Consider the following 57671-nt stretch of genomic DNA (forward strand, 5'->3'; position numbering starts at 1 on the left):
GTGTCCGAAGCCAGCGCCAAAACTTCAGGCGTCGACCTGAGTTCGGACATGCTCGACGGCAAACTGGGCACGGCCAAGGCGCTGCTCGCCAACAGCATCAACAACGGCTCGGACTCCGACTCCGCCGACAGCGACACCCGCAGCGCGATCAGCGCCGGCACCTTGGTGATCACCAATGCCGAGCGCCAGCGTGTGGTTGGCGGCATGACGGTTGACCAGACAATTGCCAACCTGAACCGCAACACCGAGGCCGCCCATGTCGCCGTGGGACGGTTGGATGTGGCGGAAATGGGGCGCAAGGTAGCGGCTGAGCAGGAGATCAAGCGTGAGTTCTATCATCAGGTCTCGCTGCTGGCGGATGAGGCGTATCGCAAGATCTTTATCGAGAAGGCGCGGGTGTATGAGGTCTCGAAGGACAAGGAGGGCAAAGTTCAACGTCGCGAACTGAGCGACGAAGAGAAAATGAACCTCAAGAAAGGGCCGGACGGCAAAGTGCATATCGCCAACAACGGCATTTTCAATGATGCCGACGCTGCGGCCAAATACGCCGAGCAGCACAGTTCGGCTGATAGCGGGCCGCAATACTTGATCCACTTCGAGCAAGCCAACAACTTCACTTCCGAGCTGATGATCGCTGCTTATCAGAAGAATCTGGAGAATGATTTCTGGGGGTTGTCCAATGCAACGGTGCAAACCAAAGACTACATGACGCAGTTCGGCCAGAGCGGGTTGCACATCGATGGTCACAGCCGGGGCACGTTGACCACTGGCAGCGCCATGGAGTCGCTGGCCCGTGATCCGGCCAACGTGGGCATTCTCGGCAAAACGTCGATGAACTTCTTCGGTGCTGCCTACAGCGTGCAGAAGGCCGACTCGTTGTTAGGGGTCTTACAGAGTCGTTCAGGGGTGAGCTCCGAATCACAGCGCGAGGCGATGGAGCTGCGCTACCAGAATCACAATCTCGATCCGGTTGCGCGCTTGCCGCTCGTAGGGTTCAACCCCGCTACGGGCGGTACGGTCCCGGACGGCAGCGTGCGTGTATGGGAATGGCTGAAAGTGCTTGGCGGCGATAAGACAGTGCACAACTGCTACGGCAATGGAGGGCCCGCCTGCAAGCCCTTCTGGAAAGATTCAACCGATGGCGTTCCACACTTTAAGCGCGCCGGAGAATAAGGAAGAACGTTATGTTGAGAAGTACGTTGCTGTTGACTATTGGCGCTGTGTTACTGACCGGCTGCACGGGGAGGGGCTTTCAACCGCCGCCGCCGGAATTCACCAATTGGAAAAAAAGTGGGGTCTCCCAAGAAGGCGTCAAGAGTGCGATGAGAGCTTGCGGGTATATCAACCTGACAGGCACGGGGGACACAACGCCTATTGACCAGGTACTCACACAGTTTTATTGCATGAAAGACTCGGGTTTCAAGCGCACAGATAACATTGACCTGTGCAAAGAAGGCCGCATTGGTGAATCACCGGTGTGCGAAGGCCGCCGTTAATCGATCACTGAAAGGTCGCAGGGAATGAACGATTTACGCAAACCTTAAGGAACACCCCTATGTCCAGGAGCGGGCTGCTGTTGAGTGTTTGCGCTGTACTGCTGGTCGGCTGCACAGGCAGGGGTTTTCAGCCGCCGCCGCCTGATTTTGTCTATTGGCAAAAGAGTGGGGTCTCTGTAGAGGGCGTCAAGAGCAGTATGCTCGCGTGCGGGTACGAGAATGTGGCGGGCACGGGCGGCGGCTCAATCGATGAGCGGCTTAGGAGCTTCTACTGCATGAAAGATGCGGGCTTCACACGCAAAGATAACTTGGACATGTGCAAGCTTGGCCGTATCGGCGAATCACCGGTGTGCGAAGGCCGTCGGTAACCCATCCCTAAAAGGAAGCAAGGAATGAACGATTTACGCAATGGACTGTACGGCGTCGCGCTGGCATTGGCGGCGACAGGGTTGGGCGGTTGCGCCTCGTCGATGACGGTCACCGGCGAGCCGGGGGTGAGGATGGGCCAGAGCTATGCACAGGTGCTCGCGGTGGTCAGCCGCAACAACGCCGTGACCAAGCAGGTCGATGGCGAAGGCTTCCGGGCGGAGGGTTACTCGTCGATGTTCAAGGACTGCCGCATCAAGTACTTCATCTTTCAGGGCGCCGATGGCTTGCAGCAGGTGAAGTACGAGCCCGCACCGCAGTTGTCGGTCAGCCAGAATTGCCGTCAGCCGTAAACAGCCCTTTATTCCTTTGCGAGTTGACTGCTGATGAGCGTTTTACGTGGGGTTCCCGTGGCGTTGCTGGTGCTGCTGACAGGCTGCGGCCAAGTGGCGAATATCCGTTCCTTGTCCACCGGCTACGTCGCACCAACGACTGGCGAGACTGCCCGTGTGCGGTTGATCACCGATGGTCTGGTGCGCGCGGTGCCGGGGCGTGATTGCCTGGACTGGAATGTACCGGGCGCTGGGGTGATGGCGTCGACGAAAGCGGGCTTCCCCGATCACAACGGCGAGAGCCTGGGCATGCCTGGGCCGATTTACTCGTGGGCGGCTGCCGTATCGTCGGAGTTGGTGGTGCCGGCGAACACCCCGATCGCGTTTCATTACTTGGGGAAACTGCAGTATTCCCGGCAATGCTCCAGCACCATGACCTTTGTGCCTCGGCCGGGGATGGACTACATGGTGCAGGCGTCCATCTATGCGAGCTGTTCGTTCCAGCTGCACGAGCTGCCGCCGGGCGGTAAGCAATGGGTCGAGGTGGAGCCTGCGCCCAAGGGCAAGGTGTCGATGTGCAACGCGATGGATAATTTCTAGCGAGCCAATTATTTTTCGACCTTAATGACTTTTTCCTACTCCTCAAAGGTCAACATCCTTCAAGCACCATTGACTCCAGGAGTACGCCCCCCATGACCACCCCCAAGGCACTGTTGATCCTTCACGGCAAGCAAGCCCTCAACGAGGACGTACGCGCGGCCGTGCTGGCCCGGCGCGAGTTGGGTTTGGAGCTGGCGGTGCGGGTGACGTGGGAGGGCGGTGACGCTCAACGGCTGGTCAAGGAGGCTGTGGACGGCGGTTACACCCACATCATTGCCGGCGGCGGCGACGGCACGTTGCGCGACGTGGCCGAAGCCATGGCCCAGGCCAAGAGCGACGCCAGCCTGGTGCTGATGCCCCTGGGCACCGCCAATGATTTTGCCAAGGCTGCCGGCGTGCCGTTGGAGCCTGCCCAGGCCCTGGCATTGCTGGATGTGCCCCCTAGGGCAATCGACCTCGGCCAGGTCGGCGGGCAGATTTTCCTGAACATGGCCACTGGCGGCTTTGGTAGCCAGGTCACGGCCAATACCTCCGAAGATTTGAAGAAAGTCCTCGGCGGCGCTGCTTATCTGTTTACCGGCCTGACGCGCTTCAGCGAGTTGAAGGCCGCCTACGGTGAGCTGGAAGGACCGGACTTTCACTGGAAGGGCGAGTTGCTGGCGCTGGGCATCGGCAACGGCCGCCAGGCGGGCGGGGGGCACATACTGTGCCCCGGCGCATTGGCCGATGATGGTTTGCTCGACATCAGCATTCTGCCGGCGCCTCAGGAAGTGGTCGGCACGCTGCTCAATCTGGTGAGCGACGGTGGGATCGACAACATGTTCGTACGGGCGCGCCTGCCGTGGGTCGATATCAAGGTGGCGCAGGGCTTGTACATCAACCTCGATGGCGAGCCGCTGGAAGGTGACGACCTGCACTTCGAGGCGTTGCCCAAGGCGCTTCGCGTGCATTTGCCGGTGGATTCGCCCCTAGTCGTCCAGGCTGATGATCTGCTCGCGCACAGCGAATAACACCAGGCCTGCCACATCAAATATCTGCAGACGCTTCATGATTTGCGAACGGTGGGCTTCTACGGTCTTGATGCTCAGGCCCAGGCCGTGGGCGATCTCACGGGTGGATTTGCCGCGCACGATCAGGCGCAGGATCTCCAGTTGGCGTGCCGTGAGGTTATGGCTTTGACCGGCGGGCGTGATCGGCCCCTGGCTGCGCACCAGCGCCTGGTTGATCACGGTGTGGGCGATCGCCGGGCTCAGGTAGCGCTCGTTGTTGCGCAAGGCCTGCAGCGCGTGTTCCAGCTCATTGGCGGTAGTGTCCTTGAGCAGGTAGCCATGGGCACCGGCTTGCAGCGCGCGCATGATCAACTCCGGGTCGGTGTGCATCGACAGGATCAGCACCTTGCTCTTGGGGTGCGCACTCTTGAGTTGCTTTAAAGCGTCGAGGCCGCCGGTGTGCTTCATCGACAGGTCCAGCAGCACAATGTCCGGCAGCAAGCGATTGAACTGCTCCAGCAACTGGGCGCCATCGCTGGCTTCGCCCGTCACCGTGTAGCCGGGAATATCCTGGATCAGCGCACGCACGCCGGCCCTGATCAGGGCATGATCGTCCACCAGAAGTAATGTGCAGGTCACTCGATAACCTTAGGGGCGCTGGCCCGTTCGAGGGCGCGGGGCGCCCAGGGGAAGAGCGCTTCGATGCGCGTCCCGTTGCCTGGCTGGCTGCTCACGGACAATGTGCCGCCAAGCTGATCAACCCGCTCGGACATGCCGGCCATGCCCCGCTGGCCTTCCAGGCTGGGATTGATGGCGGGCAAAAAACCCTGGCCGTCATCACAAATGCTCAGCGACAGGCCTTCGGGTAGACGTTGCAGGCGCACCAGCAGGTTGTGTGCCTGGGCGTGGCGCAGCATGTTGGTGACGGCTTCCTGGGTGATGCGAAAGGCCGCCACGGCCATTTCTTCCGGGATGCCGGTCAGCCGTTGCTGGCATTCCAGGCTCCAGTGCACCGGGGTGTTTTCCAGGGTCTTGAGCAGGTGCGCGCGCAGGCTGGCTTCCAGGCCCAGGCTGGCGAGCTGTCGGGGGTTGAGGATGGCAGAGACGTCGCGCACCTTGGCCAGGGTCTCGTTCAAGGTATTGCACAAGACGTTGCACTGGGTTTGCAGCTCATCCGGCATACGGCGCTTGAGCCATTCGCTTTGCAGCTTGGCGGCGGTCAGCAGTTGCCCGATGTCGTCATGCAGTTCGCGGCTGAGGCGGTGGCGTTCGTTTTCCTGCACTTGCAGCAGGCGATCGGCCAATTCCTGGGGCTGGAACTTGATGGATTTGCGCGAGTACCACTGTTGCAGGCCTACCACCAATAAGGTGGCCAGGTTGAGCAGCAGTACCATCAGCGGCAGCGGTGCGGAATGGGCGTAGGCCCACAGGCTCAGCAGCAGTGAGCCAAGGCATAGCGTGAGGATCAAACGGCGTGCATTGCTGCGGGACGCGGACCTTGCGATGAATGTCTTGAGGCTGGCATGCATAGCGGATGGAGCCAATAAAGGTTCGCTGCGGGAAGACCGGTCGACACTGACCGGGCGCTGTTTGAGATACGTTATTGAATCGTTTTCAAAGTTAATAAATTCAGTCACTTTGAGGGGGTGATAGTACCACTACTCTTACCGTCGGTCGCCAGGCGCCTGTCTGGCGGGATTATCTGAGCGCGCAAATATTCAGGGACGATAGTCCCAAAGTTAATGAAGGGGGGATGTATTACTTCAACAGGAATGTAGAGGTTATGGCTAATTGATATCTACGCGTGCGCCATTCAGTTTCAATGGGTTGGTTAAACCTGTCGTTTTTAGAAAGCTGCGCGTTATTTACGACCTCATAACCGCTCAGGACGAGGGGTGTAAACGCTGCTGCGGTTTATATCTGAAATCCTTTTGTGGGATTTGCAGTGTGACCGTAGCAATCAATGAGGTTTGTTCCGATTCATCCAGTGCCAATAGGCCTGTCTTTGCATCGATAAGCTCCAGTTGCCAGGCCAGCAGTCTCAGGCAGTCTTCCAGGGCGCTCAGGGCCTGATCATGCAGCTGCAACGGGTTTTCGGCGTTGGCGATCACGTATTGGATATGCCGCGAAAATTCGCTGATCGCCTGCAGGGCGAGGCAATCGGCTTTTTCGGCGAGCTTGATCAGGCTGGCTTTCATGCAGTCGATGGCGTCGCTGTCGTTGCGAATCAGATGCAGGTGACTCAGGCACTCTTCCGACTTGGCCAGCAGGTTTTCAGCCTCGTGCAGGAATTCGGGAAGTGCAAGTTGCCACTCGTTACCGTCGTTCATCATGCAAGTCTCCACAACATAAGGTGGGGTGATGAGAGGTCGCATTGGGTGAGTGGCGTAAAACTACTGCTGAAAGATAACTGGAGTCTGTAGGTTGCTTCTGAGCGTTCAGTAGGACGTTTATTTGAATGATGGCGACGGCTGCGCGCGGCCCTCGTGAGCGGGCTCAATTGCACACCTTCAGTTGCCGCGACGTGAGTGTCTGGTAGACCCGTGGAACGAGGGCTTGGGATGGCAAACAAAGCCTGACTCCATTCATGCAATGAGAATGGCGTCACATTAATGACTATTAGATAAAGCGAATATCAGGTTGGGCCTGATTGCTTATAGGGGAATCCCTTACATGTCGGAACTTTACATCGCTTTGAATGTCCGGCAACGCCGATGTACCGCTGTCTGGAGAGGTTCATGCAGTAGAGCATGATGTCAGTGTGACATCAATGAATTTACGTGGCATTTTAGCAGGGGGTCAAGGTCTGGCTTTCGCCGCCGATAACAGCAGTAATGAATTGCACAATCCCTTCGCGCATCTAGCTGCGCACACCAGGAGCTTTTGATGGCCGGCATTCTCGACACAGTAGACCAACGCACGCAACTGGTGGGTGAGAATCGCCTGGAGATCCTCATGTTTCGCCTGGCCGGGCGGCAACTGTTCGCAATCAACGTGTTCAAGGTGCAGGAAGTCCTGCAACTGCCCAAGCTGACCCTGATGCCTCAGCGTCACCCCTTCGTGTGCGGCGTGGTCAACCTGCGTGGCCAGACCTTGCCGGTGATCGACCTGTCCCAGGCCATCGGCATGCGCCCACTGGTACCGGGCCCGAACAGCACCATCATCGTCACCGAGTACAACCGCTCGGTACAGGCGTTCCTGGTGGGTGGTGTGGACCGCATCGTCAACATGAACTGGGAATCCATCCTGCCGCCGCCGACCAGCGCCGGGCGTCAGCACTACCTGACCGCCATCAGCAAGGTCGATGACCAATTGGTGGAGATCATCGACGTGGAAAAAGTCCTCGCCGAGATCGTGCCCTATAACGCCAAAGTTTCCCGTGAAAAACTTGAAGATCCGGTGTTGGAACGTGCCCGTGGTCGCGAAGTGCTGCTGGTGGACGACTCCAACGTCGCCCTGTCGCAACTGCGCGACACCTTGGGTCAACTGGGTGTGAAGATGCACATCGCCAGCGACGGCCTCAAGGCACTGAACATGCTCAAGGCCTGGGCCGACGCCGGCCACGTAATGACCGACAAGCTTCTGATGATCTTCACCGACGCCGAAATGCCCGAGATGGACGGCTACCGCCTCACCACCGAAATTCGCAACGATCCACGCCTGCGCAAGCTCTACGTGGTGCTGCACACCTCGCTGTCTGGCAGCTTCAACGACTCGATGGTGAAGAAGGTTGGGTGCGACAACTTCCTGTCCAAATTCCAGCCCGACAAACTGGTGGATGTGGTGCGCCAGCGACTGATGCTGGACGAAGCCACCGCTTGACCTTAGGGTTGCATCTTTGCCCCTCAGGAATGCAGGCCCATGCTTCGTCTCAGCGCGTTGTACCGTTACCCCTTGAAGTCCGGCAAGGCCGAAACCTTGCAGCACATCGGCCTGGATAAACTCGGGTTGAATGGGGATCGACGCTGGATGCTGGTGGACGAGGCCAGCGGGCGTTTCCTCACGCAGCGGGCGGTGGCGAAGATGAGCCAACTCTCTGCGCTGTGGAACCGCACGGGCGGCCTGACCTTGAGTTCGCCTGGCTATGCGCCGCTGGACGTGGCGCTGCCCGGCAGCGACGCCGAGTTGCGCGGCGTGACCATCTGGCGCGACACCTTGCGCGTACCGGACGCCGGTGATGAAGCTGCCGCCTGGGTCAGCGACTTTATCGGCAAGCCGACACGGCTGGTGCAGATGCCCTTGGACCGCGCCCGCACCACCCAGGCCGGTTTCGGGCGTGATGATGATCAGGTGGCGTTTGCCGATGGTTATCCGTTGCTGCTGATCGGGCAAGCGTCGCTCGACGACCTCTCGCAAAAAATCGGCCGCCCCATGGAGATGCTCCGCTTTCGCCCGAACCTCGTGATCGAGGGCGGCGAAGCTTTCGCGGAAGATGGCTGGAAGCGTCTGCGCATTGGTGATGTGGAGTTTCGCGCCGTGAAACCCTGCTCACGTTGCATTCTCACCACCATCGACCCGCAAACCGGTGAACGCAGCGCCGACCGTGAACCGTTTGTCACGTTGGAGGCTTATCGCAAGACGGAGGACGGCGCGATGTTCGGCCAGAACCTGGTCAACGATGGTAATGGACGCCTGGAAGTGGGCATGCCAGTGACCATTCTCGAATAGCCTTCGGCGCCCATAAAAAATGCCCGTCTCCCACGAGACGGGCATTTTTTTGACCGGGCGAATGCTTAGCCGCGGTACTCGCACAGGTAAGCAGTATCCACGGCGACCTTCAGTTGGAACTTGCTGTTGGCCGGTACGTGGAACTGGCTGCCGGCGGCGAAGGTTTCCCACTCGCTGGCGTCAGGCAGTTTAACGGTCAGGGCGCCGGAGACTACGTGCATGATTTCACGCTGGGCGGTGCCGAATTCGTATTCACCCGGGGCCATCACGCCGATGGTCGCCGGACCTTCTGCGGTGCCGAAAGCGATCGACTTGACGGTGCCGTCGAAGTACTCGTTGACTTTGAACATGGGCGAATCCTCGGAAAAAGGGTCTGGAAAGGTCGGCCAGTATGCCCAAGGGCAGGGGAGCTGCCTAGACCGGTAAAATCAGCGGCAACAGGCGCGCGGTATTGCGTGCATCTTCCAGCGCCCGATGTTGCTGGCCATGGAACTGCATTCCCGCCAATTGAAGGGCGCCATTGAGGCCCAAGGGCTTGTCCAGGCGCCGGGCCTTGGCGAAGCGCTGCTTGAGGTTCACATGAGGTGTCTTGGCGAGTGCACTCACCAGGCTGTTGCGCTGCCATTCGAGCTCAAGCTGCGCGCGGTCATAGTCACCCCAACTCGCCCAGCCTTCCAGGCGCGGTTGATGCTGGCCCAGCCAGCGTTCGAACAGCGTCCACACCTCGGTGATGGGCGCGGCGGTGTCGATATTGGCCTGGGTGATATGGGTCAGCTGGCGGCAAAAGGGCGTCAGCAATGGGCGCCGCAATGGCCGCACAAAGCGCTGGAAGTGGTCCAGTTCGCGGCCCTGGCGGTTCACCAGGCTCGCGCCGATCTCGATGACTTCCATCTCCGTCACGGGCCAGCCGCCTTCATCCGTTGTGGCTTCAAGGTCAATAATCAGCCAATGAGGCATTGTGCAGGTTCCCGTACTCGTCCCTTCCTGATGGGGATAGAGCGTAGCCCGGCCCTGTAGTTCCGCCTAGGGACTATTCGATCTCCAGCAATACCTGCCGATTACGCACCTGATCGCCTGCCATTACCTGCACGGCCTTGATCACACCGTCGATGCCCGCCGTGAGCGGGTGCTCCATTTTCATGGCTTCAAGCACCAGCAGCAGTTGGCCTTTGCCGACACGCTCGCCTGCACGGACCCGCACATCGACAATGGCGCCATCCATCGGCGCCTTGACCGTGCCGCTGCTGGCGTCGGCCTGGCGGCGGGCGACCTGTTGGGTGCGGTTGGTCACGGTCAGGCCAGGTAGCCGTAATTGGTCGCCGTCGAGGTGGTAAGCGATACGGCGCCGGATCCCGTTGAGCACGCGCGTGGCGTAGCGGCCGTCGGTGCTGAGTTGCAGGTCGTCAACGGTGACCGTTTGAAGGTCGCCGTTGACCTCCAGGCGGTATGTCCAGGGGATGCTTGCGTTATTGCGCCATCCCGCCAGACCCAGGGCGTGCTGGTCGGCGCTGTGGTGATAAAACAGCGCGGCGGCCAGGGCAAGCTGTTCTTTCGACGCGGCGGGCGGCGGGATTTCGCGAAAGTGCTCGGCGATAAACCCGGTGCTGAAATGGCCGTCGATAAAGTCCGGTTGCTTGAGCAGATCGGCCAGCAGTTGCTGGTTGGTATTGACGCCCAGCAGCACGGTGTCTTCCACGGCGCGCAGCAGCTTGCGCCGCGCCTCTTCGCGGGTGGCGCCGTGGGCGATGATCTTGGCTTGCATGGCGTCATAGAACGGGCTGATTGTTTGGCCTTCGCTGACGCCATGGTCAATACGTACGCCTGCGGCCGGCTCCCAGCGCAGCACCTCACCGGTTTGCGGGAGGAAACCTTGGGCCGGGTCTTCGGCGTACAGGCGCACTTCCATGGCATGGCCGCTCAGGGTCACCTCTTTTTGGCTCAATGGCAGTGGGTGGCCGGCGGCGACCAGCAGTTGCCAGGCCACCAAGTCCAGGCCGGTAATCAGCTCGGTGACCGGGTGCTCCACTTGCAGGCGCGTGTTCATTTCCAGGAAGTAGAACTGACCGTTGCGGGCGAGCAGAAATTCCACGGTGCCGGCGCCGACGTAATTCACCGCGCGCCCGGCCTTTAGCGCCGCCTCGCCCATGGCCTGGCGCAGTTCCGGGGTCATGACAGGGCAGGGCGCTTCTTCGACGATTTTTTGGTGGCGACGCTGGATCGAGCAGTCGCGTTCGCCTAGGTAGATCAGATTGCCGTGGCTGTCGCCGAACAGTTGGATTTCGACGTGACGCGGGTCGATCAGTGCCTGTTCGAGGATCAGTTCGTCACTGCCGAAGGCGTTCTGCGCTTCGGAGCGGGCGGTGCGCAATTGCTCCAGCAAGTGCTCGGGTTTGTGCACCAGGCGCATGCCTCGGCCACCGCCGCCGGCGCTGGCCTTGATCATCAGCGGGTAGCCGATGCGGTCGGCCTGGTGTTGCAGGGTGGTGTCGTCCTGGGCGCTGCCCTGGTAGCCGGCGATGCAAGGCACTTCGGCTTCCAGCATGGCGAGTTTGGAGAGGCGCTTGCTGCCCATCAGTTCGATGGCCTCGACGCTGGGGCCGATGAAGATCAGGCCGGCGTCTTGGCACGCGCGGGCGAAACCGGGGTTTTCCGAGAGGAAGCCGTAGCCGGGGTGTATGGCGTCGGCGCCGGTTTTTTCGGCGGCCTCAAGGATGGCCGGGATGTTGAGGTAGGACTGTTGTACCGGGGCGGGGCCGATGCGCACGGCTTCGTCGGCCATCTGCACGTGAAGGGCCTGCGCGTCGGCGTCGCTGTAGACGGCGACGGTGCGGTAGCCCAATGCCTGGGCCGTGCGCTGGATGCGGCAGGCGATTTCACCGCGGTTGGCGATCAGGATCTTGTTGAACTGCGGCATAGGTGTTTTCCCTGGGACTGAGTACATATCCGTTTCTTCGGTAACGGCAATCTATGGTTCCGCGCTTACAAAGGGTGGCCTTCGCCCCAACACTCGGTACCCGGCCGAGGCTCGGTGTGCCAGCTTGTTTGACTGGGCGATCGCAGTTCGAATGTGGGAGGGGGCTTGCTCCCGATAGCAGTGGTTCAGTTACACATCTGTTGGCTGATACACCGCCATCGGGAGCAAGCCCCCTCCCACATTTGGATCTCCACCTATCAGATAGGTCTCACCCTGCTTTTGACCTGCTTTTGATCTGACCCTTACATCCTTTTCGCTGACGAAGTCAGCGGTCTTTTGATCTTGATCTCAGGCGCCCCGTTAAACACGCTGGCCGCACACCGAGCATGGGCGAGGTGCCGAGTGTTGGGACATGAGCCTTTTGCTTGTGTTTGGCTGGGCTGGCATTCCGGCTCTTCCAAAGTGAGTCGCCGTAAGGGCCAAACCATAGGCAGCCGTTACCCAAATAACGGATATACCCCCAATCAACGAGCCCACTCAGGCCGACGCCTCTGCAAAAAAGCCCGAGTCCCCTCAACCCCCTCCGCCCCGCTGACCGCCTCGGCAAACCACTGCGCCCCGCGATCCAACACAACCCCAATCGGCTCATCCACGCTGGCCAACAACAACGCCTTGGTGCGCGCGTTGGCGCCTGGTGCGCAGCGCAGCACCTGCCCCAGGACTTCATCCAAACGTTCCGCCAACGCCTGCGGATCGCGCTCGGTGAAGTGCACAAGCCCCAGCCGCTCAGCTTCCTGCCCATCAAATCGCGCGGCGGTCAGTGCCAGTCTCCGCGCCTGGGTCAGACCGATCCGCTTGACCACAAAGGGCGCAATCTGCGCCGGCAGCAACCCCAGGCTGGTTTCCGGCAAACCGAACTGCGCCTGGTGATCGGCAATCGCGATGTCGCTCACACAGGCCAAGCCAAACCCGCCGCCGAGCACCGCGCCTTGCAGCACCACGATGACCACTTGCGACACGGCTTCAACCTCTTGCAGCAACGTGCCAAAGGCCCGGTTCAGCGCCTGCAATTGATCGCCTGCGCTGACCAAGTCCTTCACGTCGGCTCCCGCGCAGAAATGCCCGCCGGCGCCGCTCAGAACCACCGCGCGGACTTGGTCGTCGAGTTGGGCCACTACCGCTCGCAGTTCGTTGACCATCTCCAGGCTCATGGCGTTGCGGCATTCGGGCCGATTGAGGGTGATGTGCAGCACGCCGTTATGGGGCTCCAGCAGCAAGGTGCTCATGGTTTTTTCCCCGGTAGCGTGCCCATCAGTTTGCAGATGATGCCCAGCATGATTTCGTCGGCACCGCCGCCAATCGATACCAGACGCACATCGCGATAAGCACGGGCTACGGGGTTGTCCCACATAAAGCCCATGCCGCCCCAGTATTGCAGGCAACTGTCGCTGACCTCACGGCCAAGGCGTCCGGCCTTGAGTTTGGCCATGGAGGCCAGGCGGGTCACGTCCTGGCCTTTGATGTATTGCTCGGTGGCCTGGTAAACCAGCGCCCGCAGGCATTCGATTTCGGTGGCCAGTTCGGCCAGGCGAAAGTGGATCACCTGGTTGTCGATCAGCGCTTTGCCGAAGGTCTGGCGTTCCTTGCAGTACTCGATGGTGCTGTCGATGCAGTACTCCAGGCCCTTGATCATATTGGCTGCGCCGAACAGGCGTTCTTCCTGGAATTGCAGCATCTGCATCATGAAGCCCGCGCCTTCGTGGCCGATACGGTTGCGCTGGGGGATGCGTACGTTGTCGAAGAACACCTGGGCGGTCTCGGAGCTGTGCATGCCGAGTTTTTCCAGGGGCGTGCTGACGCTGATGCCGGGGGTGTTCATCGGCAGCATGATCAGCGATTTGTTGATGTGCGGCTTGTCGTCCGAGGTGTTGGCCAGCAGGCACATGAAGTCCGCGCTGGGCGAGTTGGTGATCCACATTTTGCTGCCGTTGATCACGTAGTCATCGCCGTCCTTGCGTGCGTAGGTCTTGAGCCCGGCCACGTCGGAGCCGGCGCCGGTTTCCGAGACGCCGACGCAACCGACTTGCTCGCCGCTGATGGCCGGGCGCAGGAATTCGTCGCGCAGTGCATCGCAGCCGAAGCGGGCGAGGGCGGGGGTGCACATATCGGTCTGCACGCCGATGGACATGGGAATGCCGCCGCAGCGAATGGTGCCGAATTCTTCGGCGGCGACGATCGAGTAGCTGTAGTCCAGGCCCATGCCGCCGAACTGTTCGGGTTTGGAAATGCCCAGCAGCCCGAGTTCGCCGGCCTTGCGCAAGATCGCGTGGATGGGAAAGCGCCCGGCTTTTTCCCATTCGTCCACGTAGGGGTTGATCTCGCGGTCGACGAAGGCGCGGACGGTGCGGCGCAGTTCCTGATGTTCCTGGGTGAAGATCATTGTTCTTGTTCTCCTGTTAGAAACGCGCCACACCGAAGCTGTTGGGCTGCAATTGCCGCACCTCGGCGTCATGGCAAATATCCAGCAAAAAGCCGAGCAACGTGCGGGTATCCCGGGGATCAATCAGCCCGTCATCCCACAGGTTTGCGCTGCCGTACAGGGCGGTGGATTGGCTGTCGAGCTTCTGCGCGGTGACCTGTTCCAGCATGTCCAGCACTTTGGGGTCGGGCACCAAGCCGTCTTTGAGCTGCTTGGCCTCGGTGACGATGCGCAGCACCTTGCCCGCCTGCGCGCCGCCCATCACCGCCGTGCGGCTGTTGGGCCAGGCGAAGATAAAGCGTGGGTCCAGACCCCGGCCACACATCGCATAGTTGCCCGCACCGTAGGAGCCGCCGACCACCACGGTGAGTTTAGGCACCCGCGCATTGGCCACCGCCTGGATCATCTTCGCGCCGTGCTTGATTACGCCTTGTTGCTCTGACTCGGTGCCGACCATAAAGCCAGTGGTGTTGTGCAAAAACAGCAGCGGCGTGCGGCTCTGGTCGCACAGCTGGATAAACTGCGCAGCCTTGCTCGCGCCTTGGGGCGTGATGGGGCCGTTGTTGCCGATCACACCAATGGCGCGGCCCTGGATATGCAGGTGGCCGCAGACGGTGTGGGCATCGAACTCGCCCTTGAATTCAAGGAATTGGGAACCGTCAGCCAGCCGCGCCAGAATTTCGCGCACGTCGTAGGGTTTTTTCGGATCATCGGGGATCAGCCCCAACAGTTCCTCGGCGCAGTACAGCGGTTCTTTGTAGGTGCGTTTTGGCGCAGACGGCAGGCGGTCATCCCAGGGCAGCAGGCTGACGATCTCACGCACGATACGCACGCCATCGGCGTCGTTTTCCGCCAGGTATTCGGCGGTGCCGGCCGTTTGCGCGTGCATCTCGGCGCCGCCCAGTTCTTCATCGGTGGCCACTTCGCCCGTCGCCGCCTTGAGCAGCGGCGGCCCGGCCAGGAACAGCTTGGCCTTGCCGCGCACCACCACCACATAATCCGACAACCCCGGTTGGTACGCGCCACCCGCCGTGGCCGAACCGTGCACCACGGTGATCTGCGGCAGGCCCATGGCTGACATGCGCGCCTGGTTGGCGAAGCTGCGTGCGCCTTCGACAAAAATCTCGGCGGCATAGTTGAGGTTGGCGCCGCCGCTTTCGGCCAGTGTCACCACCGGCAATTTATTCTCCAGCGCGATCTGCTGCATGCGCAGGGATTTTTTCAGCCCGGTAGGAGAAATGGTGCCGCCCTTGATCGCGCTGTTATTGGCCACCACCAACATGCGCACGCCGCTGACGTAGCCGATTCCTGCGATCAACCCACCCCCGGCGGCGCTGCCGTCCTTGTCGTCGTGGAGTTTGTAGCCGGCCAGGCTGGCCAGTTCCAGGAACGGCGCGCCGGGGTCCAGCAGCAAGTTGAGGCGCTCGCGGGGCAACAATTGGCCGCGTTTTTCGAACTTGGGCTTGGCTTCCTGGGCCTTGCTCAGCAGGTTTTGCTCCAGTTGGCGCAGGTGCTGAATGCTGTCCAGCATGGCCTCACGGTTGCGTGCGAACGCTGCGCTGTGGGCGTCGATCAGGCTTTCAATCACCGGCATGATTTATTTCCCTTCCTTGAGCACGTCCGGCAGGTAAGCGCGGTGAAAACCATTGAACGGTTCGCTCGGCGGCTGGGCCTTGTGCAGCGGCCAGGCACGGCTGCCGAGGCTGGCGGCGCCGTCGATGCGCAGGGTGCTGCCGCTGATAAATGCAGCGGCGGGGCTGAGCAGGAACACAATGGCGGCGCTGACTTCCGATTCGGTGCCGATACGCTTGAGCGGCACGTGTTCACGCAGGGTGGGGATCACCGCCTTGAACGCGCCCTCGTAGGTGTCCATGCCGCTGGAGGCGATCCAGCCCGGCGCCACGGCGTTGACCCGAACCCCGGCGCAGCCCCATTCGAAGGCGGCGGTTTTGGTGAAGTTGTCCATGCCGGCACGGGCGGCGCCGGAGTGGCCCATGCCGGGCATGCCGCCCCACATGTCGGCGAGCATATTGACTATAGCGCCGCCGTGTTTGCTCATGGATTGGTTGAACACTTCGCGGGCCATCAGGAAACCGCCCACCAGGTTGGTGCGCAGCACGGTTTCAAAGCCTTTCTGATTGATCGACGCGAGCGGTGATGGGTACTGGCCGCCAGCGTTATTCACCAAACCGTGGACCTGGCCGTGGTCATTCAGGATTTGGCTGACCAGCGTCTTCACCGCCTCTTCATCGCGAATATCGCAGGCGCTGCAATGGGCGATGCCGCCATCTTCGGCAATTTCCGCCGCGACCGCTGCGAGCTTGTCCGGCTTGCGTCCGACCAGGATCACCTGGGCGCCGAGCGCTGCCAGCTCATGGGCGGTGCAGCGGCCAATGCCACTGCCGCCACCGGTGACAATCACGGTGTGACCCTGGAATAGGTCGGCTTTGAAGATCGAGTCGAAGGCCACGGCAACGCTCCTGTTATTGGCATTGATCGGCAATGTGTTGCGGCACCGCAATGGGAATTTCCAGCAGTTGCTGGGCGAAAGCCTTGCCTTGGGGGTCGATGCGCAGGCTGGCAATGCCTCCGCCGCCCAACGCGTTTTCCAGCAGGAAATTCAGGCTGTGGCTGCCGGGCAGATACCAGCGCTCGACGCGGCCGTGCAGCGGGTCGAGCACGTGGCTCATCCAGTCGACGATCACCGCGGGCGTCAGCGCTTCGGCGATCCATGGCAGGTACTCGGGATCACGGGCGATCACGCCGATATTGCTGTGATTGCCCTTGTCACCGGAGCGTGCCACGGCGAGTTTCACGAGGGGCACGCTGGCGTCGGCGCGACCTTGGGGCTTGGGTGGACCCATCGGCGCGGCGGGCAGGGTTGGGGCATCGGTGATGGGTAGCGCGCAAGCGTGGCGTTCACCTTGGAAGTCGATCAGTAACTCGCATGAGGACTTGTCGATCAGAAACGAAAACAACCGAATCAACGGATACACCGTCGGGCGACCCCCTACGATTCCGGTCAACCCCGGCGCCATCCCGGTAGCGGCCTGGGCGATCTCACGCGCGAACAGCACCAGCGCCTGCTTGCTCGGGTGTCGCACCGCCAACTTGACCACCACTTCACGACAGTCATGACGCATCGCATGTGCGCCATAGGTTGCTTCGCTGCCCAGCAGCTCGATATTCACCTCGGTGTACGGCGCCCAGCCGCGTTGGCTGAACAGTTGCGAGGTCTTGTTGATGATCGCCTGGCTGACCCGCTCGGCCTTGGCCACCGCGTCGATCCCGGCAATCAGGCAACTGGCGGTGCAACGCGAGCCATCGGGATACGTGGCGCTGACCTTGTACTGGTCGGTGGGTGGCGAACCCTTGGCGCCGTGCAGGTGCACGCGGTTTTTTCCCTGCTGCTGCAGTTTGACCTGGCTGAAATCGCAGATCACGTCGGGCAACAGATAGGCGCATGGGTCGCCGATTTCATACAGCAACTGTTCGGCCACGCTGAGTTCGCTGATCAACCCGCCGGTGCCGTCGACCTTGGTTACCGTGAACTGGCCGTCGGCGCTGACCTCGACGATGGGGAAACCGATGTGTTCGTAGTCCGGCACATCGCGCCAATCGGTGAAGTTACCGCCGGTGCACTGGGCGCCGCATTCGATGATATGCCCGGCCAGGGCCGCTTGGGCGAGGCGGTCGTAGTCGTGCCAGGACCAGTCGAATTCATGCACCAGCGCCGCGCTGACCACGGCGCTGTCGACCACGCGGCCGGTGATAACGACATCGGCGCCCAGCGCCAAGGCTTGGGTGATGCCCGGTGCGCCAAGGTAAGCGTTGGCGGACACGCACACCGGCGGCAGCGGTGTGCCGCTGAACATATCGGTCGTGCCCGTGAGGTTTTTCAATTGGGGTTGCAGGTCATCGCCCAGCAGAACGGCTATTTTCAGCGGTACCTGGGCTTTATCGCAGGCCGCTTGCAGGGCTGCGGCGCAGGCTTGGGGATTAATGCCGCCAGCGTTGCTGATTACGCGGATGCCCTGGCCCTGGATATCGGCCAGCAGCGGGGTCAGCACCTCGACAAAATCCGAAGCGTAACCGGCCTGAGGGTCTTTCATCCGTGCGCCGGCAAGGATCGACATCGTGACTTCCGCCAGGTAGTCGAACACCAGGTAATCCAGCTTACCGCCGTGCACCAACTGGGCGGCGGCAGTGCAGGTGTCGCCCCAGAAGGCGCTGGCACAGCCGATACGAACCGTCTTGCTCATGAGAAATCCTTCCTCGAATGGCTGTTGGCGAGACTACCAAGCAAGCGCTTGGTTTGTAAACTCCAGTCACAAGTTTTAGCCAAGCGCTTGCTTGGTTGGCGGCCACGGCCTAAATTGCCGGCCAAGACGTCAGTAGAAGTAGAGGAGAGCAGCATGGATGAGCACAAAGCCCTGCGGGTGATGCGCACCATGGTCGATGGCGGCCAATTGACCGATCCCGACAGCGCCCGGGGCAAGTTGCTGCAAACCGCGGCCCACCTGTTTCGCAACAAGGGTTTCGAGCGCACCACCGTGCGTGACCTGGCCAGTGCGGTGGGCATTCAGTCCGGCAGCATCTTTCATCACTTCAAGAGCAAGGACGACATCCTGCGGGCGGTGATGGAGGAAACCATCCACTACAACACGGCGCTGATGCGGGCTTCGCTGGAGGAGGCGACAAACGTGCGCGAACGTGTGCTGGCGCTGATTCGCTGCGAGTTGCAGTCGATCATGGGCGGCAGCGGCGAAGCCATGGCGGTGCTGGTGTATGAATGGCGCTCACTGTCGGCGGACGGCCAGGCCCAGGTCCTGGCGCTGCGCGACGTGTACGAAGACCTCTGGCTGCAAGTGCTGGGCGAGGCCAAGGCTGCTGGCTACATCAAGGGCGATGTGTTTATCGCGCGCCGCTTCCTCACAGGCGCATTGTCCTGGACGACCACCTGGTTTCGCGCCGAGGGCAGCATGACGCTGGAGCAGTTGGCCGAAGAAGCCTTGTTGATGGTTCTGAAAGCCGACTGAGGCGCAAGCTATTAATTTGCTGGCGGAAAGTTGTCTCGCCAGACAAAAACGCCTAGCTTATCGCCATCAGAGTTTTGAACGGTGTGTGCCTTGATGTTTTCGCCATGGCGGCTGGCTGCAGGACTTACCTTTTGGGCACTGGGCACCGCGTGGTGGATGCCGGCGTCGGCTGCGCAATTGGTGCGCATCGGCGCGGCGCATTTCCCTCCTTATACGGTGCGCCCGGAGCAGGGCGCCGACACGGGATTGCTGCCGCAACTGGTCGAGGCCCTGAACGCCTCGCAAACCGACTACCAATTTGTGCTGGTGCCGACTTCCATTCCTCGACGTTTCCGCGATTTCGAGCAGGGCCGGATCGACATGGCCATCTTCGAAAACCCCGCGTGGGGCTGGCAGAAAATTCCCCACACCAGCGTCGACATGGGGCTGGAGGACGCGGAGATTTTCGTCGCTCAGCGTGAACCGGGTCGCGCCCAGGACTATTTCGCCGACCTTGCGGGCAAACGCCTGGCGGTGTTCAGCGGTTATCACTACGCCTTCGCCAGCTTCAACCCCGACCCCAAGAACATGGCCGAGCACTTCAACGCCACCTTGACCTATTCCCACGACAGCAACCTGCTGATGGTTGCGCGCGGGCGTGCGGATATTGCCTTGGTGACCCGTTCGTACCTGAGTGACTTCATGGTGCGCAATGCGGATATGGCCGCGCAGTTCCTGGTATCTGAGCGTATCGATCAGGTCTATCACCATTACGCCTTGCTGCGGCCGAAGGCGCCGATCACGGGCCAGGCTTTTTCCGCGTTGCTCAAGCGTCTGCGCGATGACGGCGAGATGCTGAAGATTTTCGAGCCGTACCGCATCGACGTGATGCCGGTACCTTGATCGGCTAAATTTCCTCTCCCGGCTCACGTCACTTCTTTATCTGTCGACGGTTACCGTGAGCCCCTCCCATGTCCAATCTGAATGACCTGTCGGTCCTGCCGTTACCGGCCGGGCCTGCCTTGAATGCTGATGAAACCGAAAGCCACCTGAGCCTGACCCTGGAAGGCCAGCCGCTGGCGCGTTTGCGCCTGGAGCGTGGCGAGGACCTGCAGGTGCATTTGCAGACCCCCGCCGAGGTGCCTTCCCCCCGCGCCTTGTGGGCTGCCTGCTACTGGTTGTTTACCAAGGAGCCGACTCGGCAACGTCTGACCTGGCACCTTGAGCATGCGCCCGAAGACGCCTTGCGCAGTGGTTTGCTGGTGGCTAGCGAGATCGCCGGGCAGTACCGATGTGAACGCACCCTGTTCTGGCAATTGCCCCAGCCGTGGTTGGGACTCTCGCCCAGTGGCAGCTACCCGCAACAGATGATCATCAGTGCCGGCAAGCGCCACCCCGTCCGTGCGCCGAAGCCTCGGGGTGAGGTTTACCGGCGTTATGACGCACGCCTCGGGGCCTGGATTTCCCTGCGCACCGTTGAGGTCGATGTGGATTTGGCGCGCTTCAATCGCTGGCAGAACAGCACGCGCGTGGCGAGTTTCTGGCAGGAAACCGGCAGCCTGGAGCAGCACCGGGAATACCTGGATAAGCTCGCCGCCGATCCGCACACCCTCACGCTGATCGGCTGTTTTGATGACGAACCCTTTGCCTATTTCGAAGCCTACTGGGCCAAGGAAGACCGTATCGCACCGTTCTACGATGCCGCTGACTACGACCGTGGCATCCACATGCTGGTGGGGGAGGAACATCATCGCGGTCCGCACAAGGTCGCCAGTTGGCTATCGGCGCTGGTGCACTACCTGTTCCTGGATGACCCTCGCACCCAACGTGTGGTGGCAGAACCGCGCGCCGATAACGCGAAGATGATCGGCCATATGCACAACCAGTGTTTCCACTGTGAAAAGGAGTTCGATTTCCCGCACAAGCGCGCGGCGCTGATGATTCTGGGGCGGGAGCGGTTTTTTGAGCGGTGCGGGCTGGTGTGAGCGGTGGGGGCGGGCGTGCTCGCCCCCATTATGGGCAGATCCGTGTCGATCAGACGCGTCGTGCAAACGTATCGCTATGGCTGCCCGACACCTTGCGGCAGTGCACCAGCGCATCGCGAATCATGAAGTTCACAAGCGTTGGTGACACCCCCAACTCCTTGGCGATGTCCTTTTGCGGCACGCCGTGCAGACGGTACATCTCGAACGCGTAACGGGTGCGCTGGGGCAGCTCAGTCAGGGCGTCGGCGATGTTTTCCAGGGTGTTGAAATTGATGTGGGAGGTTTCCGGTGAAGCGCCGTGAATAACCACATTCAAGCCTTCCTCTTCCGTCCCGGAGTATTTGAGCTCCAGGGCCTGCTTACGGTAGTGATCGATGGCCAGGTTACGGACGATCTGGAACAGGTAACTCAATTGGGCCTTGAACGAGGATGTGATCGTCGGCGCCGATTGCAGGCGGAAGTAGGCATCCTGCACGACGTCTTCGGCGCGGGAGCGGCAGCCGGTAATTCGTGCTGCGATCTTCACCAGAATCAGTCGGTTGTCGACGAATGCCTGGAGAAGTGGTGAGTCGCACCTGCCTGTGGATACTTGTTCCGTCATGGAAATCACCTTGAAAAATAGGTTGGGGGAGGGCGTCCTTGCTGAGGCCTCCTACACATCGGGCAACAAATTAGGCTGAATGATAATGATTGTCAAATGAGAAGACGAACTAATCTTATGCTTTCTTGTTCGGCGTGAACCACGTCTCGCTCATGCCCGGCGACTAATTATTTGCCGGTGCCGTCCGTTCTTCTGGGTGAAAGGTCCGTTAGTCAGGCGGCCAAGGATCAGCACCCGCAGGAGGACGAGATGGGTTTTTATCGTGCATACAGCGTGTTTCAGTTTGGGGTCTTCGAGCGATGAGCGCGCCGACCCGACTGCGCCTGTTCTGCCTGCCCTATTCAGGCGCCAGCGCCATGGTCTATGCACGTTGGCGCCGGGTGTTGCCCGAGTGGCTGCAGGTATGCCCGCTGGAATTACCCGGTCGTGGCATGCGCATGGACGAGCCCTTGCAGCGCGATATCAAGGCCTTGGCTGCGCAACTGGCGGACGAAATCTGCCACGACTTGTGCGGCCCCTACGCGTTGTTCGGCCACAGCCTCGGCGGCCTGCTCGCCTTTGAATTGGCCCATGCGTTAAACGCACGCAACGTCCCTGCGCCGCTGGCGTTGTTCGCTTCCGGCACTGCCGGCCCGGCGCGTCGCGATGTCAGCGAATACGCCATCGAAAAGACTGATGAGCAACTGATCGCCCGTCTGCGCGAACTGCAGGGCACCGCCGAAGCGGCCCTGGCCAACCCCGAATTGATGCAACTGATGCTGCCGATCCTACGCGCTGACTTCCTGCTGTGCGGCAGCTTCACCTACGGCGAGCGTGAGCCGCTGGGCATGCCGATCCATGTATTCGGTGGCAAGCAGGACAGCGTACGCGCCGACCAATTGCTCGACTGGCAACTCGATGCCGCCAGCGGCTTTTCCCTCGATATGTTCGACGGCCACCACTTCTTCCTCATGCAGCACGAAAGCACCGTATTGCGCTGCCTGCGGCGCTACGCCGACGAACACCTGGCCCGCTGGCGCAATGGCGCGGCGCGGCAGCTGGTCGCCGGCTGATAGCTACTCAATTTCCGAATTTCCCGTAAGCCGATTTCAGGCAGGAACCCCATGATGGACGCCTTCGAACTTCCCCGCACCCTGGTCCAGTCCCTTCAACGTCGCGCCGCGCAGACCCCGGACCAGGTGGCTCTGCGCTTCCTCGCCGAGTCCGCCGAGCACAGCGTTGTGCTCAGTTATCGCGACCTCGACCAACGCGCCCGCACCATTGCCAGCGCCCTGCAGGCCAATGCCGCGCTGGGCGACCGCGCAGTGCTGTTGTTCCCCAGCGGTCCGGATTACGTCGCGGCGTTTTTTGGCTGCCTTTACGCCGGGGTGATCGCAGTGCCGGCCTACCCGCCTGAGTCCACCCGCCGTCATCACCAAGAGCGTTTGCTGTCGATCATCAGCGACGCCGAACCGCGCCTGCTGCTGACCATTGCCAGTCTTGCCGATGGCCTGGCGCAGATCGAAAATGCGCCGCCGGTGTTGAGTGTCGATACCCTCGATGCGCCAGTGGCTGATGCCTGGATCGCCCCCGACCTACAGCCCGACGACATCGCGTTCCTGCAATACACCTCCGGCTCCACAGCGCTGCCCAAAGGCGTGCAAGTCAGCCACGGCAATCTGGTGGCCAACGAAGTGCTGATCCGCCGTGGCTTTGGCATCGACCTCAACCCCGACGACGTGATTGTCAGCTGGCTACCGCTGTACCACGACATGGGTCTGATCGGCGGCCTGCTGCAACCGATCTTCAGTGGTGTGCCGTGCGTGCTGATGTCGCCTGCGTACTTCCTTGGCCGGCCATTGCGCTGGCTGGAAGCGATCAGCCAATACGGCGGCACCATCAGCGGCGGCCCGGATTTCGCCTACCGGCTGTGCAGCGAGCGGGTCAGTGAGTCCGCCCTGGAACGCCTGGACCTGAGCACGTGGCGCGTGGCCTATTCCGGCTCCGAGCCGATCCGGCTCGACACCCTGGACCGCTTCGCCGAGAAATTCGCCGCCTGTGGTTTCAGCTCAGACAATTTCTTTGCGTCCTACGGCCTCGCCGAGGCCACGCTGTTTGTCGCTGGCGGCACCCGGGGTCATGGCATCCCGGCGCTGCGCGTCGACGAGACGGCGCTGGCCGCCAACCGCGCCGAACCGGGGCAGGGCAGTGCGATCATGAGTTGCGGCACCAGCCAGCCGGAACACGCGGTGCTGATCGTCGATCCCCACACCTTGAGTGAGCTGCCCGACAACCGCGTCGGCGAACTCTGGGCCACCGGTCCGAGCATCGCCCACGGCTACTGGCGCAACCCCGAAGCCACAGCCAAGACCTTCGTCCAGCATGCCGGGCGGACCTGGCTGCGCACCGGCGACCTGGGCTTTATTCGCTTTGGTGAGGTGTACATCACCGGCCGCCTGAAAGACCTGTTGATCGTGCGCGGTCATAACCTCTACCCGCAAGACATCGAGCAGACTATCGAGCGCGAAGTGGAAGTGGTGCGCAAAGGCCGGGTTGCGGCGTTTGCGGTGAATGACCAGGGCCTGGAAGGCATCGGCATCGCCGCTGAAATCAGCCGCAGCGTGCAGAAAATCCTGCCGCCCGAGGCGTTGATCAAAGCCATCCGCCAAGCCGTGGCCGAAGCCTACCAAGAAGCGCCGAGTGTGGTGGTGTTGCTCAACCCCGGCGCATTGCCCAAGACCTCCAGTGGCAAGGTGCAGCGTGCGGCCTGCGCGCTGCGTCATGCCGACGGCAGCCTCGACAGCTATGCGCAGTTCCCCGATCTGCAAGGGCTGGCGGGCGATGCTGCGCTGGAATCCGAACTGCAACAGCAGATCGCGGCGATCTGGTGCGAACAGTTGCAGGTCGCGACCGTTGCTGCCGACGATCACTTCTTCCTGCTCGGCGGTAACTCCATCACCGCTACCCAAGTGGTCGCACGTCTGCGAGAAACCCTCGGCCTGGAGCTGAACCTGCGCATGCTGTTCGAGGCGCCGACCCTGTCGACGTTTGCCGCCAATGTTGCGCAATTGCAGCAGGACGGCGGCGTAGCCCAAGGTGCAATTCATGCCTTGTCACGCCAGGACGAACTGCCTCAGTCCCTGGCCCAGAATCGGCTGTGGATCACCTGGCAACTGGACCCTCAGAGCAGCGCCTACACCATTCCCGGCGGCTTGCGCCTGCGTGGCGAGCTGGACGAAGACGCAGTGCGCCTGAGTTTCCAGCACCTGATCCAGCGCCACGAAGCCCTGCGCACTCGCTTCTACGAGCGCAACGGCCAGGCCTTCCAGCGTGTTGACGCCAACGTGGCGTTCGACCTGCAAGTCATCGACCTCAGCGACCTGCCCGCTGCCGAGCGCGAAACCCGCGCGCAGCAGATCCGCGAAGACGAAGCACGCACTCAATTTGATCTGGAAAAAGGCCCGCTGCTGTGGGTGACACTGGTGCGCCTGGACGACGAAGACCATCAACTGCTGGTGACGCTGCATCACATCATTGCCGATGGTTGGTCGCTCAACATCCTTATCGACGAGTTCTCGCGCCTCTACGCCGCGGCCTCCCAGGGACAATCCCTGGAACTGCCGGCCCTGGCCCTGCAATACGCCGACTACGGCAGTTGGCAACGTCAATGGCTGGCCGAAGGTGAAGGTCAGCGCCAACTGGCGTACTGGAAAAACCAACTGGGGGACGAGCACCCGACCCTGAGCCTGGCCACTGACCATCCGCGCTCCGCGCAGCACATCTGCAGTGCTTCGCGCCATAGCGTGCGCCTGAGCGTCGGCCTCAGCGAAGCGATTCTCCAGACCGCCCAGGCCAATGAGTCCACGCCATTCATGCTGTTGCTAGCGGCGTTCCAGACCTTGCTCTATCGCTACAGCGGCCAGCGCGATATCCGCATCGGCGTGCCCAATGCCAACCGCCCGCGCCAGGAAACCCAAGGCCTGATCGGCTTTTTCATCAACACCCTGGTGCTGCGCGCCGAACTGGACGGGCGCCTGCCGTTCAACCAGCTATTGGCCGCCACCCGCGAGACCGCACTGGGTGCCCAAGCCCATCAGGACCTGCCCTTCGAGCAACTGCTGGAAGCCTTCCCTCAGGCCCGCGAGCAGGGCTTGTTCCAGGTCATGTTCAACCACCAGCAACGCGACCTCAGCGCCTTGCGCCGCCTGCCGGGCATGCTCGCCGATGAGCTGCCGTGGCACAGCCGCGAAGCCAAGTTCGACCTGCAACTGCATACCGAAGAAGACCGCAACGGCCGCCTGAGCCTGGCGTTCGACTACGCCGATGAAGTGTTTGAAGGCACAACCATCCAGCGCCTCGCCGAGCACTTCATCAACCTGCTGCACGCCATCTGCGAGCAACCCCAGCAAGCCCTCGGCGACCTGCGTTTGCTGCAAGCGGACGAACAGCAACCGTGGAGCCAAGCGCCGTGTGCGCCCGCCCAGCAATGGTTGCCCGAGCTGCTCAATCAGCAGACTTCGGACAACACCGCGTTGGTCTGGCAGGACGGCAGCCTGACCTTCGCCCAACTGCATGCCCAAGCCAACCGCCTGGCCCATTACCTGCGCGACAAAGGCGTGGGCCCGGACGTGTGCGTGGCTATCGCCGCCGAGCGTTCGCCGCAACTGCTGATCGGCCTGCTGGCGATCATCAAGGCCGGTGGCGCCTACGTGCCGCTGGACCCGGATTACCCCGCTGAGCGCCTGGCCTACATGCTCAAGGACAGTGGCGTGCAACTGCTGCTGACCCAGACCGCTGTGTTGGAAAAACTGCCGAGCGCTGACGGCGTGTGTGTCATCGCCATGGACAGCCTGCATCTGGAAAGCTGGCCGACCCAGGCGCCGGGCCTGCACCTGCACGGCGACAACCTCGCCTACGTGATCTACACCTCCGGTTCCACCGGCCAGCCCAAAGGCGTGGGCAATACCCATGGGGCCCTGGCCGAGCGCTTGCAGTGGATGCAGGCCACTTACCAACTGAACGACACCGACGTGCTGATGCAAAAGGCACCGATCAGTTTCGACGTGTCTGTGTGGGAATGCTTCTGGCCGTTAATCACCGGCTGCCGCCTGGTGCTGGCCGGCCCTGGCGAACATCGCGACCCGCACCGCATCGCGCAGTTGGTGCAGGAACATGGCGTGACCACCCTGCACTTTGTGCCGCCGCTGTTGCAGCTGTTCATCGACGAGCCGCTGGTACCCGAATGCACCAGCCTGCGTCGCCTGTTCTCCGGCGGTGAGGCGTTACCAGCCGAACTGCGCAACCGCGTCTTGGCTCAGTTGCCGGCGGTGCAGTTGCACAACCGCTATGGCCCGACCGAGACCGCGATCAACGTCACCCACTGGCACTGCACCGCTGAAGATGGCGAGCGCTCGCCGATTGGCCGACCGCTGGGCAATGTGATCTGCCGCGTATTGGACGATCACCTCAACCTGTTGCCAGCCGGTGTGCCGGGCGAACTGTGCATCGGTGGCATCGGCCTGGCGCGGGGGTATCTGGGGCGTGCCGGTTTGACCGCCGAACGGTTTATCGCCGACCCGCTGGGCGAGGCGGGCGCGCGCCTGTATCGCACTGGCGACCGTGTGCGCTGGAATGCTGACGGCGTGCTCGAATACCTGGGGCGTCTCGATCAGCAGGTCAAGCTGCGCGGCTTCCGCGTGGAGCCTGAAGAAATCGAAGCGCGCGTGCTGGCGCTGGACGGTATCGCCCAGGCCGTTGTGCTGGTGCGCAATGCCACACTGATCGGCTACTACACCGCAAGCAGAGCGCTGGACGAACAGGACGTGAAAGCCGCCCTGGCAGCCGAGTTGCCCGAGTACATGGTGCCTGCGCAACTGATGCGCCTGGACGCCATGCCCCTGAGCCCCAGCGGCAAGCTGGACCGCCGCGCATTGCCGGAGCCAGTGTGGCTAACCCGCGAACACATTGAACCCGAAACCCCGTTGCAACAGCAGATCGCCGCAATCTGGCGCGAAGTGCTCGGCCTGCCGCAAATCGGCCTGCGCGATGACTTCTTCGCCCTCGGCGGCCACTCATTGCTGGCCACGCAAATCATCTCCCGCACCCGCCAGGCCTGTGACGTTGAGCTGCCGCTGCGTACCTTGTTTGAAGCCAGTGAACTGGGCACGTTTGCCGAGCAAGTCGGCCTGATCCAGGCCTCGGGCCAGCGCAACCAGCAAACCGCGATTGCCAAAGTTGACCGCAGCCAACCGGTGCCGCTGTCCTATTCCCAGCAGCGCATGTGGTTCCTCTGGCAGATGGAGCCGGACAGCCCGGCCTACAACGTCGGTGGCATGGCGCGCCTGCGGGGAGTGTTGGATGTGGGGCGTTTCGAGGCGGCGTTGCAGGCCTTGATCATGCGCCACGAAACCCTGCGCACCACGTTCCCCAGTGTCGACGGCGTGGCCTATCAAAAGGTCTCGCCGCAGACCGGCGTGCGCATGGACTGGCAGGATATTTCGGCGCTGAATGAAACCGAGCGCGAGCAGCGCTTGCAGCAGTTGGCCGATCACGAGGCCCACACGCCGTTCAACCTGGAAACCGGCCCGTTGCTGCGCGCGTGCCTGGTCAAGGCCGGCGAGCAGGAACACTACTTGGTGCTGACCCTGCACCACATCGTCACTGAAGGCTGGGCCATGGACATCTTTGCCCGTGAACTCAGCGCGCTGTACGAAGCCTTTATCGACGAGCGTCTGTCGCCACTGTCGCCGTTGCCGGTGCAATACCTCGACTACAGCGTGTGGCAGCGTCAGTGGCTGGAGTCCGGCGAGCGTCAACGCCAGTTGGATTACTGGACCGCGCAACTGGGCACCGAACACCCCTTGCTGGAACTGCCCGGCGACCGCCCACGACCACCGGTACAAAGCCACCAGGGCGAGCTGTACCGCTTCGATCTGAGCGACGCGTTGGCTGCCCGCGTGCGTGCCTTCAATGTCGAACGCGGCCTCACGCTGTTCATGACCATGACCGCGACCCTGGCCGTGTTGCTCTACCGCTACAGCGGCCAGACCGACCTGCGCATCGGCGCCCCCGTGGCCAACCGTATTCGCCCGGAAAGCGAAGGGCTGATCGGCGCATTCCTCAATACCCAGGTGCTGCGTTGCCAGCTCAATGGTCAGATGAATGTCGGCGAGTTGTTCGAGCAAATACGCCACACCGTGATCGAGGGCCAATCCCACCAGGACCTGCCGTTCGACCATCTGGTGGAAGCCCTGCAACCTCCGCGCAGCGCCGCGTACAACCCGTTGTTCCAGGTGATGTGCAACGTGCAGCGCTGGGAATTCCAGCAGAGCCGTCAACTGGCCGGCATGACCGTCGAATACCTGGCCAACGATGCTCGCGCGACCAAGTTCGACCTCAACCTGGAAGTGACCGACCTCGACCATCGCCTGGGTTGCTGCCTGACTTACAGCACTGATCTGTTCGACGAACCGCGCATTGCGCGCATGGCTGAACATTGGCGCAACCTGCTGGAAGCGTTGATTGCAGACCCCGATCAACGCCTCAGCGAACTGCCGCTGCTGACCGCCACCGAACAACGCGCATTGCAGGACAGCCTGGGCGTTGAGGCCGGTTTGCATCGTCTCGACGGGTGCATTCATCAGCTGTTCAGCCAGCAGGCGCGAACGCGTGCAGAGGCTCCGGCGCTGACCTTTGCCGGCGTAACCCTCACTTACGCGGAACTCAATGCACGCGCCAATCGCCTGGCCTGGATGCTGCGCGAACGCGGCGTTGGCCCGCAGGTGCGGGTCGGCTTGGCACTGCCACGCTCCCTGGAAATGGTCATTGGCCTGCTGGCGATCCTTAAGGCCGGCGGCGCCTATGTGCCGCTGGACCCGGAATACCCGCTGGACCGCCTGCACTACATGATCGAAGACAGCGGCATCGGCCTGTTGCTCAGCGACGCGGCGATGTTCGAAGCCCTGGGTGAACTGCCGGCCTCGGTGGCGTGCTGGTGCCTGGAAGACGACTCGCCAGTGCTGGTGAATTACCCGGCCGATGAGCTGCCATTTATCAGCCTGCCGCAACACCAGGCGTACCTGATCTACACCTCCGGCTCCACCGGCAAACCGAAAGGCGTGGTGGTGTCCCACGGCGAAATCGCCATGCATTGCCAGGCTGTGATCGCGCGTTTCGGCATGCGCCCGGACGACTGCGAGCTGCATTTCTATTCGATCAACTTCGACGCCGCCACCGAGCGTTTGCTGGTGCCGTTGCTCAGTGGCGCGCAGGTGGTTTTGCGGGCCCAAGGCCAATGGGATGCGGAGGAAATCTGTGGGCTGATCCGCACCCATCGCATCAATATCCTCGGCTTCACCCCAAGCTATGGCAGCCAGTTGGCGCAGTGGCTGGCGACTCAACACCAGACCCTGCCCGTGCGCATGTGCATCACCGGCGGTGAAGCCCTGACCGGCGAACACCTGCAGCGCATTCGCGCAGCCTTCCAGCCAGAGGTGTTCTTCAACGCCTATGGTCCGACTGAAACCGTGGTGATGCCGTTGGCCAGCCTGGCGCCGGAGCACTCGGAAGAGGGCGCCGGCAGCGTGCCGATCGGTAGCATTATCGGCGACCGCGTGGCCTACATTCTCGACGCCGACCTGGCCTTGGTGCCCCAAGGCGCGACCGGCGAGTTGTATGTCGGCGGCGCGGGCCTGGCCCAGGGTTACCACGAGCGTCCGGGCATGACGGCGGAGCGTTTTGTCGCCGATCCCTTTGCCGCCAATGGTGGCCGCCTGTATCGCACCGGCGACCTGGTGCGCCAACGCGCCGATGGTCTGGTGGAGTACCTGGGGCGTATCGACCATCAAGTGAAAATCCGTGGTTTCCGCATCGAGCTGGGCGAGATCGAAACCCGCCTGCTGGAGCACGAAGCTGTGCGCGAGGCGGTGGTGCTGGCGCTGGATTCGCCGAGCGGCAAACAGCTCGTGGCGTACCTGGTCAGCGACGCAGAGCACGGCCCATTGCGCGAGGCGCTGAAGGCGCATCTCAAGGCACAACTGCCGGACTACATGGTGCCCGCGCACCTGATCGTGCTCGACAGCATGCCGTTGACCGCCAACGGCAAGCTCGACCGCCGTGCCTTGCCGCAACCGGACCCCGAGGCCAATCGCCAACAGTACGTAGCCCCCCGCAACGAACTGGAAAGCACCTTGGCTGCGATCTGGTGCGCGGTGTTGAACGTGCAGCAAGTCGGCCTGGACGATAATTTCTTTGAACTGGGCGGCGACTCCATCCTGTCGATCCAGGTGGTCAGCCGTGCGCGGCAGGCAGGAATTCATTTCAGCCCCCGCGACCTGTTCCAGCACCAGACGGTGCAAACCCTGGCCGCTGTGGCCACGCGCTCCGAGCAGGTCACGGCGGAGCAGGGCGTACTCACTGGCAGCTCGGGCCTCACGCCGATCCAGCATTGGTTCTTTGACACCGAGATCCCGGCGCGTCAGCACTGGAACCAGGCGTTGGTCCTCAAGCCGCTGCAATTGCTCGAACCCCATCGCCTGGAGCAAGCGCTGCTGGCGGTGCTGGAGCACCACGACGCCTTGCGCCTGAGCTTCACGCGGCGCAATGCGCAATGGCATGCCGAACATTTGACCGTGCCCCAGGGCGGCGTGCTGATGCAGGCGCAAGTGCGCGATATGGCCCAGTGCACCGCGTTGTTCACCGACACCCAACGCAGCCTCGACCTTGAACACGGCCCGCTGCTGCGCGCCTTGCTGGTGGATGGCCCCGAAGGCCAGCAACGCCTGCTGATCGCGATTCATCACCTGGTGGTGGACGGCGTGTCGTGGCGTGTGTTGCTCGAAGACCTGCAGAATGTGTATCGCCAACTGAGCGAGGGCGAGTCCGTCAGCCTGCCGGCCAAGACCAGCGCCTTGCGTGACTGGGCCGCGCGCTTGCAGGCTTATGCCAGCAGCGAATCCCTGCGTGAAGAATTGAGCGTGTGGCAGGACCACTTGGCGGGCCCGACGGTGGCGTTGCCGGTGGACCGTGCACAGGGCACGTTGCGCAATCGCGATGCCGACACGGTCAGCGTGCGCCTGGATGCCGAACACACCCGTCAGTTGCTGCAACAAGCCCCAAGCGCATACCGCACCCAGGTCAATGACCTGTTGCTGACCGCCTTGGCCCGCGTGTTGTGCCGCTGGAGCGGGCATGACTCGGCGCTGATCCAACTGGAAGGCCATGGCCGCGAAACCCTGTTCGATGAGATCGACCTGACCCGCAGTGTCGGCTGGTTCACCAGTGCCTATCCATTGCGCCTGACGCCCGTGCAAATCGAAGAAGCGGCCGGGCAGGGCGCCTCGATCAAGGCGATCAAGGAGCAACTGCGGGCGGTACCCCACAAAGGGTTGGGCTATGGCGTGCTGCGCTACCTGGCGGACGACCTGTGCAAGCAGGCCATGGCCGCGCTGCCAACCGCCGACATCACCTTCAACTACCTCGGCCAGTTCGACCAGAGCTTCGGCAGCGAGGCGCTGTTCCACCCGCTGGATGAGTCGGCGGGCCTGGCCCATGACCCGGATGCGCCGCTGCCCAACGCCCTGAGCGTCGACAGCCAGGTGTATGGCGGTGAGCTGGTGCTGCGCTGGACCTTCAGCCGTGAGCGCCACGATGCAGACACCATCCGCGAGTTGGCCGAGGCCTACGTCGCCGAGCTGTACAGCTTGATCGCCCATTGCCTCAAGGATGATGCCGGTGGTCTCACACCGTCCGACTTCCCCCTGGCGAAATTGACCCAGCCGCAACTCGACAGCTTGCCGGTCCCGGCCAGCGCCATCGAAGACGTGTACCCGCTGACTCCGATGCAAGAGGGCCTGTTGCTTCACACTTTGCTGGAGCCGGGCACCGGTCTGTACTACATGCAGGACCGCTACCGCATCAACAGTGCCCTGGACCCTGAGCGTTTCGCCCAGGCCTGGCAAGCGGTGATCGCCCGTCATGAAGCCTTGCGTGCCTCGTTCTGCTGGAACGTTGGCGAAGACATGCTGCAAGTGATCCACAAACCCGGCAGCACGCCGATTGAATACCTGGACTGGAACAACGATCCCGAGGCTGAGCAAGAGCCGCGTCTGCAAGCGCTGCTCAAGGCCGAGCGTGAAGCCGGCTTCGATCTGCTCAACCAGGCGCCGTTCCACCTGCGCCTGATCCGCGTAGGCGAAGCACGCTACTGGTTCATGATGAGCAACCACCACATCCTTATCGATGCGTGGTGCCGTTCGCTGCTGATGAATGACTTTTTCGAGATCTACATGGCCCTGGGCGAAGGCCACGACGCGCAGTTGGCCACGGCGCCGCGTTATCGCGACTACATCGCCTGGCTGCAACGTCAGAACCTGAATGAAGCGCGCCAGTGGTGGCAACAGAACCTGCAAGGCTTTGAGCGCACCACGCCGATCCCGAGCGACCGCCCTTTCCTGCGCGAACATGCGGGCCACAGCGGCGGCATGGTGGTGGGCGACTGCTACACCCGTCTTGATGCCCGCGATGGCGCGCAACTGCGTGAACTGGCACAGGCCCACCAACTCACCGTCAACACCTTTGCCCAGGCGGCATGGGCCCTGGTGCTGCGCCGCTTGAGCGGCGATCGCGACGTGCTGTTCGGCGTCACCGTGGCCGGGCGTCCGGTGGAAATGCCGGAGATGCAACGCACCGTCGGCCTGTTTATCAACAGCATCGCGCTGCGGGTAAAGCTGCCGGAAGACGGTCAACGTTGCAGCGTGCGTCAGTGGTTGAGCGGCTTGCTCGACAGCAACATGCAATTGCGCGAGTACGAATACCTGCCATTGGTGACCATCCAGGAACACAGCGAATTACCTAAAGGCCAACCGCTGTTCGACAGCCTGTTCGTGTTCGAAAACGCCCCGGTGGAAACCTCGGTGCTGGACCGTGCACAAAGCTTGAATGCCACCTCGGATTCCGGCCGCACCCACACTAACTTCCCGCTGACCGCCGTGTGTTACCCCGGCGATGACCTGGGCTTGCACCTGTCTTACGACCAGCGTTACTTCGACGAAACCACCGTGCAAAACATGCTCGGCGAGTTCAAGCGCCTGCTGTTGGCGCTGGTGCAGGGGTTCCATGGCGACATGGCCGACCTGCCGTTGATTGGCGAACAGGAGCGTGAATTCCTGGTTGAAGGCTGCAACCAGAGCGCACACGCCTATCCGCTGGACCGTAGCTATATCGAGCTGTTCGAAGCGCAAGTGAGCGAGCATCCGCAGCGGATCGCCGCCAGTTACCTGGAACAGCAGTGGACCTATGACGAACTCAACCGCCGCAGCAACGGCTTGGGCCATGCATTGATCGCGGCGGGTGTCGGCCTGGATCAACCGGTGGCCTTGCTGGCCGAGCGTAACCTCGACCTGCTGGGCATGATCATCGGCAGCTTCAAGGCCGGTGCGGGTTACCTGCCGCTGGACCCGGGCCTGCCAAGCCAGCGCTTGAGCCGCATCATCGACATGAGCCGTACGCCGTTGCTGGTGTGCACCGAGGCGTGCCGCGAGCAGGCCATTGAGTTGCTCGACGGTTTTGACTGCCAGTTGCTGGTGTGGGAAGAAGTGCCGGCTCGTGGTGAGAACCCGGGCATCTACAGTGGCCCGGACAACCTCGCCTATGTGATCTACACCTCGGGCTCCACGGGCTTGCCCAAAGGCGTGATGGTCGAGCAGCGCGGCATGCTCAATAACCAACTGAGCAAACTGCCGTACTTGGACCTGAGCGCGGCGGACGTGATCGCGCAAACCGCGTCGCAAAGTTTCGACATTTCCGTATGGCAATTCCTCGCCGCGCCGCTGTTCGGCGCGCGGGTGGACATCGTGCCGAACACCATCGCCCACGATCCCCAAGGTTTGCTGGCCCACGTTGAGGCACAAGGCATTACCGTGCTGGAGAGCGTACCGTCGCTGATCCAGGGCATGCTGGCCCAGGACCGCATCAGCCTCGACGGCCTGCGCTGGATGCTGCCCACCGGTGAGGCGATGCCGCCGGAACTGGCGCACCAATGGTTGCTGCGTTACCCGCAGATCGGTTTGGTGAACGCTTATGGCCCTGCGGAATGCTCGGATGACGTGGCGTTCTTCCGCGTTGATTTGGCCTCGACCCGTGGCACCTATCTGCCGATTGGCACGCCGACTGACAACAACCGCCTGTACCTGCTGGATGGCGCGCTGGAGTTGGTGCCCCAAGGGGCTGTCGGCGAGTTATGTGTAGCCGGCACGGGGGTGGGGCGTGGTTATGTCAGCGATCCGTTGCGCACCGCTCAAGTGTTTGTGCCGAACCCGTTCGGCGCACCGGGTGAGCGCCTGTATCGCACCGGCGACCTGGCGCGTCGGCGCAGCGATGGTGTGTTGGAGTACGTCGGGCGTATCGACCATCAAGTGAAGATTCGCGGCTACCGCATCGAACTGGGTGAAATCGAAGCGCGCCTGCACGAGCAACCGCAAGTGCGCGATGCAGCGGTGGGCGTGCAGGAAGGCGTCAACGGCAAGCATCTGGTGGGTTATCTGGTGGCCGCTGATGAAACCCTCAACCCAAGCGAGCGCCTGGACCGCATCAAGCAACGCCTGCGCGCCGAGCTGCCGGAATACATGGTCCCGCTGCACTGGCTATGGCTCGACCGCCTGCCGCTCAACGCCAACGGCAAACTCGACCGCAAGGCCCTGCCGGAACTGGAAATCGGCCAGTTGCACAGCCAGGATTACCTGGCACCGCGCAACGAACTGGAAACCACCTTGGCCGCGATCTGGGCCGAGGTGCTCAAGGTCGAGCGCGTGGGCGTAGAAGACAACTTCTTCGAACTGGGCGGGCACTCGTTGCTGGCCACGCAGATTGCCTCACGGGTGCAGAAGACCTTGCAGCGCGATGTGCCACTGCGGGCGATGTTCGAGTGCAGCACGGTGTCGCAATTGGCCGAGTACATCGAGGGATTAGCGGCCAATGAGATCAGCGCGGAGAAGGTGGATCGGTTGAGTGATTTGATGGCGGAGTTGGAGGGGCTTTAATCTTCGCTGGGTTTGAGGGCCTCATCGGTATCTACACAACTTTCAGTGGTCTGTGCCCCAACACTTGGCACCTCGCTTAGGCTCGGTGTGCCCGAACGAAGGCTCTGGAGCCGACCGGAGTTGGGTCTGGTGTACTGGGTTAAAAATGTGGGAGGGGGCTTGCCCCCGATGAGGGAGTGTCAGTTGATGCATCTTTGGCTGACCCACTGCTATCGGGGGCAAGCCCCCTCCCACACTTGAATGTATTCACCAATAGAAATGTGTGAACCCAAACCACTGTGGGAGGGACGGTGCGACGATTCGACTTGCCCCCCGATGGCGTCAAACCAGGCGCCGCTTACTTCGGCCCCATGATCTTCACCAACTTATCCGGCGACGGCGCACCCTGCTGTTGCTGCAGCCCACCCTTGTCATCCAGGTAGAAAATCGCCGGGGTGGCAGACAGTTCCAGTTCATCCATCAACTTCATATTGGCATCGAGCTTGGCTTCGATATCGGCCGGGATTTTCGGCAGTGCCTGCAATTTGCTGCTCTTGCCGGCGGCTTCGTGTTCTTCCAGGGCTTTTTGCGGGTCTTTGGCGGCGAACAGGGCGGCCGATTTGGCGGCGCTGTCTTCGCGGATGATGCCGACCATGATGTGGCGCAACTGCACCTTGCCGGCTTTGACCCACGGCCGGGCCTGTTCCCAGAACATGTTGCAATACGGGCAGTTGGGGTCGCTGAAGAGGTAGACGATACGCGGTGCGTTTTTGTCGCCGTCCTGGATCCAGCTGCTTTTTTCCATCTTGGCCCAGACTTCCTTGGCCATCGGCGCGTACACCAGTTTTTCCAGCGGCGCGGTGCTCAGGTCATCGCCCTGGGCGTCGTACAGGTTGCCGGCGATCACGTGTTTGCCGTCGGCGGTCAGGTACAGCGCCATGCCTCGATTCTGGTATTGCGCGGCATAGCCGGTGAGGCCGCTGGGGGCGTCGAACTTGCCGATGATCTTGGCGCCCTTGGCTTCGATCTGTTTGATCGGTGCCGGCCAGTCATCGGCGTGGGCCAGGTTGGCTGCCAGCGTCAGTGGTAAGAGGCTCAACAGGTGGCGGAGGCTTCGCATGTCGGTTTCCTTGTGGCAGCAGGGGCGGTGTCGAAGGGTTCCATGGCACGGGCCAGGCTGGCCTGGGACAACTCGCCCAAGTGGCTGTTGATGAGGCGTCCATCAGCTTGGTAGAACAAGGTGGTCGGCAGGGCCATGGAGCCCACGGCCTGGCCGAGGCGACCGCTGGCGTCAAACAGCACGTTGTCCAGGTTCAGGCCTTGAGTGGCCAGGTAGGTGCTGACGCTTTGCATGCTTTCGGCTTGGTTGACGAACAGGAAGGTCACGTCAGGGCGCATGCGCTGGGCGCTTTCCAGCACCGGCATTTCGCGGCGGCATGGCGGGCACCAGGTGGCCCACAGGTTGATGACCAGCGGTCCGCCCTGGTAGTCCGCCAGTTGCACCACTTCGCCATTGGCGTTGCGCAAGGTGATGTCCGGCAGGCGTGTGCCTTTTTCATACACGCTCAAGGACAGGCTGGTCATGCCCCAGAACAGCAGACCGGTGATGACCCCGGCGCTCAACGGCTTACGCAGCGCCGGTCGCCGCCAGCCGTAGAGCACCGCGCCGATGAGCAGGGCGATGATGCCGGGCCAGGCGAGAAAGCCGCCGTCGCGCAGGTCGACCATCTGCAGCCAGTCGCTGCTGTAGTAACTCCAGTACATCAGCACAAAGCTGACGCGGGCCGCGAGCATGCCCAGCAGAAACAGGCTGAACAGCACTGACTCCGGGTTTTCACCACCACGCTTGGCCACGCGCCAGCCCACCAGGGTGGCGAGAATCAACGCGCTGATCAGCAGGATGTGATTCAGCGCGATGGCGAAGGTGCCGATGGTCAGGGTCAGCATCAGAGGGCGTCCCGGGTTTGCGTCCAGCGTTGCAGGAAGGCATCGGCATTCACTTCGCCGGTGATGCGTTGTGCGCGGCGTTCTTCACCGTCGGGGCCGATCCAGACAAAGCTCGGTGGCCCCGGCACCTTGTAGCGGCCCAGCAGTTCGCGGCTGGCGGCATTGTCGGCGGTGACGTCCAGGCGCAGCAGGCGCACGTCTTTCAGTGCGTCGAGAACTGCGGGTTTGCCGAACACCTGTTTTTCCATGATCTTGCACGACACGCACCAGTCGGCGTAGTAATCCACCAGCACCCATTGGCCCTGGGCCTTGGCGCTGTCGAGTTGGTTTTGCAGCACGGCGGGGTCACTGATGGTCATGAAGGCGTCATGGGCGGAGGGCGCCCCGGCGACCTTCGCGCCGCTGTACACCTTCAGCGGTTGCCACAGGTCGTCGCTGCCACCGGCCGCACCCACCACCAGCACCGCGCCCCACAGGCCCAGCACCAGGGAGCCGGCGCCGAATACCTTGGCCGCCAGGCCGTACTCGCGGGCGAGGGTCCAACCACAGTAGGCCATCACTAGGGCCAATGCACCCCACAGGCCGACCCACAGGCTTTCGCCAACTACCGGGCGAATCATTAGCACGGCGGTGCCCAGGAACAGGAAGCCGAAGATGCCCTTGAGCACGTTCATCCAAGTGCCCGGCTTGGGCAGGAAGCGGTTGCCGACGGTCACCAGCAGCAACAACGGAATGCCGATGCCGATGCCCATGGCGAACAGGATCAAGCCACCGTGCAGCGCGTTGCCGCTTTGGGCGATATACAGCAGGGCGCCAGCCAGGGGCGCGGTCATGCACGGGCCGACCAGCAGGCCGGACAGCGCGCCAAGCACACCGGCACCGATCAGGCTGCCACCGCTTTGCTGGCGGCTGACGTTGTCCAGTCGGTCGCGCAGGAAGGCGGGCAGTTGCAGTTCAAAGAAGCCGAACATCGGCAGGGCGAGCAGCACAAACAGAGCGGCGAAACTGCCCAATATCCACGGCGTTTGCAGCAGGGCGGCGAGGTTGGCGCCGAGCAACGCAGCCAGTACGCCGAGCGCGGCATACACCAGCGCCATGCACACTACGTAGCTGCTGGCCAAGGCAAAACCACGGCGAGGGCTGGCGCCGCTGCCCACCACCAGACCGGCGAGGATCGGCAGCATCGGCAACGAACACGGTGCAAACGCCAACAGCAGGCCCAGGCCGAAGAACACCGGCAGGCTCCAACCCAGGCTGCGCTGTTGCAGGCCGCTGGCCAGGCTCTGGTCCTGGGCTTGAGCGGTGGCCGCTACGGCAGGATTGCCACCCAGGTCCACGGTGATCGACTGCGGTGGGTAGCACAGGCCAGCATCGGCGCAGCCCTGCCAGCCCAGCTTGATCTGGCCGGTGGCGCCAGCAGGGAGCTTCACTTCCAGGCCCTGGCGGTACACTTCCTGCTCGCCGAAGAACTCATCGCTATGGGCTTCACCTTGCGGCAGTGCCGGCTGTGCGGTCAGGCCCTCGAACTTCATGCGCTGCTTGTACAGGTAATAACCGTCGGCAATCTGCCAATACAGCTGGGTCTCGCCACTTTCAAGACGTTCGGAGGTAAAGGTGAAAGCTTTGCCCACCGGGAGGAAATCGGGTTTGGTCTCAAACGGGTTGCCCGGCGCGGCTTGGGCCAACCCGGCGAACAACACCAGCAGAAAGGTAAAAAGATGCCGCATGGTCAAGCCTTAGTCCGATACAAGTGAGGCACACAATGTGTGGCGTTGATTAACCGATGATTAACCGGCGCTATTCTAAAGTGTAGGGATTATCTGAGCTTGCCTCTTTTCACGGCATAATCTGCGCTTAATCCGCTGCACCTTTAATCACCCCATCTTTTATGAAGGGTTCACCATGCACGTACTGGTCTGTGAAGACGACGAACTGATCGCCAGCGGCATCGTGGCCGGCCTCACCGCCCAGGGTTTTACCGTCGAGCGCGTGGCTACGGCTGCGGCTGCTCGGGCGATGCTCAAAGCGGCGACTTTCGACATCATGGTGCTCGACCTCGGCCTGCCCGACGAAGACGGCCTCAAGCTGTTGCAGCAACTGCGCAGCCAGGGCCTGGAGATTCCGGTGCTGATCCTCACCGCGCGGGACTCGGTGACCAACCGCGTCGACGGCCTGCAAGCCGGCGCCGATGACTACCTGCTCAAACCCTTCGACTTGCGCGAATTAGCCGCCCGCCTGCAAACCCTGCTGCGCCGGATGGCAGGGCGCAGCGTCAACTTGATCGAACACGGCCGGTTGACCTATGACCCCAGCAGCCGTGAAACGCTGTTGGGTGGCCAGCCGGTGGATTTGTCCCGGCGTGAGCAGGCGCTGTTGCAGGCCCTGCTGCACAACAAGGGTCGTGTGCTGTCCAGCGAGCAGCTTAAGGACAGCGTCTATGGCTTTAACGATGAGCTGGAAAGCAACGCACTCAACGTGCATATCCACCACCTGCGGCGCAAATTGGGCAACGGCATTGTCGAGACCGTGCGTGGTCTGGGCTATCGCCTGGGCCCGGCGGATGATGGAGAGAACGTTTCGTGAAGAGCCTGCGCCTGCGCCTGACGTTCAAGCTCGGCGCCGCATTCGTGTTGATCTGGGCCCTGGCAGCGGCCTGGATGCTCAACGACCTGCGCAACCAGATGATGTTCTCTCTCGACCAGCGCCTGGTAGCGTCGGCGCGCATGGTGGCGGGGCTGACCGAGCAGATGCCGGGCCTGGCCAGTGTCAGCGGCGGCGCGCATTTCAGTGCCGAGCAACTGCATGTGCCGGGCGGCATGGCCTGCCAGGTCAGCTCCTTGCGCGGGGAAATCCTCGCGCGCAGCCACACCACGCCGGATCAGGGCCTGGAGTCCCAACGCAGCGGTTTTCGCGACCAAGAGATCGACGGCGTGGGATGGCGCAGCTTTACCCTGTCCCGTGGCGATCTGCTGATCACCACCGCCGACCGCCAGGTGGAGCGCGAGGCGTTGAATATGTCGATCCTGCTGGCGGCATCGGTGCCAGTGGGCGTGGCCATGCTCGGTTGCCTGTGCCTGCTGTGGTTGGGCATCGGCCAGAGCCTGCTGCCGCTCAACCGTATGCGCGATGCGCTGATGCGGCGCAGTGCGGACTCTCTCGAACCCCTGCAGATCCACCCGCTGCCCAGCGAACTCAAACCGCTGCTCGACACCCAGAACCAACTGTTGCAGCGTATCGCCAAGACCATTGAGCGCGAACGTCGCCTCACTGGCGATGCGGCCCACGAACTGCGCAGCCCGCTGACGGCGATCAAGACCCACCTGCAAGTGGCGCGCATGACCGAAGGCGCGGCCCGCGACCAGTCCCTGGCCCACGCCGAGGAGGGAGCCGATCGCCTGCATCGCACCCTGGAACAATTGCTGTTGCTGGCGCGAGTGGAAGGCAGCCTGTCGTTTGACGATGGTGTGCAGTCCAGCGCCGAAGACGTCGCACGGCTGGCGATCCAGGATGCCAATGCTGGCGATAACTCACGCATCGACCTGATCCTGCCGGACAACCTTTCCAGCGCTCCGGTGGAAATGCCCGTTGGCCTGGCGGTTGCGGCCCTGCGCAACCTGCTGGACAACGCCTTGCGCCACACCCCGGCGGACACTCGCGTGGAACTCAGTCTGTTCACCCAGGCAGGCAACGTGGTGTTTCGCGTGCGTGACCACGGCAAGCAGATTTCCAGCGAAGACCTGCAGTACTTGACCCAACGCTTCTGGCGTAATGGCAACAGCGAAGGCTGCGGCCTGGGCTTGGCAATCGTGCAAGCGATTGTGCAGCGCTGTTCCTGCTCGTTGACGTTCGACAGCCAGGCGGATGGCCTGCGCGTCGAGCTGGGTATGCCGTTGCGGCGCTGATCTTTTTTCATCTGCCAAATAGTTACCGCCCTCTTGAAGTTCAGCGCTTCAGGATGGCGGTAATTTTTTTGCACTTGAACGGGCCGAAGGACTCGGCCTGTACTGAAAAGGACAGTTCTTATGTTAGTCATCGATACCACTTTTCCTGCCAAAGGCTTCAATGAACGCAACGGTGAAACCGTGCGGCAGTTGATCCTGCATTACACCGCAGCTCCCTTCACATCCTCCTTGCAGACGCTGACGCAGGAGGGGGTCAGCGCTCACTATCTTTTGCCCGACCCGGATGAGCCTGGTTACCGCGCTGCCGGGTATGACGAGCTGCGCGCGTTTCGCCTGGTGGATGAAACCAAGTCTGCGTGGCATGCAGGTGCGAGCCAATGGACAGGGTGGGACAACCTCAATAGCCGCTCCATTGGCATCGAGATCGTCAACCTGGCACGGGACGATGCGGGTGTCTTTACCTTTCCTGAGTACTCGCACGAACAGATTGAAGTGTTGAGTGCATTGGTGCGCGACATCCTCGGACGCTACCCGCAGATCGGCCCGACCGACATTCTCGGGCATTCGGACGTGGCCTATTGGCGCAAGAGTGATCCAGGGCCTCGACTGCCTTGGCGGTGCTTGTACGACGCCGGTGTAGGTGCCTGGTTCGATGAGGCGGCGCGGACGATGTATCAACGCCGATTTTGTGTAGGGCTGCCGCCGGAAGTGGAAGTGGAGCGTGCGTTTCAGCGATATGGGTATAAACCGGCGCAGAATCGACAGGCGTTTGAGCTGCGCACGCGGGCGTTTCAGATGCACTTTCGGCCGGGGGATTATCGTGGCGTATTGGATGCCGAGACGTGCGCGATCCTGTATGCCTTGAATGAGAAATACCGAGGACTTTGACGCAAAGCACCGTTCAACGGCATCAGTTAACGATCACCAGCCCTAAATCCCTCAGCCGCTGATGCGTTTCCAGAACAGGAAATCCGTGCGCATGCCCTTGGGCCAGACGCCAACGGATTGGCAGTTTGGTCACCATCATCAGCGTATTGAGGGATAGAGAGATGTCTGTCGCTACCAGCCGTATCGAAAGCGCCCCAGTGCATGTCAGCCCGGCGCCTGTGGAAACGCTCTACCAGTTCGACGAAACACCGCTGCTGGCCCGTCAGCGCCAGCAGGAATCCAATGCGCGCAGTTATCCGCGGCGTATCCCTTTGGCGCTCAAACGTGCCAAGGGCATCTACGTGGAAGACGTGGAAGGCCGCCAGTTCATCGACTGCCTGGCCGGGGCCGGCACCCTGGCGCTGGGGCATAACCACCCGGTGGTGATCGACGCTATCCAGCAAGTGCTGAGTGATGAGCTGCCGTTGCACACCCTCGACCTGACTACGCCGGTCAAGGATCAATTCGTGCAGGACTTGTTCGGTCTGTTGCCGGCCGAGTTGGCGCGGGAAGCCAAGATCCAGTTTTGCGGGCCCACTGGCACTGATGCGGTGGAAGCCGCGCTGAAACTGGTCCGTACTGCCACAGGGCGCAGCACCGTGCTGTCGTTCCAGGGCGGTTATCACGGCATGAGCCAAGGCGCTTTGAGCCTGATGGGCAGCCTCGGGCCGAAGAAGCCCTTGGGGGCGTTGCTTGGCAATGGCGTGCAGTTCCTGCCGTATCCCTACGATTACCGCTGCCCGTTTGGTCTGGGCGGTGCGCAAGGTGTGCGGGTCAACCTGCACTACCTGGAAAACCTGCTTAACGACCCGGAAGCTGGCGTGTTGCTGCCGGCAGCGGTGATTGTTGAAGTGGTGCAGGGTGAAGGCGGCGTAATCCCGGCCGACCTCGACTGGCTGCGCGGCCTGCGACGCATCACCGAGCAGGCGGGTGTGGCGTTGATTGTCGACGAAATCCAGAGCGGTTTTGGCCGCACCGGCAAGATGTTCGCCTTCGAACACGCGGGCATCATTCCGGATGTGGTGGTGATGTCCAAGGCCATCGGCGGTAGCTTGCCGTTGGCGGTGGTGGTGTACCGCGACTGGCTCGACACCTGGCTGCCGGGCGCCCATGCCGGCACGTTCCGTGGCAATCAAATGGCTATGGCGGCGGGTTCGGCGGTAATGCGCTACCTCAAGGAACACGACCTGCCCGGCCACGCGACAGTTATGGGCGAGCGCCTCGGCGAACACCTGCGCATCCTGCAACGCGACTTCCCGCAGTTGGGGGATATTCGCGGTCGCGGGCTGATGCTCGGTGTGGAACTGGTCGACCCGGACGGCACCCTCGATACCCAGGGCCACCCTCCGGTGCACCGCCAATTGGCGCCGCTGGTACAGCGCGAGTGCCTCAAGCGCGGGCTGATCCTGGAACTGGGTGGTCGCCATGGCAGCGTGGTTCGCTTCCTGCCGCCGCTGGTGATCACCGCCGCTGAAGTCGACCGTGTGGCCGAGATCTTCGGGCGTGCCCTGGCCGCCGCCGTGGACAGCCGCTAATTTTTCGATGGCTTGGTACGTTTCTACAGATATCAGTGCTGCGCGTGGTGCGCAGCCAGCTTTTTGCGATGGAGAACAGCAATGACCTCAGTATTTGACCGCGACGACATCCTGTTTCAGGTAGTGGTCAACCATGAAGAACAGTATTCCATCTGGCCCGACTACAAGGTCGTGCCGGAAGGCTGGCGCACCGTGGGCAAGAGCGGCATGAAGAAAGAGTGCCTGGCCTACATCGAAGAAACCTGGACTGATATGCGCCCGTTGAGCTTGCGCCAGAAGATGGATGGAGCAGCGCTCGTTTAAACATGGCGGTTTGTGTCTGGTAATCAGGCTCTATGGAGTGAGCGCGCGTATTGTGGCAAGCGGGCCTGATGTGGTGAGCGGGCTTGCCCCGCGCTGGGCTGCAAAGCAGCCCCACTCCAGCCACTGAGTTGTATCAGATACACCGCATTCCACCCGTTCAGGACCGCTTCGCGCTCCAGCGCGGGGCAGGCCCGCTCACCACAACAAGCCGCTCGGCAAAGGTGGGTGCGGCTGCTTCAAGCGTCCTTCTCTTTCTCCAACCCACCCGAAGCTCCCGTCACCACCTGCACACTCAATCGAGGTGTGGCCAGATCCAACCCGGCCTCGTCCAGATGCCGTTTCAGCGACAGGTTGAACGCCCTTGACACTTCCCATTGCTTGATCGGCGCCGTCTTGAACCGGGCGCGCAGGATCGCGCTGCCTGACTCAAAGCTCTCCACCCCCTGGATCTCCAGCGGCGACCAGATATTGCGGCGCTGCAGCGGGTCATTGCGCATTTTCTGGCCGACATCACGGATCAGCTTGATCGCGTTATCAATGTCCATGTTGTACGGAATTGCCACCCGGAAGATCGCGTAGCCGAACTCTCGCGAGTAGTTCTTGATGCTCTTGATCTCGCTGAACGGAATGGTGTGCACAATCCCGTCGATGTCGCGCAGGCGCACGGTGCGGATGGTCAGGCCCTCGACGGTGCCGAGGTGGCCGCCTACATCCACGTAATCATCAATCGCCAGGGAATCTTCGATGATGATGAACAGGCCGGTGATCAAGTCCGCCACCAGCGACTGCGCACCAAAACCGATGGCCAGGCCGATCACACCGGCACCCGCCAGCAGCGGTGTGACGTTCATGCCCATATTCGCCAGGGCGACGATGGCGGCAATGATGAAGATCGTCACGAACAGCACGTTGCGGATCAACGGCATCATGGTCTGCGCCCGCGCATTGGCCAGGCCTTTGCGCGAGCGGGTGAGGGCGTGGTGGATCGCGGTGTCGCTGAGGATCCAGATCAGCCAGGCGAACAGCAGCGTACCGGCCAGGCCGAACAGTTTGACCGCGATTTCATGCCCCTCGCCTTCGGCAAAGCCAATCAGCGACAGGCCCCAGACCCGCAGGCCCAGCTCGATAAACACCAGCCATACCGCCAGGTGGGCCAGGGTGTAGATGAAGCTTTTCAGGCGCTCGGAGTACAGCGCATGGCGCTTGTGCCCGCGTTGCGGCTTGAGAGCATGGCGGCGTACCAGACCGTTGATGACCATGCACAACACCAGCAACACCGTGCACAGCAGCGATTGGCGCAGGGCGGTGCTGGTGTCGCCGGCAGAGACGAACGTGGCAAACAGCGAAATGCCCACCAGCAGCAAGGCCGGGAGGTACCAGAACGAACCGATGATCGAGAGGGTGTCGCTGAGGGCGCGACGGGTGAGGCGGCGCGACAGCGGTTGGTTGCGTATCAGGTGGGCGATCGGGCGGCGAAACCGCAGGATAAACACGCCGGTGGACAACGCCGCCATCACATTGGCGACGGTTGCGGCGGTGTGAGACAGGTGTTGGCCGAGCGCAGTTACCAGTCTTGGGTCGCTCAGGGCTTCACCAAAAGCGGCAAAGCTGCCGATCCACCACAGCGGACGAAAGGCCTGGTGCCGCAGGATATACAGCGCACGATGGCGGTGCGGGCCGTCGAGCAAAGAGAACGCGATCACGCAGATGGCTGAGAAACAGGTACCGACCACCAGCGCGTAAGCCAACACCATCGCCAGGGATTTACCCAGGGAAGAGGGCAGTGCGTAGCTCATGTACACGGTGATCACCAGCGCGATCAGCCACGGCCCCAGTTTGCGCAGGGCAAAGCGCACCATGTCCCAGGTGCGCGGGTGTTGCGGCAGTTCTTCAGGCAGGCCGAACCGTTCGCGGACGCGGTGGCTGAGCCATATCAGCACGTAGGCCAGCAGGCTCCACACCGCGAGAATAAGCGCAAAGCCAAAAATGATTGGCAGCCATTCGTTGGCTGGCAGCATCAAGGCGTCGAGTTCGTCCTTGGCCTGGTCGATCTCATCGGACCAACGCCCCAGCGGGCTGTCGTTGCCGGAGAACTGTTGCTCCAGGGTCGACAGCGTGCTGCCGATCAGCCCAAGCACGCCCTGTTCGGCGGCCGGCTGGGCTTTTTGTGTGGCGGCGCGGAGTTTTTTCAGATCGCTCAGCAGTTGGGTGCGCTGCTGGTCGTTTTCCAGGGTCTTGATCACCTCGTCCAGCGATTGGCCGAGGGGCACTTCTGCCTGGGGCTGGGACTTGTTAGTGCTGCCGAGCAGGCCGGGCAAACCGACTGCTTGGGCAGAAGTAAGCGGCAGCAAGGTGAACAGGGCGATCAGCAGGTAGCAGGGCAGGGCAAACAGACGGGAAAGCACGAGGCGGTCAACCTTGGAAACGACGGGTTGAGCGAGTGTACGAGTGCACGCGTCATTCGGCCAGTTTGGCGAGGATCTTGTACACCACGGTGCCCAGGATCAGCAGCATACCGATCCACATGCCGAACACGCCGAGGGGCTTGTCGCGAAAGTTGAAGCCGACCGCGAGCATGATCATGCCGATCAGAATAGGGATAAGCATGGCGTGGAAGGAGGACATGGAGATCATGGTGCGACGGCCTTGTCGGAGTGGGAATACTGACAAGTCTAGGTCGGATTGCGGGAAGTGCAGATGATGCAGATCAGGTGTACGCAAAACCAAATGCGGGAGGGGGCTTGCCCTCGATAGCGGTCTGTCAGTCAGCTTGTTTTTAGCTGACCCACCGCATCGGGGGCAAGCCCCCTCCCACATTTCTGGCTGTATTCAGCCTTTGGATCAAGGCAGGTCGCGACTGGCGTAGAACGCACCCAGTACCTTCACCAGATGCGCCAGGTCATGGCTGCCGCACAGTTCACGAATGGAGTGCATGGCAAACGTCGGCAGGCCGATGTCCACGGTACGCACGCCCAGGTGGCTGGCGGTGATCGGGCCGATGGTCGAGCCGCAGCCCATGTCGCTGCGCACCACAAAGCTCTGTACCGGCACTTCTTCGGCCATGCACAGGTGGCGGAAGAACCCGGCGGTTTCGCTGTTGGTCGCGTAGCGCTGGTTGCTGTTGACCTTGATTACCGGGCCGGCGTTGAGCTTGGGGCCGTGGTTGGCGTCGTGCTTGTCGGCGTAGTTCGGGTGCACACCGTGGGCATTGTCCGCCGACACCAACAGGGATTTCTGAATGGTACGTACGAATTCATCACCCTCCGGCAACAGGCGTCGCAGGGTCTGTTCCAGCATCGGGCCATCGGCACCGCAGGCCGAGCAGGAACCGACTTCTTCGTGGTCGTTGCACACCAGTACGCAGGTTTCGTCGGTCTCGCTGGTGAGCAGGGCTTGCAGGCCGGCGTAGCACGACAATAGGTTGTCGAGGCGCGCGCCGGCGATGAAGTCGCCATTGAGGCCAATTACAGCTGCACTCTGGGTGTCGTAGAAGCTCAGCTCGTAATCGAGCACCACATCAGCGTTCAACCCGTGCTCGCGCGCCAGTTGCTCGGTGAGCACGGCTCGGAAGTCCACGCGCTCGTCACCGGCAAACTGCGCGAGGATCGGCGGCAGTTCGGTCTGGGCGTTGATTGCCCAGCCCTGATTGGCTTCGCGGTTCAGGTGAATGGCCAGGTTCGGGATGATGGCGATGGGCAGCTTGAAGTCGATCAGTTGGCTTTCGACTTTGCCGTCGCGGCGGAACGTCACGCGGCCTGCCAGGGACAAGTCGCGGTCAAACCACGGCGCCAGCAAGGCGCCGCCGTAGACTTCCACGCCCAACTGCCAGAAGCCCTGGCGTTGCAGCTCGGGCTGGGGCTTGACCCGCAGGCACGGGCTGTCGGTATGGGCGCCAACCAGGCGAATCCCGCCCTGCAGCGGCGAGTGACGGCCGAGCTTGAAGGCGATGATCGAGGAGTCGTTGCGGGTCACGTAGTAGCGACCGTTGGCTTCGGTGGCCCAGGTTTCGCGCTCGTCGAGACGCTGGTAACCGGCCGCTTCCAGGCGCTGGGCCAGGGCGGCAGTGGCATGAAAAGGAGTAGGGGAGGCCTTGAGGAAGTCGATCAGGCCTTGATTCAACGCTTCGCGCATAAATAGCTCCAGACAGCAATGCGCGGAGTTTACCGTTCGGTGACGGGAAGTGCACAGTACAAATGTGGGAGGGGGCTTGCCCCCGATTGCAGTGGGTCAGTCAACAATACAGTGACTGATTCTCCGCCATCGGGGGCAAGCCCCCTCCCACATTTGTTCTGTGTTCACAGCTTTAGAAGGGCGCTGGGCACTCGAAGCGCAAACGCTCGCCACTCTGCGGATGAGTAAAGCTCAGCATGCTTGCGTGCAAGCACAGGCGCGGCCACGCAGCCAGGGCTTGCTCATGGGCATACAGGCCGTCGCCGAGCAATGGATGACCGATCGACAGCATGTGCACGCGCAACTGGTGCGAGCGCCCGGTGATCGGCGTCAGCTCCACACGGCACCAGTCGCCGCAACGTTCCAGCACCTTCCAGAAGGTCATCGCGTGTTTGCCGAACTCGTGATCCACCACATGCCGTGGTTTGGTCGGCGGGTCGTAGCGCAAGGGCAGATCAATGCTGCCGCTGTCGAGTTCCGGCTGGCCCCAGGCCAATGCGGTGTAGGCCTTCTCGGTTTCACGGTCGTGAAACTGGCGGGACAGTTCGCGATGGGTATCGGCATCCCGAGCGAGCAGGATGATCCCCGAGGTTTCCCAGTCCAGGCGATGGACGATGCGGGCTTCGGGGTAGCCGTTTTCCTGCAGGCGGGTGATCAGGCAGTCCTTGTTGTCGTCGGCGCGGCCAGGCACCGAGAGCAGCAGGGTCGGCTTGTTCACCACCAGGACAGCGTCGTCCTGATGCAGGATATGGATATTGGACAGCGGCATTAAACAGCCTCGTAACAAACGCCAACGGCGGCTCGCCCACCCGGTTCCCGCTATGGGATCAAGGTGTGCGAGCCGCCGTGGCGGCCGCCTGTTCGATCAACGATCAGGCAGGGTGATATTGAGTTCCAGAATCGAGCAGCTGCCGTCATTTTCCAGAGCGACATGCACGTCATCGTTGCCGATGTTGACGTACTTGCGGATCACCTCGACCAGTTCCTTCTGCAAGGCTGGCAGGTAGTCCGGGGTGCTGCGTTGGCCGCGTTCGTGCGCCACGATGATCTGTAGACGCTCTTTCGCGACCGACGCGGTGCTTGGCTTTTTGTTGGCGCGAAAGAAGTCGAGAAATTTCATTGTTTAGTTGCCTCCAAAGATACGCTCGAAGAATCCCTTCTTCTTAACATCGAGGAAGCGATGTTCCACGGTCTTGCCCAGCAAGCGATCAACCGCATCGCTGTACGCCTGGCCGGCGTCGCTCTGGTCGTCAAGAATAACCGGGACACCCTGGTTGGAAGCCTTCAGGACGGCCTGGGATTCCGGGATCACGCCCAGCAGGGTCACCGCGAGGATGTCCTTGACGTCCTCGACACCGAGCATTTCGCCGTTGCTGACGCGCTCAGGGTTGTAGCGGGTGAGCAGCAGGTGCTCCTTGATCGGGTCTTCACCTTTCTCTGCGCGCTGGGACTTGCTGGCCAGCAGGCCGAGCATGCGGTCCGAGTCACGTACGGAGGACACTTCCGGGTTGGTTACCACGATGGCTTCATCGGCGAAGTACATCGCCAAATGAGCACCGGTTTCGATGCCGGCCGGGGAGTCGCAGACGACGTATTCGAAGGTTTCCTTCAGTTCAGCGAGGACTTTGCCTACGCCTTCTTTGGTCAACGCATCTTTGTCACGGGTCTGGCTGGCGGCCAGTACGTACAGGTTCTCAAGGCGCTTGTCCTTGATCAGGGCCTGTTGCAGGTTGGCTTCGCCGTTCACCACGTTGACGAAGTCGTACACCACACGGCGTTCGCAGCCCATGATCAGGTCGAGGTTACGCAAACCGACGTCGAAGTCGACGATGACTGTCTTGTGGCCGCGCAGAGCGAGGCCGGTACCGATAGCGGCGCTGGTGGTGGTCTTACCCACACCACCCTTGCCGGATGTAACCACGAGAATCTTGGCCAAGGTGTTTCACCCCTAAGGAAAAAGGACTTTTCAGTCCCTGAAAAACATCTCTTGGAACTCGCTGCAGGCGGACGGTCTTTGTAGGAAAAAGACGGGTTAGCGTAGGAAAAACGCCAACCTTCAGATGTTCCTACACAAGTATTGCCGGTTTCGCTGTGCTATCAGAGTCTAGAGATGCTTGGAAAATGCGGCAGTATCCGTTAAAGACGGATGATGTTCAACACATCGCCCGACAGGCTGACCTGCACCCCGGCCCCCCATAGTGGATCACGGCGCAAATCTTCGGAAACCTTGTACTGGCCTGCGATGGACACTAGCTCAGCGGTCAACTGCTGGCAAAAAATACGGGCCTTGGTATCACCCTTGATGCCGGCAAGGGCACGTCCGCGCATCGGGCCGTATACATGGATGTTGCCATCGGCGAGAAGTTCCGCGCCGGGACTGACCGAGGAGATGACAACCAGGTCGCCGCCTTGGGCGTAAATTTGCTGCCCACCGCGTACGGGAGAGGTGATGATCTTTGTAGGCTTTATCGTCGGCTCCGGTGGTTTTTCCGGTTTTTTCTTCTCTTCACCGACCAATGGTTCGAGCGGACGCTCGCGTGCGCCGGACGGTGGCAGTACTGGCAGTTCAATGGCGATGGCCGCGGCAATGTCTTCGATACGGCTGGCACGAATGGCGAGAGTGCGCAGGCCATGGGAGCGGCACACGCGCATCAGGCCAGGCAGATCGACAGCGCCCTGGCCGGCCGGTAGTTTGTCCAGGGCCAGCACCAGCGGGGCGTTGTTGAAGAAGTTTGGCGCCAGGGCGACCTTGGCGGCGAGCTGGCGGTCCAGGGCGTCGAGGTCGTTACGGGCGAGTTCCAGCACGGTGATGGCGAGCATGCTGCCTTTCAGCTGGAACACGGGATCTTGGTCTAGCGGTTCGGTTTGGCTCATGGTCGGCATAAAGCGGCTTGTCACGAAAAGTGTCGAGACTTATAACGAGAACATCCACTGGCCGCAAGCCGGGTCGAACCGTTGTAGAATGCGCGGCCCTGTCTTTACCGGAATCTGTAATGGATCGCCCGCGTTTTCGAGCTGCATTTTTTCACCCGCGTTTCTGGCTGCTATGGCTTGGGCTCGGCCTGCTGTGGCTGGTCACCCAATTGCCATACCGCGCGCTGCTGGCCATTGGTCGGTTACTGGGCGCGGGTATGTACCGTGTGGCCAGCGAGCGTCGCCGCATCGCCGCGCGTAACCTGGAACTGTGCTTCCCGGAAAAAACCGCTAAAGAGCGTAAGCAGTTGCTCAAGGAAAACTTTGCCTCCACAGGCATCGCCTTCTTTGAAATGGCCATGAGTTGGTGGTGGTCGCGCCAGCGCCTGTCGCGTCTGGCCCATGTCGAAGGCCTGGAGCATCTCAAGCAGGCCCAACTCGATGGCAAGGGCGTGATCCTCATGGCCCTGCATTTCACCACCCTGGAAATCGGCGCGGCGCTGTTGGGCCAAAAGCACACCATTGATGGGATGTACCGCGAGCACGGCAATCCGTTGTTCGACTTTATCCAGCGCCGTGGCCGCGAGCGCCACAACCTTGATTCCCTGGCCATCGAGCGCGAAGACGTGCGCGGCATGCTTAAGCTGCTGCGCGCCGGCCGCGCCATCTGGTACGCACCTGACCAGGACTATGGCGCCAAGCAAAGTATTTTCGTACCGCTGTTCGGCATCCAGGCCGCCACCGTCACCGCCACCAGCAAGTTCGCCCGCCTGGGCAAGGCGCTGGTGGTGCCGTTCACCCAGGAGCGCCTGGCCGACGGCAGTGGTTACCGCCTGGTGATCCATCCGCCGTTGACCGACTTTCCCGGCGAAAGCGATGAGGTGGACTGCCTGTGCATCAACCAGTGGGTCGAAACCTCTGTACGCGAATGCCCCGAGCAATACCTGTGGACCCACCGCCGCTTCAAGAGCCGGCCACCGGGCGAACCCAAGTTGTACGAAAAAAGCCGCCGATAAGGCGAGATTTTCCCCACACGGAGTGATGCGATGCGCCCAGCTGAACCGGTAACAGGCTTGATTCTTTCCGGCGGCGGGGCGCGAGCGGCGTATCAGGTGGGTGTTTTGGCGGCGATTGCCGAGCTGTTGCCACCAGGGGCGCCCAACCCGTTTCCGGTGATCGTCGGCACCTCGGCCGGGGCGATCAATGCGGTGACACTGGCCAGTGGCGCGATGGATTTCACGGCGGCGATCCAGCGTCTTACTGCCTTTTGGCAGGGCTTTCGCAGCCATCTGGTGTTGCGCAGTGATTGGCCGGGGGTTATTCGCCAGGCGAGTCGTTTCCTCATCCACAGCCTGTTGGGCCTGGGCGCGCAAGTGCCGGTAGCGTTGCTTAATAGCTCTCCGCTGCGGGACTTGTTGCAAGAGCGCCTGAACCTGGGCGGCATCGACGAAGCCATCCGAAACAAGCATTTGCACGCGGTGGCGGTCACCGCGTTCGGCTATGAATCCGGGCAGGCGGTGACCTTCTATCAAGGTGGCGGCACCATTGATGCGTGGTTGCGCCATCGGCGTATCGGCGTCCCGACGCAACTGACGGTTGAGCACCTGCTGGCCAGTTCAGCGATCCCTTTGCTGTTTGCCCCGGTGAAACTCGACCAGGAATATTTCGGTGACGGTGCGGTGCGCCAATCAGCCCCGATCAGCCCGGCGCTGCACCTGGGGGCGACCCGCGTGCTGGTGGTGGGCGTCAGCGGCAACCCGCGGGGCAACGAGCCATCGGTGCAGCGCACCTACACCGGTCAGGAACCGACCCTGGCCCAGATCGGTGGGCACATGCTCAACAGCACGTTCATCGACAGCCTGGAAAGTGATATCGAATTGCTGGAGCGTCTGAACCAGTTCAGCCATCACCAGCCAGCCGACAGCGCGGCCCGAGGCCTGGCACCGGTGGAAGTGCTGGTGATTGCGCCAAGCCAGCCGATCGATGAAATCGCGGCAAGGCATCGGCAGGAATTGCCGGCGGCGTTGCGGTTGTTCTTGCGTGGGCCGGGGGCGACCAAAACGAGCGGGGCGGGGGTGCTGAGTTACTTGCTGTTCGAGGCGGGGTATTGCAGCGAGTTGATTGAGTTGGGCAGAAAAGATGCGCTGGCCAAGCGTGAGGAGATCATGCGGTTTTTGGGCCTGCCGCCTATCTGAATGTGGGAGGGGGCTTGCTCCCGATAGCAGTGTGTCAGTCAACAAATAGAGTGACTGACACTTCGCTATCGGGAGCAAGCCCCCTCCCACATTTGTATTGCATTGGCTTTTAGAAGTGATACTTGACCAGGAAGCTCGCCGTGTCCTGGGTGGTCTTGAATGCACCCGAATCTTCGATCCCGTACTTGTTCTTCCAGTAGTCGTACTCAAAACCCACATACAACTGCTTATCGCCCCAATGCAGCGCTTTACCCAGGTCGTATTTAACCTGCGGGTTGAAGTGCAGGTTGGCGTGGTAAGTGCCACGGGCGTTTTTGTCGTTATCCACCACCCAATCCATGAAGCCGTCGATCAGGATGTCGGAGCTGCCGACGGGAATGGTGTAGGCCCACACCGGAGTGATTTGCCAAACGCCATCACCCGCGCGATTGCCTTCGGTCTGGCGCTGATAGAAGTTCAGTTGGAAGTAGTCGAAACCAGGGATGTTCAAGTCGAACGCCGGGCCGAGCAGGTACGACTCGTTATCGCCTTCGCCGAACTCGTAAGTGAAGGCCAGCAGCACATCCTTGATCGGTCCGAAGGACAGGTCTTTGTCGAGGATTTTACCGAATGACAACCGTGGGCTGATCTCGCCGTAGTAGGTGCTTGGGCCGACGTTGCCGTCTTCCTTGCCGTTGTAGAAGATGCGGTCGACGAACACAAAGTTGTCGCCGTACTTCCACGCGTCGGCGTGTTCGAAGGTGACGGTTTGCTGGATCTGCGGGTTGACGGTAAAGCTCTTGCCCCACAGGTACGTCAGGCTGTTGTTCTGCCACTGCAACAAGTCACCGGCCACGGCCTGACCACCCGCAAGCAGGGATCCTGCCAGCATCAGGCCTTTGAACATAGGTTTCATTCGGTTGCTCCCGAGTTAAGGTTTTGTGGTTTTTCTTCTACGCAGGCGCTCTGGTGTGGCGCCTTTTGGTTCGCTGCAAAAATCGTCTGTTTGGTCAGCTTTAGTGCTTTTAGCAAGAGCTGCGCCAAGGTGTTTGAAACGCCAAAAAATCCCCGTCGGCTGCAACAAATACAGTCGAATACAGAGGCGTTTTGTGCACCGTGGCAGCAGACATTAGGCCGGGATAAGTTGGCCTTGCAGTCAGCTTTTACATTCGCTGTTTTTTTTTGAGTCGATTCGAGCGGGCGCGGAGAATACTGGCTCCCAAGCCTTGGCTCAAGTGCGCTCTTACAGAGCGTGTCGGGCATAAATGGGGCACGGCTGATGGCCGCCCCCAGGTGGAGGGTGTGCATGGTGGGGTTCCTTGTTCGTTATTGTTTTTGTTGTCGTAACGAAGGAATCAATGCGTATGAGCGACGGCAGGGCGTTCTGAACCGCCGAGGATGTTGAACAGGATATTCAGCGACAACGCGCTGAGGGTGGCCATGGCGATTCCACTGTGGGTAATCGGGCTCATCCACAACGGCAGTTGGGCGAAGAACTCCGGGCGCACTACGGGAATCAGGCCCATGCCGATGCTCACCGCTACCAGCAACTGGTTACGGCGGTCGGCGATGTCAGCTTCCTGAAGGATTTTGATGCCGGTGGCTGCGACCATGCCGAACATGGCAATCGCCGCACCGCCGAGCACTGCCGGTGGAATCGATGCCACCAGGTACGCCGCTTTGGGCAACAGGCTGAGCACAATCAGGAACGCGCCGGCCATGATCGTCACCGAGCGGCAACGCACGCCGGTCATCTGCACCAGGCCGATGTTCTGGGCGAATGAGGAGTGGGTAAAGGTGTTGAAGAACCCGGCGAAGAACGACGCGCCGGCATCACACAGCAAGCCCCGACGCAGCATCTTGGGGGACACTTCCTGACCGGTGATCTTGCCCAGGGCGAGGAACATCCCGGTGGATTCGACAAAGATAATCACCACGACCAGGCACATCGACAGGATCGGTGCCAACTCGAACTTCGGCATGCCGAAGTGCAGCGGTGTCACCACCTGCACCCACGGCGCCTGGGCCAGGCCGCTGAGGTCGACCATGCCAATGATGCCGCACAAGCCGTAGCCAAGCCCCATACCGATCAGCACCGAAATGTTCACCCAGAAACCGCGCATGAAGCGGTTGATCAGCAGGATGGTAGCCAGTACCAGCGCGGCAATCGCCAGGTAGATCGGCGAGCCAAATGTGGCTGCCGCGCTGCCGCCGCCGGCCCAGTTCACGGCCACGGGGAATAGCGAAAGGCCGATGGCGGTGATCACGGTGCCAGTCACCAACGGAGGGAAAAAGCGCACCACCTTGGACATGAAGGGCGCAATGATCATTCCGAAGAACCCGGCCGCGATGGTCGCGCCGAAGATACCCTGCAAGCCGATACCCGGCATGCCGGCCATGGCGACCATGCTGCCGACGGCGGCAAAACTGGCGCCCATCATCACCGGCATACGAATGCCCACCGGGCCGATGCCGAATGACTGGATCATGGTGGCGATACCGGCCACCAGCAGGTCGGCGTTGATCAGGAAAGCGATTTCTTCACGGCTCAAGCCCGCGGCCTGGCCAATGATGAGGGGTACGGCGACGGCGCCGCCGTACATCAGCAAGACGTGTTGCAGGCCTACCAGAATCAGTTGCAAGAGGGGCAGCCGCTCCATGGCAGGGGCGGCAGGAATCTGCGGTTCGACTAACTCGGTCATGCAACACCTCGGATCTTTTTTATTTTTGTGTTGTGTGGAACGCAATCTCTAAATCACTACAAGTCCCCTGTGGGATAGGGGCTTGCCCCCGATTGCGGTGGTTCAGTCACTGATGTTTTGAATGACACACGGCTATCGGGGGCAAGCCCCTCCCACATTGGAACTGTGTGAATCTGTCAGTTGGTACGCGCCCCCTGGTTGATCCAGGTGCCAATCAAATCCCGCTCCTGCTGGGTCATCTGGGTGATGTTGCCCAGCGGCATGATCTGGCTCGCCACGGCCTGCGCCTGAATGCGTGCTGCCTGTTGCTGGATCTGCGCCGGGGTATCGAACATCACCCCAGCCGGAGCGGTGCTGAACAGCGGGCTGGTGGGCTTGGCCGAATGGCACACGGCGCAACGCTCTTGGATCACCCCATGCACCTTGTCGAAATCAATCGTCGCCTGGGCGGGGGCCGGTTCGGCGGCGGGAGCTGCTGGAACCGCGGGTTTCAAGCCACCGCCCAACGCCGTTTCAGGCAGTGGCTGGTATTCGATGGCCGCAGGTGCCTTGGCAATCGGCTCTGCCGGTTTTGGCCCAGTGACGTATGCCAGGCTAATCATCGCCAACGCGCCGACCGGTAAGGTCCATGCATACTTCTGGCTGTTGTGACGGGTGTTGAAGTAGTGCCGTACCAACACCGCCGCCACCGCGATACCCGCCAGGATCAGCCAGTTGTATTGGCTGCCGTAGGTGCTCGGGAAGTGGTTGCTGATCATGATGAACAGCACCGGCAAGGTGAAGTAGTTGTTATGGCGCGAACGCAGCAATCCCTTGGCCGGCAGGGCCGGATCAGGCGTGCGGTTCTCGGCGATGGCCGCCACCAGCGCGCGCTGCGCCGGCATGATGATGCGGAACACGTTGCCCACCATGATGGTGCCGATCACCGCACCGACGTGCAGGTAGGCGCCACGGCCGCTGAACACTTTGCTGAAGCCATAGGCCGCCGCAATCAACAGCACAAACAGGATGAAACCGAGCAGGGCAGGGCGTTTACCCAGGGCCGAGTCGCAGAGGAAGGAGTAGATGAACCAGCCGGCGAACAGTGAGCCAATGCCCAGCAATACGCCCTCGGTGCCGCTGAGGCTGCTGCCGGGTGCGAGCAGGTACAGCGTCGGGTTGAGGTAGAACACCACGCACAGCAGCGCGACGCCCGACATCCAGGTGAAATAGGCTTCCCATTTGAACCAGTGCAGGTTGTCCGGCATGGTCGGCGGGGCCAGTTTGTATTTTTCCAGGTGGTAGATACCGCCACCGTGGATCGCCCACAAGTCACCGGCGAGGCCGCTCTTGGGGTTGACGCGGTTGAGGTTGTTTTCCAGCCAGACAAAGTAGAACGAAGCGCCGATCCAGGCGACGCCAGTGATCATGTGAACCCAGCGCACGCTAAGGTTCAGCCATTCCAACAGATGTGCTTCCACAGTCTTTACCTCTCGCCTGTCACCCTTGTTGTCGGGTGATCCGGCCTTCTCTTATTGGTGGGGGGCGAGGATCAACCGCTCATCCTCTTTGAAAAAATGCTCATCGCAGTTATTGCCTGTGCCACTGCGATCAACCACCAGGAAGTCATCCCGCTTTTCGATCGTCAGCACCGGGTGGTGCCAGACGCCGCGATGG

Annotated in this window: 47 protein-coding genes (2 of these 47 only partly in view); 20 read left to right on the top strand and 27 right to left on the bottom strand. The window is 61.6% G+C overall.

Annotation, left to right across the window (positions count from 1 at the left end):
- From ACEN2T_RS04135 to yegS, 6 genes are all read left to right on the top strand, one after another.
- Positions 1-1173: the 3' portion of a hemagglutinin repeat-containing protein gene (locus ACEN2T_RS04135; protein ID WP_442116346.1), read on the top strand. 6579 nt of this gene lie to the left of the window's left edge; the window shows 1173 of its 7752 coding nt (coding positions 6580-7752); the start codon falls outside the window, past its left edge; it ends in the stop codon at positions 1171-1173.
- Positions 1174-1184: 11 nt separating this feature from the next.
- Positions 1185-1496, top strand: coding sequence for a hypothetical protein (locus ACEN2T_RS04140; protein WP_032887929.1), 312 nt, complete (start codon positions 1185-1187; stop codon positions 1494-1496).
- A gap of 59 nt (positions 1497-1555) precedes the next feature.
- Positions 1556-1864 (top strand): hypothetical protein, encoded by a 309-nt coding sequence (locus tag ACEN2T_RS04145; protein ID WP_032887930.1) that lies wholly within the window; start codon positions 1556-1558, stop codon positions 1862-1864.
- Between the two features lie 24 nt (positions 1865-1888).
- Complete coding sequence (locus ACEN2T_RS04150; protein WP_032887932.1) at positions 1889-2215, top strand: hypothetical protein; 327 nt, start codon at positions 1889-1891, stop codon at positions 2213-2215.
- A 33-nt stretch (positions 2216-2248) separates the two neighbouring features.
- Positions 2249-2794, top strand: a complete 546-nt coding sequence (locus ACEN2T_RS04155; protein WP_442116347.1) for a hypothetical protein — start codon at positions 2249-2251, stop codon at positions 2792-2794.
- Between the two features lie 92 nt (positions 2795-2886).
- Positions 2887-3804, top strand: coding sequence for a lipid kinase YegS (yegS, locus tag ACEN2T_RS04160; protein ID WP_442116348.1), 918 nt, complete (start codon positions 2887-2889; stop codon positions 3802-3804).
- Here the strand turns inward: yegS and ACEN2T_RS04165 are convergent.
- From ACEN2T_RS04165 to ACEN2T_RS04175, 3 genes are all read right to left on the bottom strand, one after another.
- On the bottom strand, positions 3763-4422 hold the full coding sequence (locus tag ACEN2T_RS04165) for a response regulator transcription factor (protein ID WP_032887937.1): 660 nt from the start codon (positions 4420-4422) through the stop codon (positions 3763-3765). The genes yegS and ACEN2T_RS04165 overlap by 42 nt on opposite strands.
- Positions 4419-5312 (bottom strand): sensor histidine kinase, encoded by an 894-nt coding sequence (locus tag ACEN2T_RS04170; RefSeq protein ID WP_122754418.1) that lies wholly within the window; start codon positions 5310-5312, stop codon positions 4419-4421. The genes ACEN2T_RS04165 and ACEN2T_RS04170 overlap by 4 nt, the downstream gene beginning before the upstream one ends.
- Positions 5313-5666: 354 nt before the next feature.
- Positions 5667-6116 (bottom strand): hypothetical protein, encoded by a 450-nt coding sequence (locus ACEN2T_RS04175; RefSeq protein WP_177326444.1) that lies wholly within the window; start codon positions 6114-6116, stop codon positions 5667-5669.
- Positions 6117-6669: 553 nt separating this feature from the next.
- Between ACEN2T_RS04175 and ACEN2T_RS04180 the strand changes: the two genes are divergently transcribed.
- Together ACEN2T_RS04180 and ACEN2T_RS04185 are read left to right on the top strand one after the other, a co-directional pair.
- Positions 6670-7605, top strand: coding sequence for a chemotaxis protein CheV (locus tag ACEN2T_RS04180; protein ID WP_032887940.1), 936 nt, complete (start codon positions 6670-6672; stop codon positions 7603-7605).
- Positions 7606-7644: 39 nt separating this feature from the next.
- Entirely contained in the window at positions 7645-8451 is an 807-nt protein-coding gene (locus tag ACEN2T_RS04185; RefSeq protein ID WP_032887942.1) for an MOSC domain-containing protein, read from the top strand.
- Positions 8452-8516: 65 nt separating this feature from the next.
- Here the strand turns inward: ACEN2T_RS04185 and ppnP are convergent, their stop codons facing one another.
- The 8 genes from ppnP to ACEN2T_RS04225 all read right to left on the bottom strand — a co-directional run bounded on the left by ppnP (position 8517) and on the right by ACEN2T_RS04225 (position 18106).
- Entirely contained in the window at positions 8517-8801 is a 285-nt protein-coding gene (gene ppnP, locus ACEN2T_RS04190; RefSeq protein ID WP_032887944.1) for a pyrimidine/purine nucleoside phosphorylase, read from the bottom strand.
- Between the two features lie 64 nt (positions 8802-8865).
- Positions 8866-9408, bottom strand: coding sequence for an exonuclease domain-containing protein (locus ACEN2T_RS04195; protein WP_442116349.1), 543 nt, complete (start codon positions 9406-9408; stop codon positions 8866-8868).
- A gap of 73 nt (positions 9409-9481) precedes the next feature.
- Complete coding sequence (locus tag ACEN2T_RS04200) at positions 9482-11365, bottom strand: acetyl-CoA carboxylase biotin carboxylase subunit (RefSeq protein ID WP_442116350.1); 1884 nt, start codon at positions 11363-11365, stop codon at positions 9482-9484.
- Positions 11366-11889: 524 nt separating this feature from the next.
- A complete protein-coding gene (locus tag ACEN2T_RS04205) occupies positions 11890-12651 on the bottom strand; it encodes an enoyl-CoA hydratase/isomerase family protein (RefSeq protein ID WP_032887950.1) in 762 nt (253 codons plus the stop codon).
- Positions 12648-13805 carry a citronellyl-CoA dehydrogenase gene (gene atuD / locus ACEN2T_RS04210; RefSeq protein ID WP_442116351.1) on the bottom strand — a complete coding sequence of 386 codons (1158 nt, stop codon included), beginning with the start codon at positions 13803-13805 and terminating at the stop codon, positions 12648-12650. Before atuD ends, ACEN2T_RS04205 begins: the two co-directional genes overlap by 4 nt.
- A gap of 16 nt (positions 13806-13821) precedes the next feature.
- Positions 13822-15438, bottom strand: coding sequence for a geranyl-CoA carboxylase subunit beta (gene atuC / locus ACEN2T_RS04215; protein ID WP_442116352.1), 1617 nt, complete (start codon positions 15436-15438; stop codon positions 13822-13824).
- 3 nt (positions 15439-15441) lie between these two features.
- Positions 15442-16314, bottom strand: coding sequence for an SDR family oxidoreductase (locus ACEN2T_RS04220; protein WP_032887956.1), 873 nt, complete (start codon positions 16312-16314; stop codon positions 15442-15444).
- A gap of 13 nt (positions 16315-16327) precedes the next feature.
- Positions 16328-18106 carry an acyclic terpene utilization AtuA family protein gene (locus tag ACEN2T_RS04225; protein WP_442116353.1) on the bottom strand — a complete coding sequence of 593 codons (1779 nt, stop codon included), beginning with the start codon at positions 18104-18106 and terminating at the stop codon, positions 16328-16330.
- A 153-nt stretch (positions 18107-18259) separates the two neighbouring features.
- Between ACEN2T_RS04225 and ACEN2T_RS04230 the strand changes: the two genes are divergently transcribed.
- From ACEN2T_RS04230 to ACEN2T_RS04240, 3 genes are all read left to right on the top strand, one after another.
- Positions 18260-18883, top strand: coding sequence for a TetR/AcrR family transcriptional regulator (locus ACEN2T_RS04230; RefSeq protein WP_122756982.1), 624 nt, complete (start codon positions 18260-18262; stop codon positions 18881-18883).
- A gap of 93 nt (positions 18884-18976) precedes the next feature.
- Positions 18977-19765, top strand: a complete 789-nt coding sequence (locus ACEN2T_RS04235; protein ID WP_099603031.1) for a substrate-binding periplasmic protein — start codon at positions 18977-18979, stop codon at positions 19763-19765.
- A gap of 68 nt (positions 19766-19833) precedes the next feature.
- Positions 19834-20847 (top strand): GNAT family N-acetyltransferase, encoded by a 1014-nt coding sequence (locus ACEN2T_RS04240; protein WP_099603032.1) that lies wholly within the window; start codon positions 19834-19836, stop codon positions 20845-20847.
- Positions 20848-20896: 49 nt separating this feature from the next.
- Here the strand turns inward: ACEN2T_RS04240 and ACEN2T_RS04245 are convergent, their stop codons facing one another.
- A complete protein-coding gene (locus tag ACEN2T_RS04245; protein ID WP_005789991.1) occupies positions 20897-21448 on the bottom strand; it encodes an RNA polymerase factor sigma-70 in 552 nt (183 codons plus the stop codon).
- A 299-nt stretch (positions 21449-21747) separates the two neighbouring features.
- Here ACEN2T_RS04245 and ACEN2T_RS04250 point away from each other — a divergent pair, with 299 nt between their 5' ends.
- Complete coding sequence (locus ACEN2T_RS04250; RefSeq protein WP_442116354.1) at positions 21748-22500, top strand: thioesterase II family protein; 753 nt, start codon at positions 21748-21750, stop codon at positions 22498-22500.
- Positions 22501-22551: 51 nt separating this feature from the next.
- Positions 22552-35463: a non-ribosomal peptide synthetase gene (locus ACEN2T_RS04255; protein ID WP_442116355.1), complete on the top strand. Its 12912-nt coding sequence runs from the start codon at positions 22552-22554 to the stop codon at positions 35461-35463.
- A 337-nt stretch (positions 35464-35800) separates the two neighbouring features.
- Here the strand turns inward: ACEN2T_RS04255 and dsbG are convergent, their stop codons facing one another.
- The 3 genes from dsbG to dsbD are packed head-to-tail and all read right to left on the bottom strand — an operon-like array spanning position 35801 to position 39116.
- Positions 35801-36562 (bottom strand): thiol:disulfide interchange protein DsbG, encoded by a 762-nt coding sequence (dsbG, locus tag ACEN2T_RS04260; RefSeq protein ID WP_122754413.1) that lies wholly within the window; start codon positions 36560-36562, stop codon positions 35801-35803.
- Complete coding sequence (locus tag ACEN2T_RS04265; RefSeq protein ID WP_095185451.1) at positions 36538-37389, bottom strand: TlpA disulfide reductase family protein; 852 nt, start codon at positions 37387-37389, stop codon at positions 36538-36540. The genes dsbG and ACEN2T_RS04265 overlap by 25 nt, the downstream gene beginning before the upstream one ends.
- On the bottom strand, positions 37389-39116 hold the full coding sequence (gene dsbD, locus ACEN2T_RS04270; RefSeq protein WP_442116356.1) for a protein-disulfide reductase DsbD: 1728 nt from the start codon (positions 39114-39116) through the stop codon (positions 37389-37391). The genes ACEN2T_RS04265 and dsbD overlap by 1 nt, the downstream gene beginning before the upstream one ends.
- Before the next feature lie 175 nt (positions 39117-39291).
- On the opposite strand from dsbD, the gene ACEN2T_RS04275 reads away from it, so the two are divergent.
- The 5 genes from ACEN2T_RS04275 to ACEN2T_RS04295 all read left to right on the top strand — a co-directional run bounded on the left by ACEN2T_RS04275 (position 39292) and on the right by ACEN2T_RS04295 (position 44056).
- Positions 39292-39972, top strand: a complete 681-nt coding sequence (locus ACEN2T_RS04275; RefSeq protein WP_032887975.1) for a response regulator — start codon at positions 39292-39294, stop codon at positions 39970-39972.
- Positions 39969-41291 carry an ATP-binding protein gene (locus ACEN2T_RS04280; RefSeq protein ID WP_122764598.1) on the top strand — a complete coding sequence of 441 codons (1323 nt, stop codon included), beginning with the start codon at positions 39969-39971 and terminating at the stop codon, positions 41289-41291. The genes ACEN2T_RS04275 and ACEN2T_RS04280 overlap by 4 nt, the downstream gene beginning before the upstream one ends.
- A gap of 120 nt (positions 41292-41411) precedes the next feature.
- Positions 41412-42179 (top strand): N-acetylmuramoyl-L-alanine amidase, encoded by a 768-nt coding sequence (locus ACEN2T_RS04285; protein WP_442116357.1) that lies wholly within the window; start codon positions 41412-41414, stop codon positions 42177-42179.
- 161 nt (positions 42180-42340) lie between these two features.
- Positions 42341-43753, top strand: coding sequence for an aspartate aminotransferase family protein (locus ACEN2T_RS04290; protein ID WP_442116358.1), 1413 nt, complete (start codon positions 42341-42343; stop codon positions 43751-43753).
- Between the two features lie 81 nt (positions 43754-43834).
- Entirely contained in the window at positions 43835-44056 is a 222-nt protein-coding gene (locus ACEN2T_RS04295) for an MbtH family protein (protein WP_032887983.1), read from the top strand.
- A 236-nt stretch (positions 44057-44292) separates the two neighbouring features.
- Here the strand turns inward: ACEN2T_RS04295 and ACEN2T_RS04300 are convergent, their stop codons facing one another.
- From ACEN2T_RS04300 to minC, 7 genes are all read right to left on the bottom strand, one after another.
- Entirely contained in the window at positions 44293-46461 is a 2169-nt protein-coding gene (locus ACEN2T_RS04300) for a mechanosensitive ion channel family protein (protein ID WP_032887985.1), read from the bottom strand.
- A gap of 52 nt (positions 46462-46513) precedes the next feature.
- Entirely contained in the window at positions 46514-46690 is a 177-nt protein-coding gene (locus ACEN2T_RS04305) for a hypothetical protein (RefSeq protein WP_010208820.1), read from the bottom strand.
- Between the two features lie 207 nt (positions 46691-46897).
- Positions 46898-48187 carry a M18 family aminopeptidase gene (locus ACEN2T_RS04310; protein ID WP_032887987.1) on the bottom strand — a complete coding sequence of 430 codons (1290 nt, stop codon included), beginning with the start codon at positions 48185-48187 and terminating at the stop codon, positions 46898-46900.
- A 172-nt stretch (positions 48188-48359) separates the two neighbouring features.
- Positions 48360-48995, bottom strand: coding sequence for an RluA family pseudouridine synthase (locus ACEN2T_RS04315; protein ID WP_032887988.1), 636 nt, complete (start codon positions 48993-48995; stop codon positions 48360-48362).
- Between the two features lie 96 nt (positions 48996-49091).
- Positions 49092-49346, bottom strand: coding sequence for a cell division topological specificity factor MinE (gene minE, locus ACEN2T_RS04320; RefSeq protein WP_003175252.1), 255 nt, complete (start codon positions 49344-49346; stop codon positions 49092-49094).
- Between the two features lie 3 nt (positions 49347-49349).
- Entirely contained in the window at positions 49350-50162 is an 813-nt protein-coding gene (gene minD / locus ACEN2T_RS04325; protein WP_017737535.1) for a septum site-determining protein MinD, read from the bottom strand.
- 200 nt (positions 50163-50362) lie between these two features.
- Positions 50363-51100, bottom strand: a complete 738-nt coding sequence (minC, locus tag ACEN2T_RS04330) for a septum site-determining protein MinC (protein WP_032888096.1) — start codon at positions 51098-51100, stop codon at positions 50363-50365.
- A gap of 119 nt (positions 51101-51219) precedes the next feature.
- Here minC and ACEN2T_RS04335 point away from each other — a divergent pair, with 119 nt between their 5' ends.
- Positions 51220-52155: a lipid A biosynthesis lauroyl acyltransferase gene (locus ACEN2T_RS04335; protein ID WP_442116359.1), complete on the top strand. Its 936-nt coding sequence runs from the start codon at positions 51220-51222 to the stop codon at positions 52153-52155.
- Positions 52156-52185: 30 nt separating this feature from the next.
- On the top strand, positions 52186-53334 hold the full coding sequence (locus ACEN2T_RS04340; RefSeq protein WP_032887992.1) for a patatin-like phospholipase family protein: 1149 nt from the start codon (positions 52186-52188) through the stop codon (positions 53332-53334).
- 109 nt (positions 53335-53443) lie between these two features.
- Here ACEN2T_RS04340 and ACEN2T_RS04345 read toward each other — a convergent pair whose 3' ends face one another.
- The 5 genes from ACEN2T_RS04345 to ACEN2T_RS04365 all read right to left on the bottom strand — a co-directional run.
- The gene (locus ACEN2T_RS04345; RefSeq protein ID WP_032887994.1) at positions 53444-54229 is read right to left on the bottom strand and encodes an outer membrane protein OmpK; all 786 of its coding nucleotides are present in this window, start codon (positions 54227-54229) and stop codon (positions 53444-53446) included.
- The gene (locus ACEN2T_RS04350) at positions 54226-54621 is read right to left on the bottom strand and encodes a hypothetical protein (RefSeq protein WP_143521257.1); all 396 of its coding nucleotides are present in this window, start codon (positions 54619-54621) and stop codon (positions 54226-54228) included. The genes ACEN2T_RS04345 and ACEN2T_RS04350 overlap by 4 nt, the downstream gene beginning before the upstream one ends.
- 47 nt (positions 54622-54668) lie before the next feature.
- On the bottom strand, positions 54669-56015 hold the full coding sequence (locus tag ACEN2T_RS04355) for a nucleobase:cation symporter-2 family protein (protein ID WP_032887997.1): 1347 nt from the start codon (positions 56013-56015) through the stop codon (positions 54669-54671).
- A gap of 176 nt (positions 56016-56191) precedes the next feature.
- The gene (locus ACEN2T_RS04360; RefSeq protein WP_099603043.1) at positions 56192-57475 is read right to left on the bottom strand and encodes a urate hydroxylase PuuD; all 1284 of its coding nucleotides are present in this window, start codon (positions 57473-57475) and stop codon (positions 56192-56194) included.
- A 51-nt stretch (positions 57476-57526) separates the two neighbouring features.
- A protein-coding gene (locus ACEN2T_RS04365; RefSeq protein ID WP_027603915.1) for an ureidoglycolate lyase crosses the window boundary here: on the bottom strand, positions 57527-57671 show its 3' portion. It continues 359 nt past the right edge of the window; only the last 145 of its 504 coding nucleotides appear in the window; its start codon lies off the right edge, out of view; it ends in the stop codon at positions 57527-57529.

This window comes from Pseudomonas sp. W22_MBD1_FP4 (genome assembly GCF_052113765.1).
In the GTDB taxonomy this organism is placed as follows: Bacteria; Pseudomonadota; Gammaproteobacteria; order Pseudomonadales; family Pseudomonadaceae; genus Aquipseudomonas; species Aquipseudomonas sivasensis.

Coding starts and splice junctions, on each gene's coding strand:
- ACEN2T_RS04140 (WP_032887929.1), top strand. CDS start 1,185: ATGTTGAGAAGTACGTTGCTGTTGACTATTGGCGCTGTGTTACTGACC.
- ACEN2T_RS04145 (WP_032887930.1), top strand. CDS start 1,556: ATGTCCAGGAGCGGGCTGCTGTTGAGTGTTTGCGCTGTACTGCTGGTC.
- ACEN2T_RS04150 (WP_032887932.1), top strand. CDS start 1,889: ATGAACGATTTACGCAATGGACTGTACGGCGTCGCGCTGGCATTGGCG.
- ACEN2T_RS04155 (WP_442116347.1), top strand. CDS start 2,249: ATGAGCGTTTTACGTGGGGTTCCCGTGGCGTTGCTGGTGCTGCTGACA.
- yegS (WP_442116348.1), top strand. CDS start 2,887: ATGACCACCCCCAAGGCACTGTTGATCCTTCACGGCAAGCAAGCCCTC.
- ACEN2T_RS04170 (WP_122754418.1), bottom strand. CDS start 5,312: ATGCATGCCAGCCTCAAGACATTCATCGCAAGGTCCGCGTCCCGCAGC.
- ACEN2T_RS04175 (WP_177326444.1), bottom strand. CDS start 6,116: ATGATGAACGACGGTAACGAGTGGCAACTTGCACTTCCCGAATTCCTG.
- ACEN2T_RS04180 (WP_032887940.1), top strand. CDS start 6,670: ATGGCCGGCATTCTCGACACAGTAGACCAACGCACGCAACTGGTGGGT.
- ACEN2T_RS04185 (WP_032887942.1), top strand. CDS start 7,645: ATGCTTCGTCTCAGCGCGTTGTACCGTTACCCCTTGAAGTCCGGCAAG.
- ppnP (WP_032887944.1), bottom strand. CDS start 8,801: ATGTTCAAAGTCAACGAGTACTTCGACGGCACCGTCAAGTCGATCGCT.
- ACEN2T_RS04195 (WP_442116349.1), bottom strand. CDS start 9,408: ATGCCTCATTGGCTGATTATTGACCTTGAAGCCACAACGGATGAAGGC.
- ACEN2T_RS04200 (WP_442116350.1), bottom strand. CDS start 11,365: ATGCCGCAGTTCAACAAGATCCTGATCGCCAACCGCGGTGAAATCGCC.
- ACEN2T_RS04205 (WP_032887950.1), bottom strand. CDS start 12,651: ATGAGCACCTTGCTGCTGGAGCCCCATAACGGCGTGCTGCACATCACC.
- atuD (WP_442116351.1), bottom strand. CDS start 13,805: ATGATCTTCACCCAGGAACATCAGGAACTGCGCCGCACCGTCCGCGCC.
- atuC (WP_442116352.1), bottom strand. CDS start 15,438: ATGCCGGTGATTGAAAGCCTGATCGACGCCCACAGCGCAGCGTTCGCA.
- ACEN2T_RS04225 (WP_442116353.1), bottom strand. CDS start 18,106: ATGAGCAAGACGGTTCGTATCGGCTGTGCCAGCGCCTTCTGGGGCGAC.
- ACEN2T_RS04230 (WP_122756982.1), top strand. CDS start 18,260: ATGGATGAGCACAAAGCCCTGCGGGTGATGCGCACCATGGTCGATGGC.
- ACEN2T_RS04235 (WP_099603031.1), top strand. CDS start 18,977: ATGTTTTCGCCATGGCGGCTGGCTGCAGGACTTACCTTTTGGGCACTG.
- ACEN2T_RS04240 (WP_099603032.1), top strand. CDS start 19,834: ATGTCCAATCTGAATGACCTGTCGGTCCTGCCGTTACCGGCCGGGCCT.
- ACEN2T_RS04245 (WP_005789991.1), bottom strand. CDS start 21,448: ATGACGGAACAAGTATCCACAGGCAGGTGCGACTCACCACTTCTCCAG.
- ACEN2T_RS04250 (WP_442116354.1), top strand. CDS start 21,748: ATGAGCGCGCCGACCCGACTGCGCCTGTTCTGCCTGCCCTATTCAGGC.
- ACEN2T_RS04255 (WP_442116355.1), top strand. CDS start 22,552: ATGATGGACGCCTTCGAACTTCCCCGCACCCTGGTCCAGTCCCTTCAA.
- dsbG (WP_122754413.1), bottom strand. CDS start 36,562: ATGCGAAGCCTCCGCCACCTGTTGAGCCTCTTACCACTGACGCTGGCA.
- ACEN2T_RS04265 (WP_095185451.1), bottom strand. CDS start 37,389: ATGCTGACCCTGACCATCGGCACCTTCGCCATCGCGCTGAATCACATC.
- dsbD (WP_442116356.1), bottom strand. CDS start 39,116: ATGCGGCATCTTTTTACCTTTCTGCTGGTGTTGTTCGCCGGGTTGGCC.
- ACEN2T_RS04275 (WP_032887975.1), top strand. CDS start 39,292: ATGCACGTACTGGTCTGTGAAGACGACGAACTGATCGCCAGCGGCATC.
- ACEN2T_RS04285 (WP_442116357.1), top strand. CDS start 41,412: ATGTTAGTCATCGATACCACTTTTCCTGCCAAAGGCTTCAATGAACGC.
- ACEN2T_RS04290 (WP_442116358.1), top strand. CDS start 42,341: ATGTCTGTCGCTACCAGCCGTATCGAAAGCGCCCCAGTGCATGTCAGC.
- ACEN2T_RS04295 (WP_032887983.1), top strand. CDS start 43,835: ATGACCTCAGTATTTGACCGCGACGACATCCTGTTTCAGGTAGTGGTC.
- ACEN2T_RS04305 (WP_010208820.1), bottom strand. CDS start 46,690: ATGATCTCCATGTCCTCCTTCCACGCCATGCTTATCCCTATTCTGATC.
- ACEN2T_RS04310 (WP_032887987.1), bottom strand. CDS start 48,187: ATGCGCGAAGCGTTGAATCAAGGCCTGATCGACTTCCTCAAGGCCTCC.
- ACEN2T_RS04315 (WP_032887988.1), bottom strand. CDS start 48,995: ATGCCGCTGTCCAATATCCATATCCTGCATCAGGACGACGCTGTCCTG.
- minE (WP_003175252.1), bottom strand. CDS start 49,346: ATGAAATTTCTCGACTTCTTTCGCGCCAACAAAAAGCCAAGCACCGCG.
- minC (WP_032888096.1), bottom strand. CDS start 51,100: ATGAGCCAAACCGAACCGCTAGACCAAGATCCCGTGTTCCAGCTGAAA.
- ACEN2T_RS04335 (WP_442116359.1), top strand. CDS start 51,220: ATGGATCGCCCGCGTTTTCGAGCTGCATTTTTTCACCCGCGTTTCTGG.
- ACEN2T_RS04340 (WP_032887992.1), top strand. CDS start 52,186: ATGCGCCCAGCTGAACCGGTAACAGGCTTGATTCTTTCCGGCGGCGGG.
- ACEN2T_RS04345 (WP_032887994.1), bottom strand. CDS start 54,229: ATGAAACCTATGTTCAAAGGCCTGATGCTGGCAGGATCCCTGCTTGCG.
- ACEN2T_RS04350 (WP_143521257.1), bottom strand. CDS start 54,621: ATGCACACCCTCCACCTGGGGGCGGCCATCAGCCGTGCCCCATTTATG.
- ACEN2T_RS04355 (WP_032887997.1), bottom strand. CDS start 56,015: ATGACCGAGTTAGTCGAACCGCAGATTCCTGCCGCCCCTGCCATGGAG.